The 55,881-nt window shown below is 73.9% G+C and carries 55 protein-coding genes (2 of these 55 running past the window's edge); 38 read left to right on the top strand and 17 right to left on the bottom strand.

Annotated elements, in window-relative coordinates:
- Both J4709_RS15405 and J4709_RS15400 read right to left on the bottom strand, forming a co-directional pair.
- Positions 1-238, bottom strand: partial view of an NADP-dependent oxidoreductase gene (locus tag J4709_RS15405; protein WP_232383527.1) — the 5' end (the start) only. The gene continues 707 nt to the left of window position 1, outside the view; 238 of the gene's 945 nt are visible here — the first part of the coding sequence; the start codon lies at positions 236-238; its stop codon lies off the left edge, out of view.
- Positions 239-314: 76 nt separating this feature from the next.
- Positions 315-899, bottom strand: a complete 585-nt coding sequence (locus tag J4709_RS15400; protein WP_208241220.1) for a Uma2 family endonuclease — start codon at positions 897-899, stop codon at positions 315-317.
- Between the two features lie 203 nt (positions 900-1,102).
- Between J4709_RS15400 and J4709_RS15395 the strand changes: the two genes are divergently transcribed.
- Both J4709_RS15395 and J4709_RS15390 read left to right on the top strand, forming a co-directional pair.
- Complete coding sequence (locus tag J4709_RS15395) at positions 1,103-1,660, top strand: DUF1707 SHOCT-like domain-containing protein (RefSeq protein WP_208241219.1); 558 nt, start codon at positions 1,103-1,105, stop codon at positions 1,658-1,660.
- Positions 1,661-1,771: 111 nt separating this feature from the next.
- Entirely contained in the window at positions 1,772-4,384 is a 2,613-nt protein-coding gene (locus J4709_RS15390) for a hypothetical protein (RefSeq protein ID WP_208241217.1), read from the top strand.
- A gap of 236 nt (positions 4,385-4,620) precedes the next feature.
- Here the strand turns inward: J4709_RS15390 and J4709_RS15385 are convergent, their stop codons facing one another.
- The 3 genes from J4709_RS15385 to J4709_RS15375 all read right to left on the bottom strand — a co-directional run bounded on the left by J4709_RS15385 (position 4,621) and on the right by J4709_RS15375 (position 7,193).
- Positions 4,621-4,809 (bottom strand): hypothetical protein, encoded by a 189-nt coding sequence (locus J4709_RS15385; RefSeq protein ID WP_208241214.1) that lies wholly within the window; start codon positions 4,807-4,809, stop codon positions 4,621-4,623.
- A 174-nt stretch (positions 4,810-4,983) separates the two neighbouring features.
- Positions 4,984-6,897, bottom strand: coding sequence for a DUF8508 domain-containing protein (locus J4709_RS15380; protein ID WP_307801264.1), 1,914 nt, complete (start codon positions 6,895-6,897; stop codon positions 4,984-4,986).
- A gap of 104 nt (positions 6,898-7,001) precedes the next feature.
- On the bottom strand, positions 7,002-7,193 hold the full coding sequence (locus J4709_RS15375) for a ferredoxin (RefSeq protein WP_208241212.1): 192 nt from the start codon (positions 7,191-7,193) through the stop codon (positions 7,002-7,004).
- 301 nt (positions 7,194-7,494) lie between these two features.
- Here J4709_RS15375 and J4709_RS15370 point away from each other — a divergent pair, with 301 nt between their 5' ends.
- Positions 7,495-8,166, top strand: a complete 672-nt coding sequence (locus J4709_RS15370; protein ID WP_208241564.1) for a class I SAM-dependent methyltransferase — start codon at positions 7,495-7,497, stop codon at positions 8,164-8,166.
- A 184-nt stretch (positions 8,167-8,350) separates the two neighbouring features.
- Here the strand turns inward: J4709_RS15370 and J4709_RS15365 are convergent, their stop codons facing one another.
- The 5 genes from J4709_RS15365 to J4709_RS15345 all read right to left on the bottom strand — a co-directional run bounded on the left by J4709_RS15365 (position 8,351) and on the right by J4709_RS15345 (position 14,220).
- Complete coding sequence (locus tag J4709_RS15365) at positions 8,351-9,478, bottom strand: glycoside hydrolase family 15 protein (RefSeq protein WP_208241210.1); 1,128 nt, start codon at positions 9,476-9,478, stop codon at positions 8,351-8,353.
- On the bottom strand, positions 9,468-10,229 hold the full coding sequence (locus tag J4709_RS15360) for a class I SAM-dependent methyltransferase (RefSeq protein WP_208241562.1): 762 nt from the start codon (positions 10,227-10,229) through the stop codon (positions 9,468-9,470). Before J4709_RS15360 ends, J4709_RS15365 begins: the two co-directional genes overlap by 11 nt.
- A gap of 131 nt (positions 10,230-10,360) precedes the next feature.
- Positions 10,361-11,653, bottom strand: coding sequence for a glycosyltransferase family 4 protein (locus tag J4709_RS15355; protein ID WP_307801263.1), 1,293 nt, complete (start codon positions 11,651-11,653; stop codon positions 10,361-10,363).
- Positions 11,654-11,681: 28 nt separating this feature from the next.
- Positions 11,682-12,917 (bottom strand): cytochrome P450, encoded by a 1,236-nt coding sequence (locus J4709_RS15350; RefSeq protein ID WP_208241208.1) that lies wholly within the window; start codon positions 12,915-12,917, stop codon positions 11,682-11,684.
- Between the two features lie 37 nt (positions 12,918-12,954).
- Positions 12,955-14,220: a cytochrome P450 gene (locus tag J4709_RS15345; RefSeq protein WP_208241206.1), complete on the bottom strand. Its 1,266-nt coding sequence runs from the start codon at positions 14,218-14,220 to the stop codon at positions 12,955-12,957.
- Between the two features lie 332 nt (positions 14,221-14,552).
- Between J4709_RS15345 and J4709_RS15340 the strand changes: the two genes are divergently transcribed.
- Complete coding sequence (locus J4709_RS15340) at positions 14,553-14,795, top strand: hypothetical protein (protein ID WP_173099329.1); 243 nt, start codon at positions 14,553-14,555, stop codon at positions 14,793-14,795.
- An 81-nt stretch (positions 14,796-14,876) separates the two neighbouring features.
- Here the strand turns inward: J4709_RS15340 and J4709_RS15335 are convergent, their stop codons facing one another.
- From J4709_RS15335 to J4709_RS15325, 3 genes are all read right to left on the bottom strand, one after another.
- Positions 14,877-15,869 carry an MBL fold metallo-hydrolase gene (locus J4709_RS15335; RefSeq protein ID WP_208241204.1) on the bottom strand — a complete coding sequence of 331 codons (993 nt, stop codon included), beginning with the start codon at positions 15,867-15,869 and terminating at the stop codon, positions 14,877-14,879.
- Between the two features lie 108 nt (positions 15,870-15,977).
- On the bottom strand, positions 15,978-17,138 hold the full coding sequence (locus J4709_RS15330) for a steroid 3-ketoacyl-CoA thiolase (protein ID WP_208241202.1): 1,161 nt from the start codon (positions 17,136-17,138) through the stop codon (positions 15,978-15,980).
- 82 nt (positions 17,139-17,220) lie between these two features.
- Positions 17,221-18,468, bottom strand: a complete 1,248-nt coding sequence (locus tag J4709_RS15325) for a cytochrome P450 (protein WP_208241192.1) — start codon at positions 18,466-18,468, stop codon at positions 17,221-17,223.
- A gap of 344 nt (positions 18,469-18,812) precedes the next feature.
- On the opposite strand from J4709_RS15325, the gene J4709_RS15320 reads away from it, so the two are divergent.
- The 10 genes from J4709_RS15320 to J4709_RS15275 all read left to right on the top strand — a co-directional run bounded on the left by J4709_RS15320 (position 18,813) and on the right by J4709_RS15275 (position 28,306).
- Positions 18,813-19,220: an SCO2583/SCO2584 N-terminal domain-containing protein gene (locus J4709_RS15320; protein ID WP_208241190.1), complete on the top strand. Its 408-nt coding sequence runs from the start codon at positions 18,813-18,815 to the stop codon at positions 19,218-19,220.
- 192 nt (positions 19,221-19,412) lie between these two features.
- Positions 19,413-20,414, top strand: a complete 1,002-nt coding sequence (locus J4709_RS15315) for a 3-oxoacyl-ACP synthase III family protein (RefSeq protein WP_208241188.1) — start codon at positions 19,413-19,415, stop codon at positions 20,412-20,414.
- Between the two features lie 11 nt (positions 20,415-20,425).
- A complete protein-coding gene (locus tag J4709_RS15310; RefSeq protein ID WP_208241186.1) occupies positions 20,426-21,178 on the top strand; it encodes a glycosyltransferase family 2 protein in 753 nt (250 codons plus the stop codon).
- Complete coding sequence (locus J4709_RS15305) at positions 21,175-22,338, top strand: cytochrome P450 (protein ID WP_208241184.1); 1,164 nt, start codon at positions 21,175-21,177, stop codon at positions 22,336-22,338. The genes J4709_RS15310 and J4709_RS15305 overlap by 4 nt, the downstream gene beginning before the upstream one ends.
- A complete protein-coding gene (locus J4709_RS15300; protein ID WP_208241182.1) occupies positions 22,335-23,861 on the top strand; it encodes a class I adenylate-forming enzyme family protein in 1,527 nt (508 codons plus the stop codon). Before J4709_RS15305 ends, J4709_RS15300 begins: the two co-directional genes overlap by 4 nt.
- A complete protein-coding gene (locus tag J4709_RS15295) occupies positions 23,858-24,784 on the top strand; it encodes an NAD-dependent epimerase/dehydratase family protein (protein ID WP_208241180.1) in 927 nt (308 codons plus the stop codon). Before J4709_RS15300 ends, J4709_RS15295 begins: the two co-directional genes overlap by 4 nt.
- A gap of 49 nt (positions 24,785-24,833) precedes the next feature.
- A complete protein-coding gene (locus J4709_RS15290) occupies positions 24,834-25,565 on the top strand; it encodes a Clp protease N-terminal domain-containing protein (protein ID WP_208241178.1) in 732 nt (243 codons plus the stop codon).
- A 92-nt stretch (positions 25,566-25,657) separates the two neighbouring features.
- Entirely contained in the window at positions 25,658-26,518 is an 861-nt protein-coding gene (locus J4709_RS15285) for an alpha/beta fold hydrolase (protein WP_208241176.1), read from the top strand.
- Positions 26,519-26,590: 72 nt separating this feature from the next.
- On the top strand, positions 26,591-27,205 hold the full coding sequence (locus J4709_RS15280) for an NIPSNAP family protein (RefSeq protein WP_208241174.1): 615 nt from the start codon (positions 26,591-26,593) through the stop codon (positions 27,203-27,205).
- A 42-nt stretch (positions 27,206-27,247) separates the two neighbouring features.
- Positions 27,248-28,306: a DUF4037 domain-containing protein gene (locus J4709_RS15275; protein ID WP_208241172.1), complete on the top strand. Its 1,059-nt coding sequence runs from the start codon at positions 27,248-27,250 to the stop codon at positions 28,304-28,306.
- On the opposite strand, the gene J4709_RS15270 is transcribed toward J4709_RS15275, so the two are convergent.
- Complete coding sequence (locus J4709_RS15270; RefSeq protein ID WP_208241170.1) at positions 28,303-29,829, bottom strand: PucR family transcriptional regulator; 1,527 nt, start codon at positions 29,827-29,829, stop codon at positions 28,303-28,305. The genes J4709_RS15275 and J4709_RS15270 overlap by 4 nt on opposite strands.
- A 173-nt stretch (positions 29,830-30,002) precedes the next feature.
- Between J4709_RS15270 and uraD the strand changes: the two genes are divergently transcribed.
- The 16 genes from uraD to alc all read left to right on the top strand — a co-directional run bounded on the left by uraD (position 30,003) and on the right by alc (position 46,737).
- Positions 30,003-30,503, top strand: coding sequence for a 2-oxo-4-hydroxy-4-carboxy-5-ureidoimidazoline decarboxylase (gene uraD / locus J4709_RS15265; protein WP_307801262.1), 501 nt, complete (start codon positions 30,003-30,005; stop codon positions 30,501-30,503).
- A complete protein-coding gene (uraH, locus tag J4709_RS15260) occupies positions 30,500-30,814 on the top strand; it encodes a hydroxyisourate hydrolase (protein ID WP_208241166.1) in 315 nt (104 codons plus the stop codon). The genes uraD and uraH overlap by 4 nt, the downstream gene beginning before the upstream one ends.
- 4 nt (positions 30,815-30,818) lie before the next feature.
- Entirely contained in the window at positions 30,819-31,685 is an 867-nt protein-coding gene (gene pucL / locus J4709_RS15255) for a factor-independent urate hydroxylase (protein ID WP_208241164.1), read from the top strand.
- 13 nt (positions 31,686-31,698) lie between these two features.
- Positions 31,699-32,571 (top strand): FAD binding domain-containing protein, encoded by an 873-nt coding sequence (locus J4709_RS15250; RefSeq protein ID WP_208241162.1) that lies wholly within the window; start codon positions 31,699-31,701, stop codon positions 32,569-32,571.
- Entirely contained in the window at positions 32,571-33,056 is a 486-nt protein-coding gene (locus tag J4709_RS15245) for a (2Fe-2S)-binding protein (RefSeq protein ID WP_208241160.1), read from the top strand. Before J4709_RS15250 ends, J4709_RS15245 begins: the two co-directional genes overlap by 1 nt.
- A complete protein-coding gene (locus J4709_RS15240) occupies positions 33,053-34,405 on the top strand; it encodes an 8-oxoguanine deaminase (RefSeq protein ID WP_208241159.1) in 1,353 nt (450 codons plus the stop codon). The genes J4709_RS15245 and J4709_RS15240 overlap by 4 nt, the downstream gene beginning before the upstream one ends.
- Positions 34,406-36,739 carry a xanthine dehydrogenase subunit D gene (gene pucD, locus J4709_RS15235; RefSeq protein ID WP_208241158.1) on the top strand — a complete coding sequence of 778 codons (2,334 nt, stop codon included), beginning with the start codon at positions 34,406-34,408 and terminating at the stop codon, positions 36,737-36,739.
- 176 nt (positions 36,740-36,915) lie between these two features.
- Positions 36,916-38,361: an NCS2 family permease gene (locus tag J4709_RS15230; protein WP_307801261.1), complete on the top strand. Its 1,446-nt coding sequence runs from the start codon at positions 36,916-36,918 to the stop codon at positions 38,359-38,361.
- A 9-nt stretch (positions 38,362-38,370) separates the two neighbouring features.
- On the top strand, positions 38,371-39,453 hold the full coding sequence (locus J4709_RS15225) for an XdhC family protein (RefSeq protein ID WP_208241156.1): 1,083 nt from the start codon (positions 38,371-38,373) through the stop codon (positions 39,451-39,453).
- Positions 39,454-39,467: 14 nt separating this feature from the next.
- Positions 39,468-39,854 carry an allophanate hydrolase-related protein gene (locus J4709_RS15220; protein WP_208241155.1) on the top strand — a complete coding sequence of 129 codons (387 nt, stop codon included), beginning with the start codon at positions 39,468-39,470 and terminating at the stop codon, positions 39,852-39,854.
- The gene (locus J4709_RS15215) at positions 39,851-40,660 is read left to right on the top strand and encodes a hydroxypyruvate isomerase family protein (RefSeq protein ID WP_208241152.1); all 810 of its coding nucleotides are present in this window, start codon (positions 39,851-39,853) and stop codon (positions 40,658-40,660) included. Before J4709_RS15220 ends, J4709_RS15215 begins: the two co-directional genes overlap by 4 nt.
- The gene (locus tag J4709_RS15210) at positions 40,657-41,541 is read left to right on the top strand and encodes a 2-hydroxy-3-oxopropionate reductase (protein ID WP_208241151.1); all 885 of its coding nucleotides are present in this window, start codon (positions 40,657-40,659) and stop codon (positions 41,539-41,541) included. Before J4709_RS15215 ends, J4709_RS15210 begins: the two co-directional genes overlap by 4 nt.
- A 26-nt stretch (positions 41,542-41,567) precedes the next feature.
- Complete coding sequence (gene gcl / locus J4709_RS15205; protein WP_208241150.1) at positions 41,568-43,283, top strand: glyoxylate carboligase; 1,716 nt, start codon at positions 41,568-41,570, stop codon at positions 43,281-43,283.
- 33 nt (positions 43,284-43,316) lie between these two features.
- On the top strand, positions 43,317-44,456 hold the full coding sequence (locus J4709_RS15200; protein ID WP_307801259.1) for a glycerate kinase: 1,140 nt from the start codon (positions 43,317-43,319) through the stop codon (positions 44,454-44,456).
- Positions 44,453-45,760 carry an allantoinase AllB gene (gene allB, locus J4709_RS15195; protein WP_208241149.1) on the top strand — a complete coding sequence of 436 codons (1,308 nt, stop codon included), beginning with the start codon at positions 44,453-44,455 and terminating at the stop codon, positions 45,758-45,760. Before J4709_RS15200 ends, allB begins: the two co-directional genes overlap by 4 nt.
- On the top strand, positions 45,757-46,737 hold the full coding sequence (alc, locus tag J4709_RS15190; RefSeq protein ID WP_208241148.1) for an allantoicase: 981 nt from the start codon (positions 45,757-45,759) through the stop codon (positions 46,735-46,737). Before allB ends, alc begins: the two co-directional genes overlap by 4 nt.
- Before the next feature lie 36 nt (positions 46,738-46,773).
- On the opposite strand, the gene J4709_RS15185 is transcribed toward alc, so the two are convergent.
- Complete coding sequence (locus J4709_RS15185) at positions 46,774-47,007, bottom strand: DUF397 domain-containing protein (protein WP_173099355.1); 234 nt, start codon at positions 47,005-47,007, stop codon at positions 46,774-46,776.
- Positions 47,008-47,122: 115 nt separating this feature from the next.
- Positions 47,123-47,770: a TetR family transcriptional regulator gene (locus J4709_RS15180; protein WP_372442082.1), complete on the bottom strand. Its 648-nt coding sequence runs from the start codon at positions 47,768-47,770 to the stop codon at positions 47,123-47,125.
- A gap of 258 nt (positions 47,771-48,028) precedes the next feature.
- Between J4709_RS15180 and J4709_RS15175 the strand changes: the two genes are divergently transcribed.
- The 6 genes from J4709_RS15175 to J4709_RS15150 all read left to right on the top strand — a co-directional run bounded on the left by J4709_RS15175 (position 48,029) and on the right by J4709_RS15150 (position 53,860).
- Positions 48,029-49,135 carry an acyl-CoA dehydrogenase family protein gene (locus J4709_RS15175; RefSeq protein ID WP_208241146.1) on the top strand — a complete coding sequence of 369 codons (1,107 nt, stop codon included), beginning with the start codon at positions 48,029-48,031 and terminating at the stop codon, positions 49,133-49,135.
- Positions 49,136-50,308, top strand: a complete 1,173-nt coding sequence (locus J4709_RS15170; RefSeq protein WP_208241145.1) for an acyl-CoA dehydrogenase family protein — start codon at positions 49,136-49,138, stop codon at positions 50,306-50,308.
- Positions 50,309-50,324: 16 nt separating this feature from the next.
- Complete coding sequence (locus J4709_RS54720) at positions 50,325-51,623, top strand: OB-fold domain-containing protein (RefSeq protein WP_307801258.1); 1,299 nt, start codon at positions 50,325-50,327, stop codon at positions 51,621-51,623.
- Positions 51,620-52,786 (top strand): lipid-transfer protein, encoded by a 1,167-nt coding sequence (locus J4709_RS15160; RefSeq protein WP_208241144.1) that lies wholly within the window; start codon positions 51,620-51,622, stop codon positions 52,784-52,786. The genes J4709_RS54720 and J4709_RS15160 overlap by 4 nt, the downstream gene beginning before the upstream one ends.
- A gap of 116 nt (positions 52,787-52,902) precedes the next feature.
- The gene (locus J4709_RS15155; protein WP_208241143.1) at positions 52,903-53,190 is read left to right on the top strand and encodes a DUF3303 family protein; all 288 of its coding nucleotides are present in this window, start codon (positions 52,903-52,905) and stop codon (positions 53,188-53,190) included.
- A gap of 49 nt (positions 53,191-53,239) precedes the next feature.
- Complete coding sequence (locus tag J4709_RS15150) at positions 53,240-53,860, top strand: TetR/AcrR family transcriptional regulator (protein WP_232383526.1); 621 nt, start codon at positions 53,240-53,242, stop codon at positions 53,858-53,860.
- Positions 53,861-53,867: 7 nt separating this feature from the next.
- Here J4709_RS15150 and J4709_RS15145 read toward each other — a convergent pair whose 3' ends face one another.
- Complete coding sequence (locus J4709_RS15145; protein WP_208241142.1) at positions 53,868-54,716, bottom strand: LysR family transcriptional regulator; 849 nt, start codon at positions 54,714-54,716, stop codon at positions 53,868-53,870.
- 106 nt (positions 54,717-54,822) lie between these two features.
- Between J4709_RS15145 and J4709_RS15140 the strand changes: the two genes are divergently transcribed.
- Both J4709_RS15140 and J4709_RS15135 read left to right on the top strand, forming a co-directional pair.
- Positions 54,823-55,548 carry an SDR family NAD(P)-dependent oxidoreductase gene (locus tag J4709_RS15140; RefSeq protein WP_208241141.1) on the top strand — a complete coding sequence of 242 codons (726 nt, stop codon included), beginning with the start codon at positions 54,823-54,825 and terminating at the stop codon, positions 55,546-55,548.
- A 73-nt stretch (positions 55,549-55,621) separates the two neighbouring features.
- Positions 55,622-55,881, top strand: partial view of a ClpP family protease gene (locus tag J4709_RS15135; RefSeq protein WP_208241140.1) — the beginning only. 370 nt of this gene lie beyond the right edge of the window; only the first 260 of its 630 coding nucleotides appear in the window; the start codon lies at positions 55,622-55,624; its stop codon lies beyond the right edge, outside the window.

Raw genomic sequence — 55,881 nt, 5'->3', positions numbered from 1 at the left:
TCACCCCGAACCCGGTCTTCTCCACCACGCCGGACACGTCCCAGCCCAGCGTGAACGGCGGGTCCGGAAGGAAGATCTTCATCGCGCGGTGCTTCCAGTCCGTCGGGTTGACCCCGGCCGCCCGCACCCGGACCAGCACCTCGGTGGGCCCCGGCTCCGGCCGCTCGACCTCGGCCAGCTCCAGCACCTCGGGCCCGCCCAGCACTTCCTGCCTGATCGCCCGCATCCGCTCCGGCATGGTGTTACTCCCTCTCTGTAATACGACCCACCCACTCTGCCCTGCGGCCACCGCGCCGGAAAGCGGCGAGGCCCGCTCAGTCCATCTCGGAGAGGCGGACGGGATCGAAGCGGATCGGGAACGGCGCGTCCAGGGTCACCGTCTCGCCGGAGCGGGCCTTGCCGGCCACCTCGTAGCGGCCGCCGGCGAGCTCCAGCATCGTGATCGACGGGCGCGGCTCCAGGTCGATGATCCAGTAGTGCGGGATCCCGGTCGCCGCGTACTCCTCGACCTTGCGGACCCGGTCGATCTGCTCGTTCACCGTGCGGGGCGTCACGACCTCGGCGACCAGCATCAGGTCGGGGCCGTAGTAGGTGCGGGTCTGCCGCTCCAGCGCGGCGCGCGCCACGTCGCGGGCGACGGCGAACACGTCCGGCTTGCGCACGCCGGCCGGCGTGGTCACGTCCTGCGGCGCGCCCGCCACGTGCACGTCCGCGTCCGCCTGCCGGGCCGCGTCCTTCAGGATCGCCTTCAGCGTCTCGGCGGCGTGGTCGTGCCACAGGTCGCCCGGCAACTCGTTCAGCCAGCCGTCCGCCAGCTCGTAGCGCCGGCCCTCCTCGGGCATCGCGTCCAGGTCGTACAGCGTGTACGGGCCGTGCGCACGCCCCGCCGTCCCGCCCATGACCGTCCCCCCTCAATCAACGGGCTGATCCGAATCTACCGGCCGGACGCCCCCGAGCCCGGCACCTCATGATCGCGAGTCGGTTCCGGGCGAATCTCTCGCAAAACGAGCGAGACCGGGTTAAGATACATCGCGAGTCGGCTTGACCCTCCACCCGCCGGAGGGCCCAGGCTGCGGGCAGACCGCCGCGAAGGAGATGTGAGATGACCGTCGAGCAGCGAAAGGGCCTGCGCGCCTCGGACGGCGACCGCGACCGTGTCCTCGTCCGCCTGCACACCGCGTACGCCGAGGGCCGGCTCACCGAGACCGAGCTGGACGAGCGCATCGACCTCGCCCTGGCCGCCCGCACCGAGGCCGACCTCGACCAGGTGGCCTCCGACCTGCCGGCCGCCGCGCCCGCCGCCGTCCCCGCGGGCGGGCACGGGCCCGCCGGGCGCTTCCAGATGGCCTACAAGAGCACCGTGCGGCGCACCGGCCGCTGGCGCCTGCCCGAGAAGTACACGACCGTCGTCTACAAGGGGCACTCCCTGCTCGACCTGCGCGCCGCCGAGCTGGACGGCCCGGTCACGACGATCCGCGTCCTCGCCTACAAGTCGTCCGTCGACGTGATCGTCCCGCCGGGCGTCCGGGTGGAGACGGGCGGGATGGGCGTCTCGGCCGACCTGCACGGCGTCCCGGGCCCCGACGCGCCGGTCGTGCACATCCAGGGATGGGCCTACAAGGGGGCGATCGAGGCGAAAGATCGGATACGTCCGGCCTGAGGTGATAGAACGCTCCAGCGGCCTGATCGGCCGCCGTTCGCGCCGTTGCCCGAACGCGCACCGGTGCGACGCGGTTTGATAGTGGTCCCCCAGGACCGTGAAGGAGCATGTGTGACGGCGAGGACCCCGGAGCGGGACGGCGCCCCGTCCCCGGCCGGTGCGCAGCCCCCTGCCGACGTCCGGACGGCCGGCTCGCGCGAGGTCAGGCGCCGCCTGACGTTCGGCGTGGCCGCCGACCTCGCCGACCTCCCGGCGGCGCTGTCGCCCTGGCAGCGCGCCTACGAGGCGTGGCGCGCCGCCGGCATCGGCTGGGGCCACGGGGCGCCGCCCCGGGAGCGCGCCGCCGCCCCGGAGGCCGAGCCGGAGTCTGAGCCGGAGGCGGAGCCGGAGCCAGGGCCGGAGCCGGAGGCGCCGCGCAGCCGCAACGTCGTCCGCGCGGACGCCCCGCCCGCCGGAGCCGCGAAGGCGAGAAAGGGCGCGCCGGTCGTCGCGGCGGCGTCGGCCCCGTCGGAGACCGGCGCGGACAAGACTTCCGATGCCGCCGGCGAGCCCCCTTCGCGCGCCACCGAGCCGAAGCGAGCGGCCGGAGAGCCCGCGCCGCGCCGGCGTCCGCGGCGGACGCGCGTCGTCGTAGCGGGCGCGGCCGGGCTGGTGGTCGTCGCGGGCGGCGCGCTGTTCGCGCTCGACCACGGCGGCGGCTCGAAGAAGCCGCGCCCGCCCGCCGCCGTCCCGGCAGACGTGCTGTTCGCCGCCGACCCGGCGGCCACGACCGACGGCCTCGCGCAGGACCTCGCCGTGGTCGCCGCGTCCGGGCGGACCGTCGTCGCCGCCGGGACGGAGGGCGACGGCACGCCGGGCCAGGAGCGCGCGCGGTTCCTGACGTCCGCGGACGGCGGGCACGCGTGGCGGACGGCGAAGGTGCACGGCGCGGACGGCTCGGAGCCGCCGCCCGGCGAGAGCCCGCGGCTCGTCGCGGGCGGCACCGGCACCTGGGTGGCGCTCGGCCGGTCGGCCGCGGGCACGGTGGTGTGGCTGAGCAACGGCGGCGGGACGTGGACGCGGCATCTCGACACGTCCGCGTTCAAGCCGGGCGACCAGGTGAACGCGCTGGCCGCGACCGCGCACGGGTACGTCGCGGCGGGCGCCGCGGGCGGCCGCGCCGTCGTGTGGAGCAGCGCCGACGGGCGGGCCTGGCAGCGCATCGACGGGCTGCAGGCCGGCATCACCGGGCTCGACCGGGTCGCCGCGTCCGGCGGGGTGCTGGTGACGCACGGGACGTTCAGCCGGCAGGTGACGCGCAAGAAGGGCAAGAAGAAGGTCACGCGGACGGTGCGGGGCGACGGCCTGTGGCGATCCGCGGACGGCGGCCGGACCTGGACGGCGGTGGCCGTCCCGCAGGCGCAGGGGTCGCAGGGCGCGACGATCGGCCTGGTCGCGGGCCCGGGCGGGTTCGCGGCGGTGCGGGAGGGGCGGCAGACGACCGGCCGCAAGAAGCACCGGCGCACGACGCGGTTCGGGGTGCTGTTCACCTCGCGGGACGGGCTGAAGTGGCAGGCCGCGGGCCGGTTCTCGGCGCCCGGGTACGGCGGCGTCGAGCGGTTCGGCGGTTCCGCGGCCGGGTTCGGCGTCCTGGTGAGGGGCGCGCAGGGGCAGCGGACCGTGCTGCGCAGCGCCGACGGGCGCACCTGGCAGCCGTCCGGCACGGTCGCGGCGCCGGTGCGCAGCAGCGGGCTGGCGGTCGCGGCGGGCGGCGCGGTCACGGTCGCGGGACGGCAGGGCGGCGACGCGTACCTGTCGGGCGTGAACCTGGCGGCGGTGCCGGGCGCGGTGCACGTCGAGCTGGCGATCCGGTCGCTCGCCGCGGGCCCGGGACGGGCGGTCGCGGTCGGCAGCACGAACGGCGGCGCGGCGGCCTGGAGTTCGCCGGACGGCCGCGGCTGGACGCGCGGGCAGGTGCCGGTCGCCGCAGGGCGGCTGGCGGACGTGGCGTTCGGCGGGCAGGGCTGGCTCGCGGTCGGCCGCACGGCGGGCGCGCGCCCGGCCGCGCTCGCGCTGACGTCGCGGGACGGGGCGCTCTGGCAGCGCGCGCAGGTGCCCGCGGGCCCGCTGGCAGCGGTCGCGTCCGGCCCGGCGGGCTACGTCGCGGTCGGCGGCGCCGCCGCGTGGCGGTCGTCCGACCTCAAGGCGTGGAAGCGCGCGCCGGTCGCCGGCAACCTCGTGGACGTCGCGGCGGCGGGGAGCGGCTATGTCGCGGTCGGCGGCCGCGACGGCAAGCCGGCCGCCTGGACGTCGCCGGACGGCGCGAAATGGACGCCCACGGCCGCGGTCCCGCCGGCCGCCGGCCCGCTCACGCAGGTCGCGGCGCGCGGCAACACGCTGGTCGCGGCGGGTACGGGCCCGGCGCTGCTGGTGTCGGCGGACGCCGGGCGGACGTGGACGCAGCGCACCCCGCCGGGCGCGCGGCAGATCACCGCGGCCACCGCGACGCCGCAGGGTTTCATGGTGGCGGCCACGGCCGCGCCGGGCGGCGCGGCCGTGTTCGGGTCACCGGACGGGAACGGCTGGCACCGGGTGCCCGCGCGGGGGCTCGGCGGCCGCGGGAACCGGCGGCTCACCGCGATGACGTCGGCGGGCGGCACGGTGCTGGCCACCGGTACCGGCGTCCGCGGCGGCGCCGAGACGCCGCTGCTGTGGCGGGCGCCCGCGCGGGAGGGGAAGCGCTAGCGGGGGATCACCCGTTGCAGCCGCAGGAGCAGCCCTTCGGGCACGAGCATCCGCCGCCATGTCCGCAACTGCAGTCTTTTTTCGTCATGGGCGGAACGTAGCTCTTTGAGCGTTATGGGGTCTATGACCCCGGCGGCACGGTGACCTGTCGCCGGCCGGGGCACGGGCCGGGGCCGGGGCACGGGCCGCCCGCCGACGGGGGGACGTGCGAGCGGCCCGTGCCGGTCCCAGGTCCCTCAGGCGTGGATGTGCAGGTCCACGCCGAGGAGGATGAGGATCCACAGGAAGATGGCCAGCAGCGCGCTGCCGACCTGGCGCAGCAGCGGGACGTCGATGTAGCCGCGGTCCCAGGCGACGAACACGCCGATGATGAGATAGATCAGGCCGACCAGGCTGATGTGGCGCGACCGATATCGGAAAGCCATGGGGGGTGGCTCCTCCTTGAGGGGCTGTGACGATCGATCGCTGCCCGCCCCCCGCGGAGAAAAACACCGGCGGGTTTCCGGATCGTTCACCGGCGATCTTTTCGGTACCGCCGTAATCGGGTGACCGCCGTCACGTCCGGCGCCGGCCGTCCGCCTCCCGGACGGGCCGGCCGCTCACTTCCCGGACAGGTCGATGCGCACCACGGCCGGGTCGCGGTCGCCGGCGCGCGCCGCGAACTCCGACGCGCGGTGCACGATGTCGAACCGGTGCTTGCGCCGCGCCAGCGACGGGCTGAGCAGGATGTGGTCGAGGTCCTCGGAGTTCCCGCCGGTCACCGCGGTGTAGCGGTCGCCGGCCGGCAGCTTCGCGGGCAGGTCGGCGAGCCCGGCCTCCCGCGTCAGGGCCTGCACGGGCAGGGACGTGCCGGGGTCGTTGAGGCCGCCGGTCACGATCACGTCCGCCTTCCGGCTCGTCGCCCGCACCGACCTGACGAACCCGGCGACGACGCGGGCCTGCGCGTCGCGGCGCCACTCGGTGGGGCTGGACGGCGGCTGGAAGCGGCCGAAGACGGGCTGGTCGTCGCCGGTGCGCGGGTACCAGTCGTCGGCGACGACGATGATGCGGCGGCCCCGCCAGGTGACCTCGCCGGCGAGCGGCTTGCGCGCGCCGCTCCACGCGGTGTCGCGGGGCGCGATCCGGCCGGGCGACAGCGACAGCCCGGCCGACCCGTCCGCGCGCCGCACCGCCCGCACGGAGGTGACGGACGGGTCGGGCCGCGCGGCGGGCGGGTCGTCGGCGAGGGGGTCGGCGGCCGCGGGGCGGTCGACGAACGCGAGCCCGCGGTCGGTGCGGAACAGGAACCCGATCCGGCTGTTGCCGCCCTTCTCGCCGCCGTCGGCGCCGTCGCGGGGGTTCACCGAGCGCCAGTCGTAGGCGGGGCCGCCCGCCGCGCTGATCGCGGTGATCAGCTGCGCGACGGTCTGGTCGGCGACGACGGTGCCGTCGTCGCGGGGGCCGTTGTTGTCCTGCAGCCCGCTGACCGCGACGAGGTCGGGGGAGCCGAGCCCCTGGACGATGTCGCCGGCGAGGTCCTGGAAGCGCTGCGGGGGGCTGTCGGGGTTCAGGCCGGCGAGCCCGGCGGTGCCGACGGCGAGCTCGCCGGGCCGCTGCGCGGACGCGACCTCCCGCGGCAGCCCTCCGGCGGCGCGCCGCGGGGTGGCGGTGAGCAGCAGCGTGAAGTCGCCGTAGGAGTAGTCGAGGACGCCGTCGTCGGCGCCGGGGAGCCGGTCGCCGACGTCCATTGAGGGCAGCGGCGCGAGCGCGTCGTCCAGGATGATCCGCTCGGGGTTGGCGTCGCCGTCGCGCAGCAGGATGCCGCCGCGCTTGGTGCGGGTGCCGGCGCCCGCGCCGCCCGCGGGCAGCACCGGCACCTGGCCGTCGCGAGCCGGCCCGACGGCGATGGCGTCGCTGATCCGGACGCGCATGCCTTCGAGTGACTCGTAGAAGTCGAGGCCGCTGCGCCTGGGGTCGAGCGCGCCGCCCTTCTCGACGTCGCCGCGCCGCGCGGAGACGACGGCCGACGGCGGTCGGCGCCCGCCCGGCCCGATCACGACGGGGGCGGGCAGCGCCGCGCCGTGCCCCGTCACGCCGACGGCGGTCGCGTCGATCTCGGTGCGGGTGAGCCCGGCGGACGAGGCGCCGCCCTGCCGGTACTCGCTGACCTTCCCGTTCACCCGGACCGCGTCCGCTGTGGCGGCGGACGGCCGGGTGCGGGTGAAGACGAAGACGCCCTCGGACGTCGCGGCGTTCCGGTCGGGGTGCGGGTCCTGCATCCAGAAGCCGTTGCCGGTGACGGCGGTGACCACGCCGGGGACGCCCGCGACGGCGGCGCCCCTCAGCGGCGAGACGTGCGCGGCGCCCTGGACGTCGTGGATGCGCTTCCCGGTGAGCGGTGCGGCGGCGTGCGCGGCCGCCGGCACCGCGAGGGGGACGGCCAGCGCCGCCGCCAGCACGGACGCGAGGGTCCGGCCCGCCCGGGCAGGGCCCGCCGGGGCCGCGTACGCCACCCGCACTCCACGCACCCGCACTCCACGATCGTCTAGTCGTCCGAAGGGCAGGAAGCAGGATGGCACGGGAACGGGACCGGTGACGAACCGTCCGCGGCGCGGCGCCGCCGCTCCTCGGCGGCCCGCTACTCCTCGAGGGTCAGGGCGGCCTTCGGGCAGGAGCGGACCGCGTGCCGGACGCGGTCGGCCTCCTCGGCCGGCACGTCCGGCTTGAGGACCTCCAGCTCGTCGTCGTCGTTGAGGTCGAAGACCTCGGGGGCGAGCCCGACGCAGACGCCGTTGGCCTCGCACACCAGCGGGTCGACTCGTACTCTCATCGGCTTCTCCGTTCGCGTTCCCGGATGGGCGGGCGCGGTCCGGGGGTGGTCCGCGCGGCGGCACGGCTCCGCCCGCCCGGTGCCCGGCGCCCAACCTACCGAACCGGGTTCTGGCACCGGCCGCCCGCCCGGCAAAAGTAGAACACGTTCCAGTCTGGTGCGGCAACACCGGGGCGAGACCCGAGTCTCATTCGGTGTCGGATAAGGTGCGCGGATGAACGGAACCCCGTCTGATTTGCGCGAGGCGCCCACCGTCCCGGGGACGACCTCCGCCGCGGACCGCCCGGACGGACCTCCCGCGATGCCGGCGGACCTGCTGCGCGCCGCCCGCTGCGCGAAGGGCTTCATGCCGGACGACGAGGGCCGCGTCCTGTACGAGACGGCCCTGGAGTACGGGGCCCGGCTCGCCGCCACGGGGCCGCTGCTGGAGGTCGGCAGCTACTGCGGCAAGTCGGCGATCTACCTCGGCGCCGCCGCCCGGCACGCCGGCACGGTCGTCGTCACCGTCGACCACCACCACGGCTCCGAGGAGAACCAGGCGGGCTGGGAGCACCACGACCCGTCCCTGGTCGACCCGAGCACCGGGCGGATGGACACGCTGCCGACGTTCCGCAAGACGGTCGGCGCGGCGGGCCTGGAGGACCAGGTCGTCGCCGTCGTCGGGCAGTCCCGGACGGTCTCGGCGTTCTGGCGCACCCCGCTCGCGCTGCTGTTCATCGACGGCGGCCACGCCGAGGAGCACGCGCAGGGCGACTACGAGGGCTGGGCGCGGCACGTCGCCGTCGGCGGCGCGCTGGTGATCCACGACGTGTTCCCCGACCCGAAGGACGGCGGGCAGCCGCCGTACCACGTCTACCTGAGGGCCCTGGAGAGCGGCGCGTTCGAGGAGCGCCGCGTACAGGGCTCCCTACGCGTCCTAGAACGCGTTTCCGACACGGACCCGGCCGCCGCCCCCCGCCCCGTCGCCTCATAAGCCACAGAACGGCCACGGCCCGGCACCGGGCACTCGGGCCGGGGGTGTGGGGGCGGAGCCCCCGCCGGGGGGCGTGGGGGCAGGCCCCTCACCGGGGGGGCCGAAGCCCGGAGCGGAGCGCCAGCGGAGCGGAGGGCGCCGGCCGCCCCCGCAGCGGGGGGTGTGGGGGGTCGCCCCCCACACATCAGAGCCGCGTCCGGACCGGGTTGGCGACCGGTACCAGCGCGCAGCCGCACGCCAGGGGGTCGGACGCGGCGCACGGCCCGAGCGGCCGCCCCGCGATCTCCTTGAACAGCCGGGCGCCCGGCGAGGCGTCCGCCAGCGCGTCCGCCGCCAGGACCACCGCCGCCGCCGTGTAGGTGGAACGGTCCCCGGGGAAGTGCCGCTCGTTCTCGAACTGCCAGCCCGTCCAGTACGAGCCGTCCTCGTGCCGCAGGTGCTGGATGGTGGTGAACAGCTCCAGCGCCCGGTCCCGGTCGCCCGCCGCGTCCAGCGCCATCACCAGCTCGCAGCTCTCCGCCGCCGTCACCCACGGCTGGTCGGACACGCAGCGGCAGCCGAGGCCCGGCACGACGAACGCGTCCCAGCTGTCCGCGAGCCGCCGCGCGGCGGCCTCGCCGCGCACCGGGCCGCCGAGCACCGGGTAGTACCAGTCCATCGACCAGCGGCTCTTGTCGGCGAACGCCTCCGGGTGCGCGGCCACCACGTGGCCGAGCTGGTCGGCGGCGAGCTCCCAGTCCGGCTGCGGCTCGCCGAGGTGCTCGGCCAGCGCGACCGCGCAGCGCAGCGACTGGTAGATCGACGAGCATCCGGTCAGCAGCGCGTGGTCGGACGCGGCGCCGTTCTCGTGCCGGATCCAGATGATCTCGCCGCGGCGGGTCTGCAGGCCGAGCGTGAAGTCGACGGCCCGCCGGACCACCGGCCACATCCGCCGCGCGAACCGCTCGTCGCCGGTGCACAGCAGCTCGTGCCAGACGCCCACCGCGACGTAGGCGGCGTGGTTGGACTCGCCGCCCGGCTCGGTGACCTCGCCGAGCACCCATTTGGCGGGCCACGACCCGTCCGGGCGCTGCACGCCCGCGAGCCACTCGTAGGCGCGGCGCGCCTCGTCGCCGAGCCCGGCGACGGTCAGCGCCATCGCCGCCTCGACATGGTTCCAGGCGTCGACGTGCCCGGGCACGCCGCCGACCGGCGAGAACCACGGGATCGCGCCGGACGCCTCCTGCTGGCGGGCGATGCTGCGGGCGGTCGCGACGACGTCGTCCGGCGTCAGGACCCCGGGCACCGAGGGCGGGATGATCTCAGACGGCATCCGCCGTCTCCTTGGCCGGGGCCGCCGGCGTGCTCGGCACGGACGGCTTCGCGAAGTACACGACGACGCTCTTGCCGATCACCGGGTTCAGCGCGCGCTCGGCCAGCCGGGTCGCGAGCGGCCGCTTCATGATGTCCCAGACCAGGATCTGGTGGTAGGCCTTGGCGAGCGGGTTGCCGTCGTCGTTCACGCCGACCGCGCACTTGATCCACCAGTACGGGGCGTGCAGCCCGTGCGCGTGGTGGTGGCCGCCGACCTTGAAGCCGATCGACTTGAACTTCGCCTCCAGCTCCGCGCGCGTGTAGATCCGCACGTGGCCGCCGGGGGCGGTGTGGTAGTCCTCCGACAGCGCCCAGCAGACCCGCTCGGGCAGCCAGCTCGGCACCGTCACGGCGAGCTTCCCGCCCGGCTTGAGCACCCGCATCAGCTCGCGCATCGCCCGCATGTCGTCGGGGATGTGCTCGAACACCTCGGACGCGATGATCTTGTCGAAGTGGTCGTCGGGGAACGGCAGGTCGAGCGCGTCACCCTGCACGGTCTCGGCGGTCGCGCCCGCGGGGACCTCGCCCTCCAGGCGCATGGCGCCGAACATCGTCTCGACGCCGGCCAGCTCGTCCGCGTCGAGGTCGAAGGCCACGACGTGCGCACCCCGGCGGTACAGCTCGAAGGCGTGCCGTCCGGCCCCGCATCCCATGTCGAGGATGCGGTCCCCGGGGGTGACGCGGAACCGCTGGAAATCCACGGTCAGCAGGGTCGTGCTCCTTCCGTACGGGGAGTCCCGGATCGGGTTCCCACAGCACTTCTCAGTACTGGCCTTGCTCAGGTGCTGCCCCCGGCGGGGTGCAGCCGTGTTCGGACGCGGCCCTGGCGGAGCCGCCCGTCTCAGGTGCGGCGCGCCCGCTTGGACGCGGCGAGCCGCAGGTAGTTCCGCTCGCGGATGGCGGCGCGGTAGTGCTCGACGGTCGCCTTCGCCACGGCGGGCCAGGCGAACCGCTCCTGCACCCGGGCGAGCCCGGCCGCGCCCACCCGTGCCCGCTCCGCGGGGGAGTCGTGCAGCAGGCGCAGCGTCGCGGCGAGCTCCTCGACGTCGCCGGGCTCCACCAGGACGCCCGCGTCGCCGACGACCTCGGGCAGCGCGCCGGCGCGGCTGGCGACCAGCGGCGTGCCGGACGCCATGTGCTCGACGGCGGGCAGGGAGAAGCCCTCGTAGCGGGACGGGACGACGGCGATCTCGGCGGAGGCCAGCAGGTCGCCCAGCTCGTCGTCGCTGATGCCGCTGACGAACCGGACCCGGTCGCCGAGCGCCAGCTCCTTCACCAGCTTCTCGGTCGGGCCGTCCTTCTGCGGCCGGCTGACCACGATGACGTGCACGTCCCGCTCGGTGGCGACCTTGGCGACCGCGCGCAGCAGCACGTCGACGCCCTTGATCGGGGCGTCGGCGCTGGCCATCGCGACGATCCGGCCGGGGACGCGCTCGCCGCGCGGGTGGAAGATGCGGGTGTCGACGCCGAGCGGCAGGATCTCGATGTCGCGCGGGTCGACGCGGAAGTCCTTGACGATGTCGACCTTGGACGACTCCGACACCGTCAGCACGGGGCCGATGCGCCGCGACACCTGCGACTGCATGGTGACGAACCCGTACCAGCGGCGCTTGCCGAGCTTCTGCTTGATGCCCTGCGCGGCCTCCAGCTCGATCCGCCGGTCGACGCTGATCGGGTGGTGGATGCTGGTGACCAGCGGCAGGCCGAGCCGGGAGATGGCGAGGTTGCCGAGGCCGAGGACCTGGTTGTCGTGCACGACGTCGAAGTCGCGGCGGCGCCGCTTCAGCTCGCGCAGCGCGCGGATGCTGAAGGTCAGCGGCTCGGGGAACCCGCCGGTCTTCATGTGCGCGAACTCCAGCACGTCGATCCAGTCGCGGAACTCCTCGCGCGCCGGCGTGCGGAACGGGTCCTCGTCCCGGTACAGGTCCAGGCTCGGGATCTTGGTGAGGGCGATCTCGTCGCGGTCCAGCTCCGGATACGGCTGGCCGGACAGCACCTCCACCGTGTGCCCGAGGTCGATCAGCTCCCGGCTCAGATGCCGGAGGTAGACCCCCTGGCCGCCGCAGTGCGGCTTGCTCCGGTAGGAGAGCAGGGCGACCCGCAACGGTCCGCCCGGCTCGTCTGCCTCACCCACGCCAGCCCCTGCCCACGCACCACTCCCGTCAGTCGCGGGACGCCGGTCGCACACGCACCGGCATCTCCTTTATGCCGTTGATGAAACTAGACCTTAGCCTCCGTACGTTACCGCCGAGTTCAATATTGGGCACAGTGTCCAAAAGTGTTTCGAAAAGCACACTCAGCTCGAGCCGGGCGAGATGGGAGCCCAGGCAGAAGTGCGGGCCGCCGCCGCCGAACCCGATGTGCGGGTTCGGGTCGCGGCCCACGTCGAAGGCGTACGGGTCGGCGAAGACCGCCTCGTCCCGGTTCGCCGAGGAGTAGAACACCACGACCTTGTCCCCGGCGGAGATCTGCCGCCCGCCGAGCTCGGTGTCCCGCACGGCGGTCCGGCGGAACAGGTTCACCGGCGTGACCCACCGGACGATCTCGTCCGCCGCCGTCCGGACCAGCGACCGGTCGGCGCGCAGCCGCGCCCACTGCTCCGGGTGCTCCAGCAGCGCGAGCATGCCGCCGGTCGCGGCGTTGCGGGTCGTCTCGTTCCCGGCGACCGACAGCAGCATCACGAACAGCTCGAACTCGTCGCCGTCCAGCACCTGGCCGTCGGCGTCCGGCTGGAGCAGCCTCGTGACGATGTCGTCGCGCGGGTTCTCCCGCCGGTCGGCGGCCAGCACGTTGGCGTAGGCGTACAGCTGCGTCGCCGCCTCCTGGCCCTCCTCCGGCGTCCGCTGGAACTCCGGGTCGTCCCCGCCGATCAGCGTGTTCGACCAGGTGAAGATCTTCTCCCGGTCCTCCGGCGGGGCGCCCAGCAGCTCGCAGATGACGTACAGCGGCAGCGGGGCGGCGAGGTCGCGGACGAAGTCGGCCTCCTCGCCGCGAGCCACCGTCTCCTCGACCAGCCCCCGGCAGATCTCCCTGATGTGGTCGGCCAGCGCGCCGATCGCGCGCGGCGTGAACCCCCTGTTGACGATGCCGCGCTTGCGCGTGTGCTCCGGCGGATCCTGGTTGAGCATCATCATGCGCTGGAGCGCCAGATGCTCCTCCGGCGGCTCGTCGAACAGCGCGAGCCGCTCGTAGGAGGAGAAGATCTCCGGATGCCGGGACACGTGCACCACGTCGGCGTGCCGGGTGACCGCCCAGAAGGGCGGGTAGTCCCGGTCCGGGTCGCCGTGGTGCCGGTGCACCGGGTCGTGCTCGCGCAGCCACGCCAGCTGCTCGTGGGGGGCGCCGCCGCGCTCGTACGCGTCGAGGGCGACCAGGTCGATCTCGGGGGTGGTGGTCATCGCGCCAGGACCTCTCTGTCCGGTTAGACCTCGATCATCAACCTCGGCGGGGGGACGGGGTGAAGCGCACGGGCAGATCCTTGAGCCCGTTGACGAAGTTGGAGCGCAGCCGGCGGCCCTCGCCGGCGGGCTGGATGTCGGGCATCCGGTCCAGGATCGTCTCGAAGATCATCTTCAGGTTCATCCGGGCCAGGTGCGTGCCCAGGCAGAAGTGCGGGCCGCCGCCGCCGAAGCCGATGTGCGGGTTCGGGTCGCGGCCCACGTCGAAGCTGAAGGGGTTGTCGAACACCCGCTCGTCCCGGTTCGCCGAGCTGTAGAACAGGACGACCTTGTCGCCCTTGCGGATCTGCTTGCCGCCCAGCTCGACGTCCTCCATGGCCGTCCGGCGGAACTGGTTGATCGGGCTGACCCAGCGGACGATCTCCTCGACCGCCGCCGGCAGCAGGCTCCGGTCCGCCTTCAGCCGCGCCCACTGCTCGGGCCGCTCGAAGAAGGCCTGCATGCCGCCCGCCGTCGCGGTCCGGGTCGTCTCGTTCCCGGCGATCGACAGCATGATCACGAAGAGCTGGAACTCCTCGTCGGTGATCCGGTTGCCGTCGGCGTCCGGGGTCAGCAGCTTGGTCACGATGTCGTCGCGCGGCGTGGACGCGCGCGCGGCGGCCAGCTCGCCCGCCCAGCCGGCGAACTCGGCGGCGCACAGCTGCGACTCGGTGCGGTCCCCGATGTACTCGGGGTCGTTGAAGGCCACCAGCTTGTTGGACCAGGCGAAGATCTTCTCGCGGTCCTCCAGCGGCGCGCCGAGCAGCTCGCAGATCGTGTAGAGCGGCAGCGGCGCCGCGAAGTGCTCGACGAAGTCGCACTCGCCGAGCTCGGCCGCCTCGTCGATCAGCCGGTTGCAGATCTCCCGGATGTGGTCCTGCAGCTTGCCGATCATCCGCGGCGTGAAGCCCTTGTTGACCATGCTGCGCAGCCGGGTGTGGTCCGGCGGGTCCTGGAACAGCATCATCTGCCCGTACAGCGCGATGTCCTCGTCGCTGAACTCCTCGAACATCGCCGACCGCTCGTGCGAGGAGTACAGGTCGGGACGGCGCGACGCGCGCACCACGTCCTCGTGCCGGGTGATCGCCCAGAAGCCGTCGACCCCGTCGTTGGGGTCGGCGTGCCAGTGCACGGGGTCGTTGTCGCGCAGCCATGCGAACTGGCGGTGCGGGATGCCGCCGCGCTCGTAGACGCCGGGATCGATGACGTCGATCTCGGGGGCGACGAAGGCCGGGGTGGGAGCGGTACGGGTCTCAGTGGCCATGGGGTTCCTTCGTGCCGGTGGGGCTGGTCACTTCGAGGACGGGACGGTGGCTCCGTGTCGCGCCGCGCGGGGCCGGGCACCGGCGCCGGGCGCCGGGCGGACGATCTTGTGATTGAGCGCTTGCTCGGGATGCGGATGTAGAACACGTTCTAACATGAGACTCCAGTCTCATCAAGGGTCCAGACGGTGGAGTGACCCGAATCGCATCGCCCTGTCACGTTGCGGCGAGGCCCGGGCGCCGGACGTTTACCTACATGGGGCGGTGTAGTGCCGCCTGGTCGGGAATGTCACTTCTTGTACGCACGCCCGTTTCCGGGATGGGAGGTCCCGCGATGTTTCTCGCACTGGTGGTCGGCGGGATCCTGGTGTACGCCGCCGTCGATGTCGTCCGGACGGCGCTCCGCAGACGCAGGGCGCGGCGGGAGGCGCTGGCGCGGCCCCGGCTGCGGACGGAGCCGGAGCCGCTCACCGCGGCGGAACTGGAACGCCTCGCGGCCGACGAGCCGGAGGCGCTCATGTGGACCGAGGACGATCAGCGGTGGCTGGAGAGCCGCCGCATCAGCCTCCGCTCCTGACCCGGCCTCGTTGACTTGCGGCGTGTCGGCCTTATGAGGCGGGTTTTAAGGCCGACACGCCGCAAGTCAACGCGTGGCCGGTCAGCGCAGGACGTAGCGGAGGGGGTCGTCGTCGCCCTCGCGGCTGACGGTCCCGCGGTTCTCCAGGGTGCGCAGGTGCGCGGCGGCCTCGCCGGCGGCCATCCGGCGCGCGCTCAGCGGCATCTGCTCCCACGGGTGCCGCCACGTCAGCCCGGCGGTGACGTCCCACAGCGTGACGGGACGCGACGACAGCAGCGCCGTCACCTCCGCCAGGCGCTCCTCGTGGTGGCCGATGATCTCCCGCGCGCGTTCTGACAGCCCCGTGAACCGGTACTGGTGCGCCGGCAGCACCTCCGCCGCCGACATCGCGGAGATCTTGTCCAGTGAGCCGAGGAAGTCCGACAGCGGGTCCACGTCCGGGGTGTCGTACGGGTAGAGCCCGATGTGCGGCGTGATGCGCGGCAGGACGTGGTCGCCGGTGAACATCCGGTCGCCGTCCTCCAGGTGCAGGCAGATGTGGCCGGGGGAGTGCCCGGGCGTCCAGATCACCCGCAGCCTGCGGTCCGGCAGGTCGACCAGCTCGCCGTCGTCGAGGGCGCGGTCCGGGATCGCGGGCGGGTCCACCCGCGGCTGGTCCATCCCGCCGTCCAGCTCCGACTCGGCGGCGCCGGCGCGGCGCATCGCGGTCAGGTCGAAGCGGCGGCGCTCCTCGTGCCCGAGGGCGGAGTGGAACATCCGGACGATCTCGGTGTCCGCCCGGTGCATCGCGATCCACGCGCCGGACGCCTCGCGGACCCGCCCGGCGAGCCCCGCGTGGTCCGGGTGGAAGTGCGTGACGACCACGCCGCGCACGTCGGCGACGTCGATCCCGAAGGTGCCGAGCCCGTCGCGCAGCGCCGTCCAGGCGTCCTCGTGCTGCCAGCCCGCGTCGATCAGGACGGGGCCCTGCGGGCTCTCCACCGCGTACACCAGCGTGTAGGCGAGCGGGTTGCCCGGAATGGGGACGGGAACGCTCCAAAGCCCCCCGCCGAGATCCTCGGGTACCGGCTCCACGGGACCGCCTTTCGCACCCGATCCGGTCGGGCGAGTCGGTTGCGGGGACCCTAGCGGAGCGCGCGGCGCGGCCGCGCGCCCGGGGTCCCCGCGCGTCGGAGGTGCTGGTCAGATGCGCTCGATGATGCTGGCCGTGGACAGCGCGCCACCGCAGCACATCGTGATCAGGGCCGTTTGCGCGTCCCGCCGCTCCAGCTCGTGCAGCGCCGTGGTGATCAGCCGGGCGCCCGTCGCGCCGACCGGGTGGCCGATCGCGATCGCGCCGCCGTTGACGTTCACGGTGTCCATGTCCGGCTTGTGCACCGACGCCCAGGACAGCGCGACCGCCGCGAACGCCTCGTTGACCTCGGTGATGTCGATGTCGCCCATCGTCATCCCGGCCCGCGCGAGGACGCGCTCGGTCGACTGCACCGGCCCGTCCAGGTGGTAGTACGGCTCGCCGCCGACCAGCGCCTGCGCCCGGATCCGCGCGCGCGGCCGCAGCCCCAGCTCGAACGCCTTCTCCTCGGACATGACGACCACCGCGGCGGCGCCGTCGGAGATCTGCGACGAGGTGCCGGCGGTGTGCAGCGAGCCCTCGCCGAGGACCGGCTTGAGCTTGCCCAGCCCCTCCTTCGTCGTCTCGCGCAGGCCCTGGTCGCGGGTCACCGTCCGGGTCTCCCCGGTCGGGTTCCCCTCGGCGTCCAGCACCGGCGCCTCGATCGCTACGATCTCCCGCTCGAACCGGCCGTCCGCCCACGCCTTGGCGGCCAGCTGCTGCGACCGCGCGCCGAACGCGTCCAGGTCGTCGCGGGTGAGGCCGCGCCGCTGCGCGATCCGCTCGGCCGCCTCGAACTGGTTCGGCATGTCCAGCGACCAGTCGTCCGGGCGCGGGTTGTGCGGCAGCACGTTGGTGCCGAGCGGCGCGCGGCTCATCACCTCGACGCCGCAGCCGATCGCGACGTCGACGACGCCGGCGGCGATCTGCGAGGCGGCCAGGTGGACGGCCTGCTGCGCCGACCCGCACTGCGCGTCGATCGTGGTGACCCCGGTCTGCCAGGGCAGCCCCGCGTACAGCCAGGCGTACCGGCCGATGTGCGAGCCCTGCTCGCCGGCCTGCGTCACGCACCCCGCGAAGACCTGCTCCACCTCGGCGGCGTCGATACCGGCGCGCTCGACGGCGGCGATCAGCGTGTGGGACAGGACGGCCATCGGCTTCAGTCCCGCCAGCCAGCCGTTGCGCTTGCCGAGCGGCGTGCGCACCGCCTCGACGATCACCGGGGTACCCATGCGGTCTCCTTCTAGAACGGGATTCGCTTCGACTGTAACCAGTTCTACTTTCCCCCGTAACCCCCGATCCCGCCCAACGGGATCACCCCCGGTACCTCACAGGGAGTTCCTTGATGCCGTTCAGCCAGGCGGAGCGGAGGCGGCGGGGCTCGCCGGTCCGGGTGATGTTCGGCATGTGGTCGGCGATCGCGTCGAACATCAGGCCGATCTCCAGGCGGGCCAGGTTGGCGCCGATGCAGTAGTGGGCGCCGGTGCCGCCGAAGCCGAGGTGCGGGTTGGGGGAGCGGGTGATGTCGAACGTGCCGGGGGCGTCGAAGACGTCCTCGTCGAAGTTCGCGGACGAGTAGTACATCGCCACCCGGTCGCCGGCCTTGATCTCGGCGCCGCCGAGCTCGGTGTCGTGGACGGCGGTGCGCTGGAACGCGGTGACCGGGGTGGCCCAGCGGACGATCTCGTCCGCCGCGGTGTCGGGGCGCTCGGCCTTGAACAGCTCCCACTGCTCGGGCGCGTCCATGAACGCGATCATGCCGTGGGTGATCGCGTTGCGGGTGGTCTCGTTGCCGGCGACGGCGAGCAGGATCATGAAGTAGCCGAACTCGTCGTCGCTGAGGCCGCGGCCGTCGACGTCGGCCTGGACGAGCTTGGTGACGATGTCGTGCGCGGGGCAGCCGCGGCGCTGCTCGGCGAGGTTCATCGAGTAGCCGATGATCTCGGCGGCGGCGCAGGCGGGGTCGGCGTCGTACTCGGGGTCGTCGTAGGCGAGCATCTGGTTGGACCAGTCGAACAGCTTGCGGCGGTCCTCCTGCGGGACGCCCATCAGCTCGGCGATCGCCTGGAGCGGCAGCTCGGCGGCGACCTCGGTGACGAAGTCGCCCTCGCCGCCCTTGCGCAGCGCGTCGGCGACGATCCGCCCGGCGCGCTCCTGCAGGGCGTCGTGCAGGCCCTTGACGACGCGGGGGGTGAACCCGCGGGAGACGATCTGGCGGAGCTTGGCGTGCTGCGGGGCGTCCATGTGCAGCAGGAGGTTCTCGCGCTGCAGGTCGAGCTCGTCGCGTCCGAACGTCTCGTTGAACCGGATGACCGACCCGTTGGCGTTGGCGGAGAACAGCTCGGCGTTGCGCGAGATCTCCTTGACGTGGGCGTGCTTGCTGATCACCCAGAAGCCGTCGTCGTCGAAGCCGGTGCGGCCGCGCGGCTGGGCGTTCCACCAGGGGCGGGCGGTGCGGCGCAGCGCGGCGAACTCGGCGAGCGGCACCCGTTCGGCCATCAGGTCCGGGCAGCAGAAGTCGAACCCGGCGGGGACGGCGGACTCAGGTGCGGTGGCGGTCATGCGCGGTTCCTCCCGATGCGCGACGCGGAACGTCCGGATCACCGTAGAACCCGTTTCAGCGGCCGGGCAAGAGCGAATGAGACTCCAGTCTAACCGAGTGTCTTGAGCAAGCGTTTGGTTGCCTAGCGGAGGCCGACTCCCCTTTTCAGCAGGCGAAACCCGGGGGTTCTTGCACTGCCATGATGCTCGTCCGGAACTCAAGATCGCGGAGCGGTGACCTTGCTCACCTCGGCCGGGAGAGCTAAGTAGAACTCGTTCTACTTCGCGGGCGCGAACCGGGGCGTTCAGGTGCGGCGGGCGTCCACTAGCCTGGGGCTCGCACTCCCCCCGCGCCGGAGACGTCCATGCCCGCTGATTTCGACGAGCCCGTGTTCGACGAGGAGTTCGTCAGGAACGCCGCGTTCACCGAACCGTCCGCGCGCGAGCGCGCGCAGCCGCCGCGCCGCTCCCGGCGCCGGCGCCCCGGCCGGCCGGGCGGCCGGTTCGGCGTCCGCGCCTGGCGGGCCCGGCGCGGGTCCCGCGAGCCGAGCCACCGGCGGGCCGTCATCCAGGTGATCGGCGGCGTGCTCGTCCTGCTGGCGATCTCCGTCGCGCTGTGGTGGTGGCAGTCGGGCTCGCGCAGGAGCGACGACGGGAACCCGGTCGGCCCGGCGGCGACCATCGTCGTCTCCCCGCTGCCCTCGGCCCCGCCCGCGCAGACGCAGATCCCGCGCGCCGCGGCGCCCGCCGGCCCGGACCTGCCCGTCGGCTGACGCCGGGTCCGCGACGTGCCTGGCCGGAACCGGCTGGCCGGGCAAAGTACTCATTCGGGATGAGTGTCACTACTCACCGCGAATCAGGCTAGAACGCCTGGTCGGTCTTCCGTAGGGTCTCCCTGTCCGGACGCGGTCGGGGCCCGCGAACCTGGCTTTGCCACACAGGACAGAGGACCGGGGGACCAGCCCATGAGAGCCCGCATCACCGCCGTCGCCGCGCACCTGCCGCCGCGCGCGGTCACCAGCGCGCAGGTCGAGGCGCGCATCGCGGCCGAGAGCCCCGGCTTCCGCCCGCACCCGACGATCGTCGAGCGGATGACCGGGATCCGGGCCCGGCACGTGATGGACGACGGCGAGCAGGCGTCCGACCTGGCCGTCGCCGCCGCCCGCCGCGTCCTGGCCGAGCGCGGGATCGGTGCCGGCGCCGTCGACCTGCTGGTCTTCGGGTCCGCCTCGCAGGACCTCATCGAGCCCGCCACCGCGCACATCGCCGCCGCCAAGCTCGGCGCGTCCTGCCCCGTCTTCGACGTCAAGAACGCCTGCAACAGCTTCCTCAACGGCCTGCAGATGGCGGACGCGCTGATCCGCACCGGCCAGCACGAGCGGGTGCTGGTCTGCACCGGCGAGAGCCCGTCCCGCGCGATCCGCTGGACGGTGCGCGACCGCGCCCAGTTCGTGGACGCGTTCGCCGGTTACACCCTGTCGGACGGCGGCGCCGCGATGCTCGTCGAGGCCGCGCCCGACGGCGGGATCTTCTACCGTGACTTCGCCGCCGTCTCCAGCGCCTGGCCGATCGGCACGCTGCCCGCCGGCGGGTCGATGCACCCGCGCGACCCCGAGTACACCTACTTCAAGGGCGACGGCCGCCGGCTCAAGGACGCCTTCCTCGCGGCCGGCCCGGAGATCTTCGCCAACGCCCTCACCAAGACCGGCCTGACCTGGGACGACTTCGCGGTCGTGGCCGTCCACCAGGTGACCCTGCCGTACCTGGAGGTGCTGCGGGCGACGCTCGGGATCCCGCCGGACCGGCTCGTCGTGACGCTGCCCGAGCACGGCAACGTCGCGTCCGCGAGCCTGCCCCTCCAGCTCGCCACCGCGATCGGCGAGGGCCGCTGCCGTCCCGGCGACCGGGTCGCGCTCGTCGGCCTCGCCGGCGGCGTCAGCCTCGGCGTCCTGTTCGCGGAGCTGTGACGATGCCGGAGATGAACCTCTGGGTCGTCGTGCCCGCCTTCGACGAGGAGCGCTCGATCGGCGCGACCCTGCACCGGCTCGCCGCGCAGACCGACCCCGGCTTCACGCTCGCCGTCGTCGACAACGGCAGCCGGGACGGGACGGCCGGGGTCGTCCGGGCGTTCGCCGACGAGCACCCGGCGATGGACGTCCGGATCGTCCCGGAACCGGAGAAGGGGACGGGCGCCGCCGCCGACACCGGCTTCCGGCACGCCGCCACCGCCGGCGCCACGCACATCGCCCGCACCGACGCCGACTGCCTGCCGGACCCAGACTGGATCGCCGCGGTGAAGCGGGCGTTCGCGGACGGGCTGGAGATGGTGTCCGGGCCGCTGCGCCCCCGCACCGACGAGTTCCCGCTGAGGTTCTGGGAGCGGCGCCTGCTGCCCGCGGTGATCGGGGTCGCCGCGACGTTCGGCCGGTTCCGTCCCGGCAACCAGGACCCGCTGTACCTGGGTCCGTACGTGATGATGCCGGGCTGCAACGTCGCGATCACCGCCGACCTGTACAAGCGCGCCGGCGGGTTCCCGCGCACCCGTATCGAGGACGTCCACGAGGACCGCGCCCTGGTCAACCGCGTCCGCTACCTGACCGACGCCTACGGGCTGCGCAAGGACGTCGCCGTGTACGGCTCGGTGCGGCGGCTGCGCGCGTTCGGGCTGGTCAAGACCCTCGGCTGGTACGCCGACCACCGCTACATGCCCGAGGTGGTGGACATCCGATGAGGTCCCCGGACTGGGAGCGGCGGCTCTACCTGGCCGCGCATCCCTTCGCGTATCCGCTGCTGCGCGGCCTCGCCCGGCGCGGGCCGATCGTCCGCGTGCCGGGGCTCGGCGTCGTCGTGAACGCGGCGCCGCTCGCGCGCGAGGTGCTGATGGACGGCGAGACGTTCCGCAAGGACGGCCCCGGCTCGCCCGGCGACCTGTGGACGCCCGTGCTCGGGCCGTCCGTCCTGCTGAACATGGAGGGCGACGCGCACCGCGCGCTGCGCGGCCGCCTCACCGGCCTGTTCACGCCGTCCTACACCGACGCGCTGTGCGCGCGCGTGCTCGCCGACCCGCTGGAGCGGCTCGCCGGCCGGCTCGCGCGCGGCGCGACCGTCGACCTCGTCGACGCCGCGCGCGTCATGGCGGGCGCGGTGATCAGCGAGGTCATCGGCCTGGACGCGGGGACGGAGGCGGACTTCCGGCACCTGTTCGAGCAGGGCGAGCGGATCGTGTCGATGGTGTCGCTGCGGACGCGGCGCCTCACTGCGGCGCAGGTCGAGCGGGCCCGCGCCGTCCTCGACCCGCTCGGCGCCATCGCCGCCAAGTCCTACGCCGACGGCGACGAGTCCACGGTCATGGGCCGGATGCGGACCCTCGGGCTCTCCGAGGACGAGGCGCGCGGCGCCGCGGGCGCGTTCTTCCTCACCGGCACCGAGACCGTCGCCACGCTGCTGCCCCGGCTGATCGCGCTGCTCGCCGACGCGGGGCAGCTGACGAGGGTCGCCGGCGCGCGCGGGCTGCTCGACCGGGCGATCGACGAGGCGATGCGGGTGACGACGCCGACGCCGGTGATGCTGCGGAGCGTGCACCGCCCGGCGGTCGTCGGCGGGGTCGCGATCCGCCCGGGGGACCGGGTGCTCATCGCCACGCACAACTGCTGCCGCGACCACGGCCCGTTCGACCTGGAGCGTCCGCATCCGCCGGAACTGCGGCGGCTCTGGTTCGGCGCCGGACCGCATTTCTGCATCGGCTATCCGCTGGCGCTCGCGCAGATCCGCCGCGTCGCCGGGACGATCCTGGACGCCGCGCCATTGCGGATCACCGGCCGCGCCGCGGCACGCGGCGTCCTGATCCCCACCTACAGCCATCTCGCCGTCCGTTCGGAGGCCGTCTCATGACGCTCGTCCGGCAATTGCTCGACCAGGCCGCGCGGACACCGGACGCCGTCGCGCTGGTGTCCGGGAACGGTGCGCAGCTGACCTATGGGGAACTGCGCCGACAGGTGCTCGCCGTCCGGCACGGGCTCCTTTCCGCAGGTCTTGAGGAAGGCGACGGAGTGCTGTTCTCCGTCCGTCCCTCACCGGAATCCCTCGTCCTCGCGCTGGGCGTCGTCGCCGCCGGGGGAGTGGTGGTCTTCGCCGATCCCGGGGCCGGGCCGGAAATGTTCACGGCCCGGTTGAGATTGGCGCGGCCCCGCTGGTCCGCCGCCGAATCGGTGCTCTATGTGGGCAGCCGGCTGAGGATCGTCCGGGCCTATGCGCGGCGGCGCGGACTGCTGCTGCCGAACCTCGCCGAACTGCAGATCCCCGGCGAGGACCCGATGCGGCACGTCCACGTCGGGCGGCGCCTCCCGGGCGTGCCGCGACGCTCCGTGCCGCTCGCCGGACTGCTGCGCGGCGACGCGCCGGAACCGGCGGACGACACCGATCCCGACGCCCCGGCGGCGGTCATCTTCACGTCCGGGACGACCGCCGCGCCGCGCGCCGTCGTCCATTCCCAGGCGTCCCTCGCCGCCGCGCTCGGCCTTTTCCGCGGCCGGATGCCGCTCGGGCCCGGCGACGTCGTCCACACCGACCAGCTGATGCTCGGACTGCCGACGCTCATCTCCGGTGCCCGCTGGTCGATGCCGCCGCTGTTCTGCTCGCCCGCCGATTTCGTGCGGCTCATGCGCGAGCGCGGCGCCACCCACACGTTCTGCGTCCCGGTCCATCTCGCCGAGATCCTGGACGTGGCGCCGCAACTGCCGCCGTCGCTCCGCTATGTGCTGCTCGGCGCCGCGCCCGCACCCGCCGGAATCCTCAAACGCGCGACCGGCGCGACGTCCGCCGAAGTCCTTTCCGTCTACGCGATGACCGAGATCCTGCCGGTCGCGATCGCGTCGGCCGATGAGAAAATCGCGCACACCGCGTCCGGCGCCGAAGGCGACCTTCTCGGCGCTCCCCTTCCCGGGGTCGGGACGCGGCTCGCCGGCGACGGCGAACTGTTCCTGTCCGGCCCGAACCTCTGCCGCGGCTATCTCGGCGCGGAGCCGTTCAAGGAACTCGCGACCGGCGACCTGGCCCGCCTCGACGACGGGCGGATCGTCCTCACCGGCCGGAAGAAGGACATGCTGATCCGCGGCAAGTTCAACCTCTACCCCGGCCTCTACGAGCCGGCGATCGCCGCGCTGCCCGGCGTCGACGAGGCCGCGATCGTCGGCGTCCCCGACCCGGCGACCGGCGACGAGGAGGTCGTGCTCGCCGTCGCCGGCACCGCCGACCCCGCGCGCCTGCGCCGCGGCCTGCCCGCCGTCATCGACCACGACGCGCTGCCCGACCGGATCGTCGTCCTCGGCGCGCTGCCCCGCTCCGGCCGCACCCGCAAACTCGACCGCGACCGGCTGCGCGACCTCGCCGCGCGGCGCGCCGGGGCGGCCGGATGAGGATCGCCGTCACCGGCGCGTCCGGATTCGTCGGCGGCGCCGTCTGCCGCGCCCTGACCTGCCGGGACATCGCCGTCCACGGATTCGGCCGGCGGCCGTCGGTCCCGCCCGGGCACCTCGCCGGCGCCGCCTACCGGTCCTGGGACCTCACCCGCGGGCCGATCCCGGACGCGCCCGCCGTCGACGCCGTCGTCCACTGCGCGGGCAGCGTCACCGACTGGGGGCGGCCCGCCGGCCTGTTCGCCGCCAACCTCACCGGCACCCGCAACGCCCTCGCGTCCTTCCCCGGTGCGCGGTTCGTGCACGTCAGCACCGCCAGCGTGTACGACCCGCACCGGCCGAGCGTCATGGCGACCGAGGACGAGGCGCCCGTCGCCCGCTACCTCAACGCCTATGGCGCGTCCAAGGCCGCCGCCGAACGGTTCGTGATCCGGCGCGGCGCGATCGTCCTGCGGCCGCACGCCGTCTACGGGCCCGGCGACACCACGCTGCTGCCGCGGGTGCTGTCCGCCGTTCGCGGGCCGCTGCTGCCCGCCGTCGGGACGGGCCGGCAGCGGATCAGCCTGACCTCGATCGCGAACCTCGTCCAGGCGTGCCTGCTCGCCGCGACCGGGCCGGTCGCGTCCGGTGTCTTCAACGTCGCCGACGCCGCCCCGGTCGTCATCGACGACGCGTTCCGCGAGATCCTCTCCGAGCGCGGCGTCGCCGCCCGGCCCGTCTACATCCCCGCCGGCCTCGCGCGCCCGCTCGCCGCCGCCGCAGAGGGTGCGTTCCTGCTGGCCCGCCGCCCGGAGCCGCCGCGCCTGACCCGCTACGCGATCAGCCACCTGGCCGTCGAGCGGACCCTCGACATCACCGCCGCCCGCGACGTCCTCGGCTACGCCCCGCACGCCACCTCCTTCGCGGGGGCCGCCGCCTGGTAATCGTCAACCGACGGTTGACGATCCATTATCGTCAACCTATGGTTGACGCATGAGCGAACCGACGCAGTCCAACGTCCAGATCCGGCTCGACGACCTCATCTCCTCGATCAAGAAGGTCCACCCCGACGCCCTGGAGCAGCTCACCAGCGCGGTCGTCGCCGCCGAGCACCTCGGCGAGGTCGCCGACCACCTCATCGGCCACTTCGTCGACCAGGCCCGCCGCTCCGGCGCGTCCTGGACCGACATCGGCCGCAGCATGGGCGTCAGCAAGCAGGCCGCGCAGAAGCGGTTCGTCCCCAAGGGCGCCTCGCCCGACCTCGACCCGTCGCAGGGCTTCACCCGCTACACCGCCCGCGCCCGCAACGTCGTCATCGCCTCGCAGAACGAGGCGCGCGCCGCCGGGAACGCCGCGATCACCCCCGCGCACCTCGTGCTCGGCCTGATCGCCGACCCCGGCTCCCTCGCGGCCAAGGCGATCACCGCGCAGGACGTGCTGCTCGACACCGTCCGGCAGGCCGCCACCGCCGCGCTGCCCCCCGAGGCCGCCGACCTCCCCGCCCTCATCCCCTTCGACCAGGACGTCACCAAGACCCTCGAACTGACCTTCCGCGAGGCCCTGCGCCTCGGCCACAACTACATCGGCACCGAGCACATCCTGCTCGCCCTCCTCGAACACGAGAACGGCACCGGGATCCTCGCCGAGGCCGGCGTCGCCAAGCCCGCCGCCGAGACGAACATCACCGAAGCCCTCGCCGCCATCGTCGCCGGCCGCGGGGAGTGACCCGTCCACCGCCCGCGCTCGCATGACCGGGGCGCGGGCGGTGGACGGAGGGGGAGCGATGAGTTGCGGGGCCCGCCGCGGTCTGTCCTTGCATGGAGTCCTTCATCAAGGTCAACGGCGTTGCGCTGTGCGCGGAGACGTTCGGAGAGACCGGCGAAGCGCCCGTCCTGCTCATCGGCAACACGATGCTCACCTGGCCGGACGCGCTGTGCGAGCGCCTGGCGGCGCTGCGGCGCTTCGTCGTCCGCTACGACCTGCGCGGCACCGGGCGGTCCGAGCCCGGCGCCCCGGCGGCGGAAGGTCTCGGCTACGACCTGCGCGACCTCGTCGCCGACGCCGCCGGAGTCCTCGACGCGCACGGCATCGCCGCCGCGCACGTCGTCGGGTTCGGATCCGGCGGCTGGATCGCGCAGCTGCTCGCCCTCGACCACCCCGCGCGCGTCGCGAGCCTCACGCTGATCTCCACCCGGCCGACCGCGCCGGGACCGAACGATCCCGATCTGCCCGAGCACGCGCCGGAGCTCATGGCGCGCTTCATGAACCCGCCGGCGGTCGACTGGTCCGACCGCGCCTCGGTCGTCGCGTTCATGACCGGGAACGCGCGGCATGGCGCCGGTGCGGCGTTCGACGAGGCGGAGGCGCGGGCGGGCATCGAGCGGATCTACGACCGCGCCGACGCCTCCTCCGCCGACGCCCTCCGCGGGGACCTGATGGGGACGGCGTTCGCCGCGATGGACTGCGCCCCGCGCTGGCGGGAGCGGCTCGGCACCATCACCGCGCCGACGCTGGTGGTGCACGGCGAGGACGATCTGTTCTTCCCCCTCGGCAACGGCCGCGCGCTCGCCGCCGAGATCCCCGGCGCGGAGCTTCTCGTGCTTGAGGGGACGGGTAACGAGATCCCGCGCCGGACCTGGGACGTCCTCGTGCCCGCGCTGGTCCGGCACACGTCCTGATGGCCCGGATCCGGCCTGAAATGGCCGGATCCCGGCTCGTCCGCGCGGCGCCGTGCGGTGACGCTTGGGGCCGTGGACGTGATCGAGTTGCGGCAGTACAGGTTGCGGCCGGGGCGCCGGGACGAGCTGATCGAGCTGTTCGACGGGCACCTCGTCGAACCGCAGGAGGCCGCAGGCATGACCGTGCTCGGCCAGTTCCGGGACCTGGACGATCCCGGCAAGTTCGTCTGGATGCGCGGGTTCGCGGACATGGGCGCGCGGGGCGAGGCGCTGCGCGCGTTCTACTACGGCCCGGTGTGGAAGGCGCATCGGGAGCGGGCGAACGCGACGATGCTGGACTCGTCGGACGCGCGGCTGCTGCGGCCCCTGCGCCCGGTGCGTCCGGCGCCCCGCCCGCCGGCCGGCGCTCCGGAGCCGGACGCCCCGGTCTACGCGTTCCTGTGGTCGTTCGGCGACCGGCTCGCGGAGGCCGAGCGGACGATGCTGGACGAGGTCGTCCCGCTGTACGGCCCGGACGCGCTCGCCCTGGCCACGCTGGAGGCGGAGAACGACTTCCCGGCGCTGCCCGTCCGCACGGGAGGCGGGCACGTCGTCGTCATCGCGTCCGGTGAGGTGGAGCTTCCCGGTGGCGTGCCGGAGCCGCAGGTGCTGCGGCTGGCGCCGACCGGCCGGTCGCGGCTGCGCTGAAATGGTTCGCCGGAGCGGCGCCCGGTCTGCTGGAGTGGGCGCGTGGACGATCATCTGCGCGGCGCGGAGCTGGCACGCGCGTACTACGGCGATCTCGTGCGGCCGCTGCTGGACGCGCACTTCCCCGGCCTGCCGTACGCGGCGGCGCGGCTCGGGTCCGGGTCGGACGTGCTGGGGTTCGACGACGCGACCAGCCGCGACCACGACTGGGGCTGCCGGCTGACGCTGCTGCTGGCCGACGCCGGCGCGATGCCCGAGGTGACGGCGATGCTCGAACGGGAGCTGCCCGACCGGTACCGCGGCCATCCGGTCCGGTTCCCGGTCACCTGGGACCGGACCGTCACGCACAAGGTGGACATCGCGACCGTCGAGGGGTTCTGCCGCTTCCGGCTGGGCGTCGACCCGGCCGGCGGGCTGTCGCTGCTCGACTGGCTGTGCCTGGTGGGGCAGTGCGTCCTGGAGGTGACGGCCGGGCCGGTGTTCGAGGACCGGACGCCGGCGCTGGCCGGGATCCGCGCCGGGCTCCGCCGCTACCCGCCGGACGTCGAGCGGTACGTCCTGGCGGCGTGGTGGCGGCGCGCGTCCCAGTGGATGCCGATCGTCGGGCGGACGGCCGCGCGCGGCGACGAGACCGGGTCGCGGATCCTCGGCGCGCGGGTCGCGGAGGATCTGGTGCGGCTGGCCTTCGCGCTGTCCGGCGAATGGGCGCCGTACGGGAAATGGCGCGGCATCGCGTTCAAGGAACTGCCGATCGCGGAACGCCTGGCGGAGCCGCTCGAAAGGGCGGTGGCCGGAGGCGATTGGCGGGAAAGGGAATCGGCATTGGCCGAGGCCGCCGAGATCCTGCTGGACGTCCAGCGCGAACGCGGCCTCCCGGCACCCGGAAACGCCGTCGTCGGTTTCTGGGACCGGTCTTACCGGACGGTCGATGAGGCGGTCGCCGCCGGGCTTCTCGCAGAGATCACCGACCCGGAGGTCGCGGCGCTGCCGCCCTACGTCGGGTCCGTCGAGCAGTGGGTCGACAGCGTCGACGTGCTCGCCCCCGCCGACCGCCGCGCCGCGCTCCAGATCGCCTACCGCAGATGGATCGCCGGCGGTTAGGACAGCCGGAGCGCGAGGAAGAAGTCGACGCGGTCTTCGAGCCGCGCCAGATCGCGGCCGGTCAGGTCCTGGATGCGCTGGATGCGGTACCGGACGGAATTGACGTGCAGGTGCAGTTGCTCGGCGCACTTCGTCCACGATCCGGAGTTCTGGAGGAACGTTTCCAGGGTCCGGATCAGATCGGCCTTGTGGACCTCGTCGTATTTGCGCAGCGGGTCGAGCAGCCGCACTTCGAACATCTGCCGGACGTCCTCCGGAACGGTCGCCAGCAGCAGCACGTGCGTGGCGAGTTCGTCGTGCCGGACGACGCACACCGGGTCGGTGCGCCCGGACGCGAGCCGCCGCGCGTAGCGGGCCTCGTCGACGGCCCCGCGCAGCTCGCCCGCCCCGACGACGTCGCTGACCCCCACCGCGATCCCCGCGCCCGCCAGGCCGGGCGCGAGCGCGGCTAACGCGGCCTGGATCGACGCGGCGACGTCCGGCCCCGCTTCGGCGGGCACCGGCACGGGGACGAGCGCGACGGCCTCGTCGTCCAGCAGCCCCACGACCGGACGCGGTACCGGCATGACCTCGCCGAGCACCGACCGCAGCTCACCGGGCCGCAGCGTCCCGCGCCCGGCGGCGGCGGCCGCGACGTAGGAGGCGCGCGGGTCGAGCCCGGCGAGCTCCAGCCGCGGCAGGATCTCGTCGGCGGCCGCGGCCGACACCACCAGCCGGACGAGCTCCTGCGCGAGCCGCCCCTCCACGCTCAGCCGGTCGTCCAGCCGGGCCCGCTCCAGCGCGGCGATCGCGGCGAGCTCGGTGGTGAGGGCGCGCCGCTCGGCGGGCCAGTCGGCGTGGTCGCCCTCGCACGCGACGAACCAGTCCGCGACGCGGGACGTGGTGTCCTCCGCCACCGGGAAGACCGACACGCCGGAGGCGGCGAGGTGGTGCGGGAGCCGCGGCGCGGTGAGGAAGGCGCGGGCGAGCGCGGCGCCGTCCGGGGCGCCCGGCGGGCCCGCGACGACGCGCCCGGTGGCGGTCAGCACCCAGCAGCGCATCCCGAGGTCGCGGCCGACGAGGTCGAGGACGGCGCCGAGGCCCGCGCCCTCGCTCATCCCGGCGACGAGCCGGCGGTGCCGGTCCAGGACGGCGGTCAGGTCGGCGGCGCGCGCGCCGGACAGGTGCCGGACGACCTCCTCGGTGACCGTCGCGAACGCCACGTCCTCCGGCACCTTGAACAGCGGGAGCCGGTGCCGCCGGCAGGCGTCGACGAGGTCGTCCGGGATGGTGCCGGTGGCGAGGTCCCAGGCCGCGAGCGCGGACACCCCGGCCTGCGCGAGCGCGCGGACGAACACCTCCGAGTCGCCCGGCTCGGACCGCCAGACCAGGCCGGTCAGCACCAGCTCCCGGCCGCCGAGGTACCGGCCGGGATCCAGCAGGTCGGTGGTGACCACCCAGGTGATCACCCGGTCCAGCAGGTCGTCGCCGGTGACCACCTCGAGCCGCAGCTCCGGCATGTCGAGCAGCGCGCGCAGCTTCATAGAACAGTTAACTCACCGTTCACCGGGCCGGGTGTCAACGGTCCGCGCCCGCGATTGGAGCAACGCACGAAAACACCGGCGTGAGCCGGGTCACAGTTAGGACGTCCTGTCCCTTCACCGCGCACCGGATTGCCGTATCTACTGGCGGCAAGGACGGAGACAGGGAGGTGCCGGTGAGCGAACGGCTCGACGTCACGGAGGGCGGGCTGCTGGCGTGCTGCGCGTCCCGCCGCTGGGCGGCGGAGGTCGCCGCCGGGCGGCCCTACGCCGGCCTCGCCGAGCTGCGGGCCGCCTCCGCGAAGGCGCTCGCCGGCCTGGACTGGGCCGATGTCGAGGAGGCGCTCGCCGCGCACCCCCGGATCGGCGACCGGGTGCGCGGCGCGGGCACCGAGGCGGCGTGGTCGCGGGGCGAGCAGTCCGGGATGGACGCGGCGGCCGCGGAGCTGCGGACGGCGCTGGTGGAGGGCAACCGGGCCTACGAGGACCGGTTCGGGCACGTCTTCCTGATCTGCGCGACCGGCCTCGGCGCCGCCGAGATGCTCGCGGCGCTGCGCGCGCGGCTCGGCAACGACGCCGCGGCCGAGCGGGCGGCCGTCCGGGCGGAGCTGGCGAAGATCGTCGACCTGCGGCTGGCGAAGCTCGCCGCCGCGCCCGGCAAGGAGGGGGAGCGATGAGCCTGTCGACGCACGTGCTGGACGCGGCGAAGGGCCTGCCCGCGGCGGGCGTCGCCGTCCGCCTCGACCGGCGGGAGCCGGACGGGTCGTGGACGGTGCTCGCCGAGGCCCGCACCGACGCCGACGGGCGGATCAAGGAGTGGGGCGCCGAGCCGGGCGCCGGCGTGCACCGGCTGACGTTCGACACCGCCGGCCTGTCCGACTTCTACCCGGAGGTCACGGTCGCCTTCACGATCGACGACCCCGGGCGGCACTACCACGTCCCGTTGCTGCTGAGCCCGTTCGCCTACTCGACCTACCGAGGGAGCTAACCCGATGGCCATCGTTCTCGGCCCCAACCGCTACGGGAAGGCGGAGGTCCGCGTCGTCCGGGTCACCCGGGACGGCGGGACGCACCGCATCCGGGACCTGAACGTCGGGGTGTTCCTGTCCGGCGACATGGACGAGGTGCATCTGACCGGCGACAACGCCGCCGTCCTGACGACGGACGCGCAGAAGAACACGGTGTTCGCGTTCGCGAAGAAGTACGGCGTCGGGGAGCTGGAGGAGTTCGGGCTGCTGCTGGCGCGGCACTTCGTGGACTCGCAGCCGACGATCCACCACGCCCGCGTGCGGCTTGAGGAGTACGCCTGGGACCGCATCACCGGCCCCCATTCGTTCGTCCAGGGCGGCACGGAGGTGCGGACGGCGGTGGTCCACAGCGACGGGTCGGACGGCGCCGAGTCGGTGGTCTCCGGCTTGCAGGACCTGACCGTCCTGAACTCGACGGGCAGCGAGTTCCACGGGTTCGTCCAGGACCGGTTCACGACGCTGGAACCGACCGACGACCGGATCCTCGCGACGGCCGTGACGGCGCAGTGGCGGCACCGCGGCACCGACGGGAAATGGGACGAGTCGTACACCGCCACCCGCGCCGCGCTGCTGGACGCGTTCGCGACGACGCACAGCCTGTCGCTCCAGCAGACGCTGTACGCGATGGGCCGCCGGGCGCTGGAGGTGCGGCCGGAGCTGTGCGAGGTGCGGATGTCGATGCCGAACAAGCACCACTTCCTGGTCGACCTGGAGCCGTTCGGGATGGACAACGACAACGAGGTCTACTTCGCGGCGGACCGTCCGTACGGGCTGATCGAGGGCAGTGTGCTCACCGACGACGCCCCGGACGCCCCGTCCGCCTGGAACTGAGGGAGGCGGCGATATGGAGTTCCTGCGCCCGGCGACCTGGGCGGACGCCCTGGCCGCGAAGCGCGAGACGCCGGCGGCGCTGCCGATCCAGGGCGGCACCGACGTCATGGTGGAGATCAACTTCGACGTGCACCGGCCGGCGGCGCTGCTGGACCTGAACCGGGTCCGCGAGCTGACCGAGTGGGACGAGTCCGGCGGCCGGCTGCGGATCGGCGCGGGCGTCCCGTACGTCCGGGTGATCGGCGAGCTGGGGGACCGGCTGCCGGGCCTCGCGCAGGCGTCCCGGACGGTCGGGTCCCCGCAGATCCGCAACCGCGGCTCGGTCGGCGGCAACCTCGGCGCGGCGTCGCCCGCCGGCGACAGCCATCCGCCGCTGCTGGCGGGGGACGCGGTGATCGAGGTGGAGTCGGCCGAGCGCGGCGTCCGGATGATCCCGGCGACGGAGTTCTACCTGGGCGTGAAGCGCAACGCGCTGGAGCCGGACGAGCTGATCCGGGCGATCTGGACGGCGCCCGCGCCCGGCCCGCAGTACTTCTCCAAGATCGGCACGCGGAACGCGATGGTGATCGCGGTGTGCTCGTTCGCGGTCGCGCTGCACCCGGCGGAGCGCCGCGTCGGCACGGGCGTCGGCTCCGCCGCCCCCACGCCGCGCCGCGCGGCGGCCGCCGAGGAGTTCATCTCGAACGAGCTCGACTGGGAGGGCCGCGGCCCGCTGCCCGACGCGGCGGCGCAGCGGTTCGGCGAGCTGGTCCGCGAGGCCGCCGCGCCGATCGACGACGTGCGCGGCACCGCGGACTACCGCAGGCACGCGCTGGCGGTGATGGCGCGCCGGACGCTGACCTGGGCCTGGAACGAGCACCGCGCGGAACGAAGGGAGGCTTCCTGATGCGCGTCAACGTCACCGTCAACGGCTCGCAGGAGACCGTCGACGATGTGTGGGAGGGCGAGAGCCTGCTCTACATGCTGCGGGAGCGGATGGGTCTCCCCGGCTCGAAGAACGCTTGTGAGCAGGGCGAATGCGGGTCCTGCACGGTCTACCTGGACGGCGTCCCCGCCTGCGCCTGCCTGGTCGCCGCCGGGCAGGTGGAGGGACGCGAGGTCCGCACCGTCGAGGGCCTCGCCGAAGGGCAGCCGGGGGACGAGCGGCTCGACCCCGTCCAGCAGGCGTTCCTGGAGACCGGCGCCGTCCAGTGCGGGTTCTGCACGCCCGGCCTGATCGTCCAGTCCCACGACCTGATCGAACGCAACCCCGCGCCGTCCGACGCCGAGATCCGCGAGGCGCTGGCCGGCAACCTGTGCCGCTGCACCGGCTACGAGAAGATCCTCGACGCGGTGCGGCTGGCGGCCCGGCGAAAGGCTGCACACACGTGACCACCATCATCGAGAACGCGCACGTCGTGACCGTGTCCGGGGACGAGCACCCCGGCGGCCACATCGTGGTGGAGGGCGACCGGATCACCGCCGTCGGCGCGGGCCCCGCCCCGGACGTCGCGGGCGCCGACCGGATCGACGGCACCGGCTGCCTCGCCACCCCCGGCCTGGTCAACGCGCACCACCACCTGTACCAGTGGGCGAGCCAGGGCCTCGCCACCGACAACACGCTGTTCGAGTGGCTCACGACCCTGTACAAGCCGTGGTCGAAGATGGACGCCGAGGTCGTCGCGGGCGCCGCGAGCGCGGGCCTCGGCTGGCTCGCCAAGTCCGGCTGCACCACCGCGTCCGACCACCACTACCTGTTCCCGCGCGGCCGCGGCGACCTGTTCGCCGCCGAGATCGAGGCCGCCGCGGAGCTCGGCATCCGGTTCCAGCCGTGCCGCGGCTCGATGGACCGCGGCGAGTCGCAGGGCGGCCTCCCGCCGGACGAGGTCGTCGAGGACCTCGACACGATCCTCACCGAGACCGCCGCCGCCATCGACCGCTACCACGACGCCTCGTCCGGCTCGATGCTGCGCATCTCGGTCGCGCCGTGCTCCCCGTTCTCCGTCACCCGCGACCTGCTCGTCCGGTCCGCGGAGCTGGCGCGCGACAAGGGCGTCCGGCTGCACACCCACCTCGCCGAGACCCTCGACGAGGAGGAGCACACCACCGAGCACTTCGGGATGACCCCGACCGAGTACATGGACTCGATCGGCTGGCTCGGCCCGGACGTGTGGCTCGCGCACTGCGTCCACCTGCACGACACCGACATCAAGCGGCTCGCCGAGACGGGCACCGGCACCGCGCACTGCCCCAGCTCCAACGCGCGGCTCGGCGCCGGCATCGCCCGTGTCTCGCACCTGCTGGAGGCGGGCGCGATGGTCGGGCTCGGCGTGGACGGCTCGGCGTCGGCGGAGTTCGTGCCGCTCGCCGGGGAGATCCGGCAGGCGGTCTACATGCAGCGCGCCCGGTACGGGCCGACCGCGCTCACCGCCCGGCAGGCGCTGGAGATGGCGACGCTCGGCGGCGCCCGCTGCCTCGGCCGGGAGGACGAGATCGGCACCCTCGAACCCGGCAAGCTCGCCGACGTCGCGCTGTGGCGGGTCGACGGCTTCCACGCCGCCGTCGATGACCCGGTCGTCGCGTTCGCGTTCGGCGGCACCCCGCCGCTGGAGCGGCTGCTCGTCGGCGGCCGGACGATCGTCGCCGCGGACACGCTCGTCTCCGTCCCGCAGGACGTGGTCGGGCGGCGCGGCGCCGACGCGCACCGGCGGCTCATGCGACTCGCGGAGGAGGTCCTCTAGATGGCCGCACCGGTCAAGGGCCCCGGCCCGGTGAAAAGCCCCGGTCACGTCGTCGCCCCGGGCATCGGCGGCGTCGGCGACAGCCCGCTGCGCCCCGACGGCACCCTGAAGGTCGCCGGCGAGTTCGCCTACGCGTCCGACCTGTGGATGGACGGGATGCTGTGGGGCGCGACGCTGCGCAGCCCGCACCCGCGCGCCCGCATCCGCTCGATCGACATCGGGCCCGCGCTCGCGACGCCGGGCGTGCACGCCGTCCTCACCCACGAGGACGTCCCCGGCCACAAGCTGTACGGCGAGGACCACACCGAGGACCAGCCGGTCCTCGCGATCGGCGAGGTCCGGCACCAGGGCGAGCCGATCGCGCTCGTCGCCGCCGACCACCCGGAGATCGCGCGCCGCGCCATGGAGCGCATCGCCGTCGACTACGAGGTCCTTGAACCGATCACCGACGCCCGCGCGGTGATCGCCGACCCGGAGCGGCTGAAGGTGCAGCCGCGCGGCGGCATCGTCCGGCACCAGCCGGTCCGCGTCGGCGACGTGGACGCAGCGCGCGCACAGGCCGACGTCGTCGTGATCGAGGAGTTCGAGGTCGGCATCCAGGACCAGGCGTTCCTCGGACCGGAGGCCGGCCTGGCGATCCCGTCCGAGGACGGCGGCGTCGACCTGTACGTCTCCACGCAGTGGATGCACAACGACCTGTCGCAGATCGCGCCGTGCCTCGGCCTGGACGAGTCGCAGGTGCACATGACGCTCGCCGGCGTGGGCGGCGCGTTCGGCGGCCGCGAGGACCTGTCGGTGCAGATCCACGCCGCGATGCTCGCCCTGCACACCGGCAAGCCGGTGAAGATGTCGTACAACCGGTACGAGTCGTTCTTCGGGCACGTCCACCGGCACCCCGCGCAGATGCGCTACGAGTACGGCGCCACCGCCGACGGGAAGCTCGTCTACGCCGACGTCGAGATCATCCTGGACGGGGGCGCGTACACCTCGTCGACCCGGAACGTCACCGGCAACGCCGCCTCGCTCGGCGTCGGCCCGTACGAGATCCCGAACATCAGGATCGACGCGTACGGGGTCTACACGAACAACCCGCCGTGCGGCGCGATGCGCGGGTTCGGCGCGGTGCAGGCGTGCTTCGCCTACGAGTCGATGATGGACAGGGTCGCCGCCGCCTGCGGGCTCAGCCCGGTGGAGTTCCGCCGCCGCAACGCCGTCTCGCAGGGCTCCAAGCTCGCGACAGGGCAGGTCATCGAGTCGCCGGCGCCGCTCGCGGAGATGCTGGCCCGGCTGGAGGCCATGCCGATGCCGGCCGCCTGCGACCCGTCCGACATCCGCAACCTGCCCGGCGGCGCGTCCCAGACCACGCACGGCGAGGGCGTGGTGCGCGGCGTCGGCTACGGCGTCGGGATCAAGAACATCTGCTTCTCCGAGGGCGCCGACGACCTGTCCACCGCCCGCGTCCGGCTGGAGGTCATCGGCGGCGAGCCGGCCGCGCTCGTGCACACCGCCGCCGCCGAGGTCGGCCAGGGCCTCGTCACGATCCAGGCGCAGATCGCGCGGACCGAGCTCGGCGTCCAGAAGGTCACCATCGCCCCCGCGGACAACCGGGTCGGGGACGCCGGCTCGTCCAGCGCGTCCCGCCAGTCGTACATGTCCGGCGGCGCCGTCAAGACCGCCTGCGAGGCCGTCCGCGCCGAACTGCTCGCGCGCGCCGCCCGCCGCTACGGCCACGGGGACCTCACCGCCGTCGGCGGGAAGATCGTCTCGCGGGCGGCCGGGGTGCTCGGCAGCATCGAGGACGTCCTCGGCGGCGACGCCATCGAGGAGACCCGCGAGTACCACCACCGGCCCACCACCGGCATGGACCCGGTCACCGGCCAGGGCGTCACCCACACCCAGCTCGCCCTCTGCGTGCACCGCGCCGTCGTGGACGTCGACGTCGACCTCGGCCTGGTCAAGGTGGTCGAGATGGCCGCCGTCCAGGACGTCGGAAAGATCATCAACCGGATCGGCGTGGAGGGCCAGATCCACGGCGGCTCCGCGCAGGGCCTCGGCCTCGCCGTGATGGAGGAGATCGTCGTGTCCGGCGGCCTCGTCCGGAACCCGTCCTTCACCGACTACCTCATCCCGACCATCCTCGACATGCCGCCGATGCGGCTCGACATCCTCGAGAACCCCGACCCGGACGCCCCATACGGGCTCCGCGGCGCCGGAGAGCCACCCACGCTCTCCTCCACGCCCGCCATCGTCGCCGCCGTCCGCGACGCCACGGGCAGAGCGCTCACCCGAGTGCCGGTTCGACCGGAGCACATCATCCAGGAGACCTCCGGCTAGCGATTGATCAACAGGGGCGGCCCGCGCCCGTTCTCGGGGGACGGCGCGGGCATCCACCCCACAACCGCACCCGATCGACCAGCACGGACGGCCCGCACAGGGCCGCGCCGGCGGCCGATCACGCCCCCGTGCTCGCCCCGGGGGCGACCCCGGACCCCGAAATGAGGGCACGAACCGTGACCGAGACCCAGGAGAGGCTTCCCGAGAAGCCGTCCGCCCCCGACCGTTCCGCGCTCGACCGGTTCTTCGACCTGCGCGGGCGGGGAACGACCGTCGCCCGCGAGGTGCGCGGCGGGCTCACCACCTTCGTCGCGATGGCCTACCTGGTCATCCTCATCCCGCTGATCATCGGTGACGCGAAGGACGTCACCGGCGCCACCCTGAACCCCGCGCAGCTCACCACCATGGTCGCGCTGTCGGCCGGGCTGACCACGCTGCTGATGGGCCTGGTCGGCAACGCGCCGCTGGCGATGGCCGCCGGCCTCGGCGTGACCCCGATCGTGGTGTTCCAGGCCGCCCCGCACATGACCTGGCCGCAGGCGATGGGCCTGGTCGTGCTGGAGGGCGTGGTGATCGTGCTGTTCGCGCTCACCGGCATCCGGCAGCTGATCATGGACGCGATCCCGCTGGCGCTCAAACAGGCGATCGGCGTCGGGATCGGCGCGTTCATCGCGCTGATCGGCCTCGTGGACGCCGGGTTCGTCGGCCACCACGACACCGCCTCCACGCCCGTCCAGCTCGGCGTGTTCGGGCAGCTCGTCGGCTGGCCCGTGCTGGTGTTCTGCGCCGGCCTCGTGCTGACGCTGGTGCTGTTCATCCGCAAGGTGCCGGGCGCCATCCTGATCGGCATCGTCGCCGCGACCGTGTTCGCCGTGATCATCGACAAGGTCGCGAAGGTGGACCCGAAGACGTGGGGCGCGGTCGAGCCGAAGCTGCCGCACTCGGTCGTCGCGACGCCCGACTTCGGGCTGATGTTCAAGGTCGACCTGTTCGGCGGGTTCGGCCGGGCCGGCGTCGTCACCGCGACCGTCGTGCTGTTCACGCTGGTGCTGTCCGGGTTCTTCGACGCGATGGGGACGATCCTCGGCGTCTGCGAGGAGGCCGGGATGACCGACGAGAAGGGCCGGCTGCCCGGGCTCAGCCGCATCCTCACCGTGGACGGGTTCGGCGCGATCGTCGGCGGCGGCGTCAACGGCTCGGCGAACACCGCGGTCGTCGAGTCGGCCGCCGGCGTCGCCGAGGGCGCCCGCACCGGCCTCGCCAGCGTCGTCACCGGGCTGCTGCTCACCGCGCTGATCTTCCTGACGCCGCTCGCCGGGGTCGTCCCGGTCGGCGCCGCCGCGCCCGCGCTGGTCGTGGTCGGCGCGCTGATGATGTCGCACTCCCGCAAGATCGACTGGGCCGACATGGAGATCGCGATCCCGGCGTTCCTCACCGTCGTGCTCATGCCGTTCACGTACTCGATCACGGTCGGCGTCGCCGCCGGCGTGCTCGCCTACACCCTGCTCAAGGTCGCGCGGGGCAAGTTCGCGGAGATCCACTGGCTGCTGTACCCGCTGTCGCTGGTCTTCGTCGCCTACTTCGCCCTGCACCCGATCGAGGAAGCCCTCGGAATCAAGTGAGGACCGTTCATGCGTGAGATCGCCGACCGGCTTGCCGCCTGGAACGACGCCGGAGTCCGGTACGCCGTCGCCGTCGTGGTGGCGGTCCGGGGCAGCGCGCCGCGCGCGCCGGGCGCGGCGATGGCCGTGTCCGCCGCCGGCGAGGCCGTCGGGAGCGTGTCCGGCGGCTGCGTCGAGGGCGCCGTGTACGAGCTGTGCCGCGACGCCCTCGACACCGGCGAGATTGTCCGCGAGACGTTCGGCTACAGCGACGACGACGCCTTCGCCGTCGGCCTGACCTGCGGCGGGACGGTCGAGGTGCTCGTGTCGCCGGGGCCGGTCCCCGCGTCGGCGCTCACGCGTGACGACCAGGTGGCGTTCGCCCACCTCATGGACGGGTCAGGCGTCCTGGCCGTCCGTCCGGACCACCACACCGGCACCACCGGACGCGCCGACGTCGACGCCGCGATCGTCGCCGAGGCCCGCGCCATGCTCGACGCCGGCAGGACCGGCATCGTGTCGGTGAGGTGCCGCGACGACCTCGAGGCGTTCGTCCACAGCCACGCGCCGCCGCCGCGGCTGCTGGTCTTCGGCGCGATCGACCACGCGGCGGCGCTCGCGCGGCAGGGGAGCGTGCTCGGCTACCGCGTGACGGTCTGCGACGCGCGGCCCGTCTTCGCCACGCCGGCCCGCTTCCCCGGCGCCGACGAGGTCGTCGTCGACTGGCCGCACCGCTACCTCGCGGCCGAGGCGGAACGCGGCGCGCTCGACGGCCGGACGGTGGTGTGCGTGCTCACCCACGACGCCAAGTTCGACGTCCCGCTGCTGAAGGTCGCGCTGCGGCTGCCCGTCGCCTACGTCGGGGCGATGGGGTCGCGGCGCACCCATCACGACAGGCTCGCCCGGCTGCGTGCGGCCGGGCTGTCCGGCGGGGAGCTGGCGCGGCTGCGCTCCCCGATCGGGCTCGACCTCGGGGCGCGGACCCCCGAGGAGACCGCGCTGGCGATCGCGGCGGAGTTCACCGCCGCGCGCCGCGACGGCACCGCGCTGCCCCTCGGGCAGATCAACGGGCCGATCCACCACGACCGGGCCGCCGTCGCGGCGGCCCAGTGAACGGAGGAGAGGACGTGCCACCCATATTCCTCAACGGAGGCGCGATGCGCGGCGGGCCGCTGCATCACCTGCTGGACGGGGCGCCGCTCATCGCGTCCACCGCCACCGCGCCCCGCTACCGCTTCTACTCGGTCGGGGACCGCTGCCCGGCGCTGTCGCCCGTCGCGCACGGCGGCACCCGCGTCGCCGGCGAGACCTACGAGGTGACCCTCGACGTGCTGCGCGACCGGCTGCTGCCCGCCGAGCCGCCCGAGCTGGAGCTCGGCGTGATCGAGCTGGACGACGGGTCGTCGTCGCTCGCCATGCTGCTGCGCCGGCCGTACACCTCCTATGTCGGGCTGACCGACATCACCGAACATGGCAGCTGGCAGAGCTACCAGAGTTCGAAGGAAGCCGCATGAACGCGAACCGCACGTGGGCCGTCAACTGCTCGATCCTCTTCACCGACCTGCCGCTGGAGGAGCGGCCCGCCGCCGCCAGGCACGCCGGGTTCGACGCCGTCGAGTTCTGGTGGCCGTGGCCCGGCACGCCGGTCCCGTCGGCGTCGCAGGAGGACGCGTTCTGCCAGGCGATCGAGGACGCGGGCGTGCGGCTCATCGGCCTGAACCTGTACGCGGGCGACATGCCGGCGGGGGAGCGGGGCGTGCTGTCGGACCCGGCGCGCGCCACCGAGTTCCGCGCGAGCGTGGACGTCACCGTCCGCATCGCCGAGCGGACGGGCGTCCGGGCGTTCAACGCGCTCTACGGGCAGCGGCTCCCCGGCGTCGCCGCGTCCGAGCAGGACCGGGTCGCCGTGCAGAACCTCGCCTACGCCGCCCGCAAGGTCGGCGCGCTCGGCGGGACGCTGCTCATCGAGCCGCTCGCCCGCGGCCTGAACGGCGCGTACCCGCTGGAGACCGCCGATGACGCGGTCGCCGTCGTGGAGCGCGCCCGCGCGGCCGGCGCCGCGAACGTCGCTTTCCTGTTCGACGCGTTCCACCTGGCCAGCAACGGCGACGACCTGGAGAAGGCCGCGCGGCGGCACGCCGCCGACATCGGCCACGTGCAGATCGCCGACGCCCCCGGCCGCGGCCGTCCCGGCACCGGCGGCATCGACTTCGGCGCGCTGTTCGCGCTCCTCGACGAGATCGGCTACCGCGGCCGGATCGCCCTGGAGTACACGGACCCGCGGCCGGACTTCGCATGGATGGAGAAGCACCGCACATGAGCAAGATCGGATTCATCGGACTCGGCATCATGGGCGTGCCGATGGCCGCCCACCTGGTCCGCGCGGGCCACGACGTGACCGGCTACGACGTCGTCGCGAAGGGCGTGGACGCGCTCGTCGCCGCGGGCGGCTCGGCGGCGGACGGGGTTCCGGCCGCGGTCGCCGGCGCGGACGTCGTCGTCACGATGCTGCCGCAGGACGAGCACGTCGAGGCCGTGTACTTCGGCCCGGACGGCGTCCTGGAGAACGCCGCGCCCGGCACGCTGTGCATCGACTTCTCCACCATCCGGCCGGAGACGTCGATCAAGGTCGCCGAGGCCGGGCGGGAGCGCGGGCTGCGGGTGCTGGACGCGCCGGTCAGCGGCGGCGAGAAGGGCGCGCGGGACGCCGTCCTGTCGATCATGGTCGGCGGGGACGAGGCGGACGCCGACGCCGCCGCGCCGGTCTTCGAGGCGGTCGGCAGGACCGTCGAGCGGGTCGGCGGCAGCGGCGCGGGCCAGTACGTCAAGGCCGCCAACCAGCTGATCGTCGGCGGCACGTACGCGCTGGTCGCCGAGGCGATCGTGCTCATGGAGGCGGCCGGCGTGGACGCCCGCGCCGGCATCGACGTGATCGCCGGCGGGCTCGCCGCCAGCCGCATCCTCGACCTCAAGCGCGCGTCGATGCTGGACCGCGAGTTCGCCCCCGGCTTCCGCATCGACCTGCACCACAAGGACATGGGCATCGCGACCGCCGCCGCCCGCTCCGCCGAGGTGTCGCTGCCGATGACGGGCATGGTCGCCCAGCTCATCGCCGCCGCCCGCGCCCGCGGCTACGGCTCCCTCGACCACTCCGCGCTGCTGAAGGTCGTCGAGGACCTCTCCGGCCGCACGGCCGCCTGACCACCCGGAACCGAAGGAGAAGCATCATGCCGAAGATGCCCGTCATGCGGGCGGTGGTCGAGGTCCTGAAGTCCGAGGGCGTGGACGTCGTCTACGGCTGCCCCGGCGCCGCGATCCTGCCGCTGTACAAGGCGATGGAGGAGGACGGTGGGATCGCGCACCTGATCGTCCGGCACGAGGAGGGCGCGACGCACATGGCCGACGGCTGGTCGCGCACGACCGGCGGCGTCGGCGTCGCGATCGGCACGTCCGGGCCGGCCGGCACCAACATGATCACCGGCCTGTACACCGCGCACGCCGACTCCGTCCCGATCCTGTGCATCACCGGGCAGGCCGCGTCGGACAAGCTGCACCAGGAGGCGTTCCAGGCCGTCGACATCGTGTCGATCGCCGAGCCCGTCACCAAGTGGGCGGTGCAGGTCAAGGAGGCCGCGCAGGCGCCGTGGATCTTCCGGGAGGCGTTCCGGATCGCGCGCAGCGGCCGGCCCGGGCCCGTCCTGATCGACCTGCCGATCGACGTGCAGAAGCAGCTGATCGAGTGGGACGCCTCGATCGACGCGCCGCTGCCCGTCGCGAAGGTCGAGCCGCACCCGCCGCGCGTCGAGAAGGCCCTCGACCTGCTGCTCGCCGCGGAGCGGCCGCTGATCCTCGCGGGCGGCGGCGTGATCCTCGCGGACGCGCACGCCGAGCTGGTGGAGCTGGCCGAACTGCTGCAGGTGCCCGTCCAGGCGACGCTGATGGGCAAGGGCGCGATGGACGAGGACCATCCGCTGTACGCGGGGATGACCGGCGTGCAGACCTCGCAGCGGTACGGCAACGCCTCGTTCCTCGAATCGGACCTGGTCCTGGCGCTCGGCGCCCGGTTCGGCGACCGGCACACCGGGCAGCTCGACGTCTACCGGGAGGGCCGGACGTTCATCCACGTCGACATCGAGCCCACCCAGATCGGGAAGGTGTTCGGCCCCGACCTCGGAATCGTGTCGGACACGAGGCTGTTCCTCCGCGCCGTCATCGACCTGGCGCGCGAGCGCGGCGCCGGGCGTCCCGCCGGGGACTGGGCCGCGCGGGTCCGGGAGCTGAAGGCGACGCTGACCCGGCGCGAGGACTTCGACGACGTCCCGATCAAGGCGCCGCGCGTCTACAAGGAGATCAACGAGTTCTACGGCCCCGACACCTACTTCGTCACCGCGATCGGGCTGTACCAGATCTGGGGCGGGCAGCACCAGAAGGCCGCCAAGCCCCGGCACTACCAGGTGTGCGGGCAGGCCGGGCCGCTCGGCTGGGAGATCCCCGCCGCGATCGGCGTGAAGACCGCGCTCGCCCGCACCGAGCCGGACGCCGAGGTCGTCGGCATCGTCGGCGACTACTCGTTCCAGTTCCTCGTCGAGGAGCTGGCGGTCGCCGCGCAGTACGACGTCCCGTTCGTGCTGATCATGCTGAACAACGAGTACCTCGGGCTGATCCGGATGGCGCAGGACCACGGCGGCTACGCGATGAACTACGAGGTCGACATCCGCTACGACGAGCACGGCGCCGACAACGTCAAGATCATGGAGGCGTACGGCTGCGCCGGCCGCCGGGTGCTGGAGCCCGGCGACGTCCGGCCCGCGCTGGAGTGGGCGCGCAAGGAGGCCGCCCGCACCTCCCGGCCCGTCCTCGTCGAGATCATGATCGAACGGGAGGCCGACACCGCCAACGGAGTCCGGATCGACGACGTCCGCGAGTACGAACCCGTCCCGTAGTCCCGTCCCTGCAACCCCGGAGAGGAGGCGCGCGTGCGGGGTCACGTGCTGATCGCGCCCGACAAGTTCAAGGGCTCGCTGACCGCCGCGCAGGTCGCCGGGCACCTCGCGGCCGGGCTCGCGCGGGCCGCCCCGCACGTGCCCCTCGCCCGGCTGCCCGTCGCCGACGGCGGGGACGGCACCGTCGAGGCGGCGGTGGCCTGCGGGTTCACCGAGGTCCGGGCGCAGGTGTCCGGGCCGACCGGGCGGCCGGTCGCCGCGTCCTACGCCGTCCGCGACGGGACGGCGGTGATCGAGCTGGCCGCGGCGTCCGGGCTGCGCCGGCTGCCCGGCGGGACCCCGGCGCCGCTGGCGGCGTCCAGCCGGGGGACCGGCGAGCTGATCGCGGCGGCGATCGAGCGCGGCGCGACCCGGATCGTCCTCGGCCTCGGCGGCAGCGCCTGCACCGACGGCGGCACCGGGATGGCCGCCGCGCTCGGCGCCCGGTTCCTGGACGCCGCCGGCGACCCGCTGCCGCCCGGCGGCGGCGCGCTCCGCTCGCTCGCCTCGATCGACCCGGGCGGCCTGCCGGCCCGGCTGCGCGGCGTGACGGTCGTCGTCGCCGGCGACGTCGACAACCGGCTCCTCGGCCCGGACGGCGCCGCCGCGGTCTTCGCCCCGCAGAAGGGCGCGACCGCGGCGGACGTCCGGGCCCTGGAGCGCGGCCTCGCCCGCCTCGACGCCGTCGCCCGCCGCGACCTCGGCGCGTACGCGGCGGACCGGCCGGGCGCGGGCGCGGCGGGCGGCACCGGGTTCGGCGCGATGGCGTTCCTCGGCGCCACCGTCCGGCCCGGCATCGGCTACCTGCTCGACCTGCTCGGCTTCGCCGCCCGCGCCGCCGGCGCCCGGCTGGTGATCACCGGCGAGGGGTCGCTCGACCGGCAGTCGCTGCGCGGGAAGGCGCCGGTCGGCGTCGCCCGCGCCGCGGCCCGGCTCGGCGTCCCCGCGATCGCCGTCGCCGGGCGGTGCGCGCTGACCGGCGAGCAGCTGCGCAAGGCGCGGCTCCAGGACGCCTACGCGCTCACCGACCTCGAACCCGATCCGGAGCGGTGCATGGCCGAGGCCGGCCCGCTCCTCGAACGGCTGGCCGAGCGGATCGGCCGCGACCAGCCCGCCCTGGGAGGAGCCGCGTGACCTACGACCTGGTGATCAGGACCCGGCGGGCCGTCCTGCCGGACGGCGAGCGCCCCGCCGCCGTCGCCGTCGCGGGCGGCCGCATCGCGGAGATCGCCGCCCGCGACGCGCCACTGCCCGCCGCGTTCGAGACCGACCTCGGCGCCGCCGCGCTGCTGCCCGGGCTCGTCGACACCCACGTCCACGTCAACGAGCCGGGCCGCACCGAGTGGGAGGGGTTCGCGACCGCGACCCGCGCCGCCGCGGCGGGCGGCGTCACCACCCTGATCGACATGCCGCTGAACTCGCTGCCGCCGACCGTGTCGGCGGGCGCGCTCGCGGTCAAGCGCGCCGCCGCGGCCGGGAAGCTGCACGTCGACGTCGGGTTCTGGGGCGGCGCGATCCCCGGGAACGTTCCGTCGCTGCGCCCGCTGCACGACGGCGGCGTGTTCGGATTCAAGTGCTTCGCCTCCGACTCCGGCGTCCCCGAGTTCCCGCCGCTGTCCTTCGCCGGGATGCGCGAGGCGTTCCGGGAGATCGCCTCGTTCGGCGGCCTCGTCATCGTGCACGCCGAGGACCCGTCCGCCCTCACCGACCCCGCGGACGGCGGGTACCCGGCGTTCCTCGCCTCCCGCCCGCCGGACGCCGAGCGCCGCGCCGTCGAGCAGGTCATCCGGCTCGCCGGGGAGACCGGCGTGCGCGCCCACATCCTGCACCTGTCCGCCGCCGACTGCCTCGAACCCCTCGCCAAGGCCCAGGCGGACGGCCTGCCCGTCACCGCCGAGACCTGCCCCCACTACCTCGTCCTGTCCGCCGACGAGGCTGGAGGGCCCGCTTACAAGTGCTGCCCGCCGATCCGCGACCCCGCCAACCGCGACGCGCTCTGGCAGGGGCTCGCTTCCGGCGTCATCTCCTGCGTGGTCAGCGACCACTCGCCGTCCACGCCCGACCTGAAGCAGGGCGACTTCGCCACCGCGTGGGGCGGCATATCGTCCCTCCAGCTCGGCCTCCCCGCCGTCTGGACGGCCGCCCGCGCGCGCGGGCACGACCTCGCGGACGTCGTCCGCTGGATGGCCGAGGGACCGGCCGCGCTCGCCGCCGTCTCCGGCAAGGGCCGCATCGCCGTCGGCAACGACGCCGACCTCGTCGCGTTCGACCCCGACGCGCCGTTCACCGTCGACCCGTCCCGGCTGCGCCACCGCCACCCGATCACCCCGTACGGGGGCCGCACCCTCACCGGGACCGTCCGGGCGACCTGGCTGCGCGGCGCCCTCGCCGGCGACGCGCCGGCCGGCCGCATGCTCACCCGAAAGGAGACCCCTTGACCGACTTCACCACCCTTCCCGACCTCGCCGTCCGCACCCTCGGCGGCTCGGTCACGGCCGCCAGCGACGAGTCCTTCGAGGAGAAGGAGAACCTGATCAACCCGTGGGCGCCGGCGTTCCGGCCCGAGACGTTCGGGCCGAAGGGCCAGGAGTACGACGGGTGGGAGACGCGCCGCCGCCGCGAGCCCGGCCACGACTGGGCGCTGATCCGGCTCGGCCTGCCCGGCGTCGTCCGCGGCGTCGTCATCGACACCGCCTGGTTCAAGGGCAACTACCCGCCGCACGCGTCCGTCGAGGCGTGCGCGGTGGACGGGCACCCCGGCGACCCGTCCGGCGCCGAATGGGTGGAGATCGTCCCGAAGAGCCCGCTGCGGGGCGACACCGTGCACGCGTTCCCGGTGGACGCCGAGCGGCTCGTCACCCATGTCCGGCTGAACATGTTCCCGGACGGCGGGATCGCGCGGCTCCGCGTGCACGGCGAGGTCGTCCCCGACCCCGCGCACCTCACCGGCCTCACCGTCGACCTGGCCGCCCTGGAGAACGGCGCCCGCGTCGTCGAATGCTCGAACATGTTCTACTCGTCGCCGGACAACATGCTGTTCCCCGGCCTCGCGCGCAACCAGGCGGAGGGCTGGGAGACCGCGCGTCGCCGCGAGCCCGGCAACGAATGGGCGGTGGTCCGGCTGGCCGCTCCGGGGACGATCCGGCTGGCCGAGGTCGACACCACGAACCTGAAGTTCAACGCGCCCGCCGAGGTCTCCCTCACCACGCCGGACGGTACGACGCTGCTGCCGCGGACCCGCCTCCAGCCGGACGCCCGGCACCGGTTCCGCGTCGAGACGCCCGAGGTCTCCCACGTCCGGGTGAACATCCACCCCGACGGCGGCCTGGCCCGCCTGCGCCTGTGGGGGAGCCTCACGCCGGCGGCGGAACGGTCCCTGGCGGGCCGCTGGGACGACCTGCGGCCGGGCGCCTGATCCGGGGGGCTCCGGGGCGCCCGGCGGCCGGGGGCGTCAGCCCTCGGCGGGCTCCTCCTCCAGGAGGTCGTCGAACTCGCCGTCCTTGACCCCGGCGATGAAGGCGTCCCACTCGGCCTCGGTGAAGTACAGGATGGGGCCCTCGGGGTTCTTCGCGTCGCGCATCACGACGGCGCGGTCGCCGAAGTCCTTGTGCTGGACGGGAACGTCCTTGCCATCGATGAACTCGATGATGACCCCGTCGCTGAGGATCGGCTCCTGCTCGGTCACTGGCACACCTTCCCTGTCCGCCGGTTCCGTCCGCCCGGTCGCGTCCCACAGTAGTGCGCGGTGACCGGCCGCACACGGGAAAGGACGGGGCTCCGGCGGGCGTGCGGGGCCCTCCTCAGTCGGTGAGGAGGCGGTCGGCGGAGATCTCCAGCCGGGCCTGGATCACCTCGGCGGTCGCCTGGCCGCGCAGCATCTCGATCATCTCCATCGTCCACACCGACGACAGCGCGCGGGCGACGACGCGGCGCCGGTCGTCGGCCGGGACGCCGCCGGCCGGGCCGACCGCGGCGCGCAGCATCAGGTTCGTCATCCGCTCGCTGAAGTCGGTCTTGACGTCCGACAGCAGCAGCGAGCGGATCAGCGCCTCGGCGAGCTCGGGCTCGCGCATCAGCCCGCGCGTCGCGCGCATCAGCACCTCGACGGTGCGCTCGGCGGCCGTGCCGCCGCGCGGCGGGCGGCGCTCGATGCTGCCCTCCAGGAGGTCGATCTCCTCGCTGACGACCGCGACGACCAGGTCCATCTTGGACGGGAAGTAGCGGTAGAGCGTGCCGAGCGCGACGCCGGCGCGCTCGGCGACGGTGCGCATCTGCATCGCCTCGATGCCGCCGCGGGAGGCCAGCGCGGCGGCGGCCTGGACGATACGCTTGCGCCGCTGGTGCTGGCTGCGCGAGCGCACGCCCTGCCCCGCGGCCTGGCCCGCCCGCCGGTCCGCCGCGGCGCCGCCCGAAGGCTCGTCCCCGGTCACTGTCGGCTCTGCGGTCACGGTCATCCTCCTCGCGCGGGCGCCCGCTTCGGGCGCCGCTCCGGCCTCCAGCGTACAGGTCGCGCGAGAACCTGTTATCTGATTGGCCGCGGCGGGTCGCCGATCGGGGGCCCGCCGGGTGGTCACCGAACCCTTACTTGCTAGGTGAATCCGCGTTTCGGCGATGCCGGTCACGCCGCTGGACACAGACTAGAATCTGTTCTACTTTTTCGCCGTGGGCGTCCGTCCGGCCGGCCGCGCCAGGAAGGGAGCGGATGAGTGGACTTCAACCTCGACGAGACCCAGCAGGAGCTGAAGGGGCTCGCGGCGGACCTGCTCGCGCGGGAGGCCGCGCAGGAGCGGCTGGAGGCGTTCGAGAAGAGCGGCGCCGCCTATGACGACGCCACCTGGAAGGCGTTCGCGCAGGCCGGGCTGATCGGCGCGGTGCTGCCCGAGGACGCCGGCGGCGCCGGGCTCGGCCCGGTCGAGCTCGCGGTGATCCTCCGCGAGGCCGGCGCGCGGACGGCGCCGATCCCCGCCTACGCCTCGCTGGCGCTCGCGGCCGTCCCGATCGCCAAGCACGGCACCGCCGAGCAGCGCGCGCTGCTCGGGCCGCTGGCCGAGGGCGAGACCGTGCTGACCGGCGCGTACCGCGAGGTCGGCCCGGCCGGCGAGGTCGCGGCCACGGCCCGGCGCGACGGCGACGGCTACGTGCTCGACGGCGTGAAGACGTTCGTCCCCTACGCGCAAGAGGCGGCGCGGATCCTCGTCCCGGCGCGGGTCGAGGGCGCCGGCATCGGGGTCTTCCTCGTCGAGCCGTCCGCCGCGACGATCACCCCGCAGCACTCCGCGACGACCGAGCCGCTGTCGCGCGTCGCGCTCGACGGCGTCCGCGCCGGCGCCGGCGCCCTGCTCGGCGGGACCGCCGACGGCGCCGCCTGGGACACCCTGCGGCTGTCCGCCGTCGCGGGCGCGGTCGCGCTGTCGTCCGGCGTCATCGAGGGCGCGCTGGAGCTCACCAAGGAGTACACCAAGACCCGCGAGCAGTTCGAGCGGGCGCTCGCGCAGTTCCAGGCCGTCACCATGCAGATCAGCGACGTCTACATCGCCAAGCGCGCGCTGGACGTGGCCGTCTGGGCCGGCGTGTGGCGGCTCGCCGAGGGCGCCGCCGACGCCGAGGAGCTGCTCACCATCGCCGCCTACAACGCGTGCGACCCCGTCGTGAAGGCGCTCTACACCTGCCAGCACCTGCACGGCGGCATCGGCCTCGACATCACCTACCCGCTGCACCGGTACTTCGCCTGGGGCAAGCAGGCCGGGCACCTGCTCGGCGGCGCGGAAGACCGGCTCGACTCACTCGGCGCGCTCATCGCCCAGGAGGCCTGAATGTTCATCGACCTGACCGGGGAGCAGAAGAAGCTCCGCGCCGAGCTGCGCGAGTACTTCGAGAACTGCCTGACCGCCGAGCAGCGCGCCGCGATCGGCGCCGACCCGTTCGGCCCCGCCTACCTGGAGCACTGCAGGCGCCTCGGGCGCGACGGGATGCTCGGCGTCGCGCTGCCGAAGGAGTACGGCGGCCGCGGCTTCGGCCCCGTCGAGCAGACCATCTTCGCCAACGAGATCGCCCGCGCCGAGGTCACCTACCCGCTCATCACGCTGAACTCCGTCGCGCCGACGATCCTGCAGTACGGGTCGGACGCGCACAAGGAGTTCTTCATCCCGCGGATCCTCGCCGGCGAGTGCCACTTCGCGATCGGCTACAGCGAGCCGGGCGCCGGCACCGACCTCGCCGCGCTGCGCACCACCGCCGTCAAGGACGGCGACCACTACGTGGTGAACGGCCAGAAGATCTTCACCTCCGGCGCGCAGACCGCCGACTACGTGTGGCTCGCCGCCCGCACCGACCCGGCCGCGAAGAAGCACAAGGGCATCTCGATGCTCATCGTGGACTGCAAGGACCCCGGCTTCTCCTGGACGCCGATCATCACCATGGACGGCGCGCACCACACCAACTCCACCTACTTCCAGGACATCCGCGTCCCCGCGGACATGCTGATCGGCGGGGAGAACAACGGCTGGGACCTGATCGTCAACCAGCTCAACCACGAGCGGGTCACGCTCGGCCCGGCCGGCAACATCGGGCACACCCGCAACCGGTTCGAGGACTGGGCCCGCGCCACCGCCGGACGCGACGGCCGGCCGCTCCTCGCCGAGCCCGCCGTCCGCCGCGCGCTCGCCCAGGTGCACGCCTACCTGCGCGTCAACGAGATCCTCAACTGGCAGGTCGCGGCGAACCAGGACCTCGGCTGGCTCGGCGCCGCAGACGCGTCCGCCACCAAGATCTACGCCTCGGAGCGGGTGCAGGAGGTCGGCCGGATCGTCGGGGACGTCCTCGCCCGCTACGGCGACCCCGGCGACCCGGCCACCGCGGAGTTCATGCGGGTGACCGACCGGATGGCCAAGGGCGCGCTCGTGCTCACCTTCGGCGGCGGCGTCAACGAGATCCAGCGCGAGCTGATCGCGATGATCGGCCTCGGCCTGCCGCGCGCACCGCGCTGACCCGGACGGGAGACCCGTGCACGACGAACTGATGGCGCTCGCCGGGCGGCTCGCCGCCGCCGGCGAGCGGCCCCCGCTGCCCTGCCCCGACCCGGTGAACGCGGCGATGATCCGCAACTGGACGCAGGCCCTCGGCGACACCGGGACCTGGGACGACGTCGCGCCGCCCGCGATGATCCAGGTGTGGTCGATGCCCGGCCTCGTCCGCCGCCCGGACCAGAAGGGCGCCGCGGACCAGGTGCTGGGGATGCTGGACGCCGCCGGCTACACCGGCATCGTCGCCACCAACTGCGACCAGACCTACGACCGCTGCGTGAAGGTCGGCGAGCAGCTGAGCACGCGGATGCGGTTCGGCGGCGTCACCGGCCCGAAGCGGACCGCGATGGGCGAGGGCTACTTCGTCACCTGGTACCAGTCCTGGTACGACGAGAACGACGAGCGCGTCGCCGAGATGCTGTTCCGGGTGCTGAAGTTCAGGCCCGGCAAGCGGCCGCCCGCCGCCAGCACCGGCGGGAGGTACCCGCTGCGCCCCGCGGTCGGCAAGGACACCGCGTTCTTCTGGGACGGGGTGAACGCCGGCGAGCTGCGCATCCAGCGCTGCGCCGACTGTGGAACGCTCCGCCACCCGCCCGGCCCGATGTGCCCGCACTGCCATTCGCTGAACCGCGACCACGTCGTGGCGAGCGGACGCGGCGTCGTGCACAGCTACGTCGTCCACCACCACCCGCCCGTCCCCGGCCGGACGCCCCCGTACGCCGTCGCGGTCGTGGAGCTGGAGGAGGGCGTCCGGATCGTCGGGAACGTCAACGGCTGCCCGCCCGACCAGGTGCGGGTCGGCATGCCGGTCCGGCTGGTGTTCGAGCGGATGGACGACGAGCTCGTCCTCCCGCAGTGGACCCCGGCGGACGCCCCGCCGCCCGCGCCGCCTTCGCCGCCCGCCGCGACCGCGGTCGCGGAGCCGGCGTCCGGCGGCCTGGAGATCGAGCTGACCCCGACGTTCATCATCTCGACCGCCATCGCGACGCGCGACTTCATGCCCGTCCACCACGACCCCGCGCAGGCCCGCGCACAGGGCTCGAAGGACATCTTCGTCAACATCCTGACCAGCATCGGGCTCGTCCAGCGGTACGCGCTGGAGACCGTCCGGGACGCGACGCCGGAGAGCATCGAGGTGCGCCTCGGCGCGCCCGCCTACGCCGGCGACACCCTCACCCTCACCGGCGACCGCGTCGACGACCGCACCCTCCGCGTCCGCGGCGCGGTGAGCCTAGGCGACCACCTCACCGCCACGGTCCGCTTCAAGGAGGCGCGATGAGCCTGTCGGGGAAGGCCGCGATCGCCGGCATCGGCGCGACCGAGTTCTCCAAGGAGTCGGGCCGCTCGGAGCTGCAGCTCGCCGCCGAGGCGTGCCTCGCCGCGATCAAGGACGCGGGGCTGACGCCCTCCGACGTCGACGGTCTGGTCACCTACACCGCCGACGCCAACTCCGAGATCGCCGTCCAGCGCGAGCTCGGCATCCCCGCGCTGCGGTTCTTCTCCCGCGTCGACTACGGCGGCGGCGCGGCCTGCGGCACCGTCGCGCACGCCGCGATGGCCGTCGCGACCGGCCAGGCGAACGCGGTGCTGTGCTACCGCGCGTTCAACGAGCGCTCCGGCCACCGCTTCGGCCAGGCCGCCCCGTCCGGCCGCGTCGACGCGACCGGCCTGGAGTTCTCCTGGCACCTGCCGTTCGGCTTCGCGACCCCCGCCGCGTGGGTCGCGATGCAGGCCCGCCGCTACATGCACGACTACGGCGCGACCAGCGAGGACTTCGGACGGGTCGCCGTCGCGATGCGCCGCCACGCGGCCACGAACCCGGCCGCCTGGTTCCACGGGCGCCCGATCACGCTGGAGGAGCACCAGGCGTCCCGGTGGATCGTCGACCCGCTGCACCTGCTGGACTGCTGCCAGGAGTCCGACGGCGGCGTCGCGGTGCTGGTCACGTCCCTGGACCGCGCCCGCGACCTGCCGAACCGGCCCGCCGTCATCACCGCGGCGGCGCAGGGCACGGGCCCGGACCAGATGATGATGTTCGGCTACTACACCGGCGAGCTGTCCGCGCTGCCCGCGATGGCGACCGTCGGCGACACGCTCTGGGCCCAGTCCGGGCTTTCCCCGGATGACGTCCAGACCGCGATCCTCTACGATCATTTCACCCCGTTTGTCCTGGTTCAGCTGGAGGAGCTCGGCTTCTGCGGCCGCGGCCAGGCGAAGGACTACATCAAGGACGGTGGCATTGAGCTCGGCGGCAGGCTTCCGGTCAACCCCAACGGGGGTCAGCTGGGTGAGGCGTACATCCACGGCATGAACGGCATCGCCGAGGCCGTCCGGCAGGTGCGGGGGGCCGCGGTGAACCAGGTCCCGGACGTCCGCAACGTCCTGGTGACCGCGGGCACCGGCGTGCCCACCAGCGGCCTCGTCCTCAGCGCTCCCGAGTAGCGTCCCACCTGCGCGTTTGCCGCAGGACCGGAGGGACACACTCACTCCGACGCCGCCGGGCTCCCACGCGTGCGCGGGCAGCCGCGCCGGTCCGGCGGCACACGGGGGCCAGGGCGATGAGGATGATGCTGCGGGCGCGGATGGACACCCGGATGGGGAACGAGGCGCTCAAGAACGGCACGCTGCCGGAGACCATGCAGGCGCTGGTGGACAAGCTCAAGCCCGAGGCGGCCTACTTCACCGCCGTCGAGGGCCGGCGCTGCGCCACCCTCGTCTTCGACATGCAGGACAGCTCCCAGATCCCCTCGATCGCCGAGCCGCTCTTCAAGGCCCTCGGCGCGGAGATCGAGATCGTCCCGGCGATGAACCTGGACGACCTGCGGAAGGGCCTCGCCGCGCTCTGAGGCGCGGACCGGATGCCGCGCATAATCCGGTTACTGGAATAATCGGATTATGCGACTGACGAGGGAGGAGACCAAGGAGCGCAACCGCCGGGCCCTGCTCGACGCCGCGCTCCGGACCGTCTCCCGCGACGGCTACCAGGCCAGGCTCGAGGACATCGCGGAGCGGGCCGGCCTGACGACCGGCGCCATCTACTCGCTGTTCGGCAGCAAGGACGGCCTGCTCACCGAGCTGGTCACCGGCTACCTGCGCCCGCACTACGCGGAGATCGAGCGCGCGGTCCCGCCCGGCCTGGCCCTGGCGGAGGCGGTCGGCGCCTACGCCCGGCACTACCGGCGCACGTGCGACGGGACGGGCGCGCGGGCGGGCCTGTCGGTCCAGCTCGGCCTGCTGGACATGGCCCTGCGCACCGCCGACCCGGGCTCGCAGCTCGCACCCCTCTTCCAGACCCACGAGGAGCAGCTCACCGCGCTGTTCACCGGCCGCGCCCACGGCGGCGGCACCGTGACCCCCCAACAAGCGAAACGCCTGGCCGTCGCACTGGGCGCCCTCTTCATCGGCCTAGGCCAGGGCGTGGTCCTCGGCCTCGCCCCGTCCGCCGACGAACAATACTTCGCCGACGCAGCCCTGGCCCTGGTCACCAACACCTCCCTCCTCGACGCCCAGGACTGACCGGCCGCTAGAGGCGGGTCGCCGTGCGGATCAGGGCGGCCAGGGCGGGGGAGCGGCTGTGCGGCGGCCAGGCGATCACGGTGGTCACCGGCGGTGCGTCCAGGACGGGGACTGCGGTGAGGCCGTCGCCGAGGTGGGGGCGGCTCGACTCCGGCAGGATCGCCGACGCGCGGCCTAGCGCGATCAGCTGGAGCAGCTGCACGTGGTCGCGGACGCGGAGGCCCGGGCCGTCCGGGTAGCTGCCGTCGGGGCGCGGCCAGCGGGGCAGCGGCAGGTCGGGCAGCCCGGTCACGTCGGCGGTCAGCAGGTGGGGCCTCGTAGTGAGGGGGTGCCCGGCCGGCAGGACCGCCACCTGCCCCTCGGTGCGCAGCTCCTCGGTGTCGAGGCCGGTCGTCGAGTCGAACGGCCGGTGCAGCAGCGCGACGTCGGCGCGGCCGTCGCGCAGCAGCCGCTCCTGCTCGCCCGGGGCGCACAGGAGCACGTCGACGGGTGCCGCGGACGGTTCGGCGGCGTGGGCGTCGAGGAGCTTCGCCAGCAGCTCGCCGGCCGCCCCCGCCTTGGTGACGAGGACGAGCGCGGGCCGTCCGGTCGCCGCGGCGGCGGCGCGGCGGGTGCGGCGGTCCGCGGCCTCGACGGCGTCGAGCGCGGCCCGGCCCTCGCGGAGCAGCACCGCCCCCGGACCGGTCAGCGCGATGGTGCGGTTGGTGCGGTCCAGCAGCGTCGTCCCGAGCCGCCGTTCGAGCCGCTGGATCGCCCGCGACAGCGGCGGCTGCGCGATCCCGAGCCGTTCGGCGGCGCGCCCGAAGTGCAGTTCCTCCGCGACGGCGACGAAGTACCGCAACTCCCGCGTCTCCATGCCGCCACGCTACCCGCCACCGGCCCGCGTGCGATACCGCTGGGGTATCGCACCCCACCCAGACGGTGTTGGAAGTCCGACCCGTCCGGCGGCGAGGATCGCAGACATGAGCGAACAGAAGACCGCGCTGGTCAGCGGCGCGAACAAGGGCATCGGATACGAGATCGCGGCGGGCCTGGCCGCCCTCGGCTGGAGCGTCGGCGTCGGCGCCCGCAACGAGGAGGCCCGGGCCGCCGCGGTGGACAAGCTCCGCGCCGCCGGAGCCGACGCGTTCGGCGTGCCGCTGGACGTGACCGACGACGCGAGCGTCACCGCCGCCGCCGCGCTGATCGAGGAGCGCGCCGGCCGCCTCGACGCGCTCGTCAACAACGCCGCCATCACCGGCGGCATCCCGCAGGAGCCCACCCGGGTCGCCCCCGACACCATCCGGGCCGTCGTGGAGACCAACGTCATCGGCGTCGTCCGCGTCACCAACGCGATGCTGCCGCTGCTGCGGCGCTCGCCGTCCCCCCGGATCGTGAACATGTCCAGCACCGTCGGGTCCCTCACCCGGCAGACGACGCCCGGCGCCGAGACCGGCCCGATCTCCGCCGCCTACGCGGCGTCCAAGACCTTCCTCAACGCCGTCACCGTCCAGTACGCCAAGGAGCTGCACGGCACGGACATCCTGATCAACGCGGGCTGCCCCGGCTTCTGCGCGACGGACCTGAACGGCTTCCGCGGCGTCCGCACCCCCGAGCAGGGCGCGGCCATCGCGGTCCGTCTCGCGACCCTTCCCGACGGCGGCCCCACCGGCGCGTTCTTCGACGACGACGGCTCGATTCCCTGGTGACGCTGCTGCGAGCGGATCCGCCGTGGGCGGATAGGGCTGTGACCGCTGCGCGCGTTGCCGCAGGGTGAAGGGCATGAGCGAGGAACAGAAGAGCCCTTTGTTCAACGAACGCGTGCGGCGCGAGCTCTACGCGCAGCGCGTCCTCGTCCTGGACGGCGTGCTCGACGACGACAACGGAACGCTGCTCGCGACGCAGCTGATCACCCTGGCGGGGGAGGACCCGTCGGCCGACATCGCGCTGTGGATCCATTCCCCCGGCGGGTCCGTGCCGTCGATGCTCGCGATCCGCGACGTCATGCGGCTGATCCCGTGCGACGTGGCGACGGTGGTGCT

The organism is Actinomadura violacea (assembly GCF_017573465.1).
In the GTDB taxonomy this organism is placed as follows: Bacteria; Actinomycetota; Actinomycetes; order Streptosporangiales; family Streptosporangiaceae; genus Spirillospora; species Spirillospora violacea.
The sequence above is the reverse complement of the archived record's forward strand: the minus strand, read 5'-3'. Positions and strand labels throughout refer to the sequence as shown.

Excerpts from the sequence above, each read along its gene's own strand:
- J4709_RS15400 (WP_208241220.1), bottom strand. The coding sequence starts at position 899 with ATGGGCGGGACGGCGGGGCGTGCGCACGGCCCGTACACGCTGTACGAC.
- J4709_RS15395 (WP_208241219.1), top strand. The coding sequence starts at position 1,103 with ATGACCGTCGAGCAGCGAAAGGGCCTGCGCGCCTCGGACGGCGACCGC.
- J4709_RS15385 (WP_208241214.1), bottom strand. The coding sequence starts at position 4,809 with ATGGCTTTCCGATATCGGTCGCGCCACATCAGCCTGGTCGGCCTGATC.
- J4709_RS15375 (WP_208241212.1), bottom strand. The coding sequence starts at position 7,193 with ATGAGAGTACGAGTCGACCCGCTGGTGTGCGAGGCCAACGGCGTCTGC.
- J4709_RS15370 (WP_208241564.1), top strand. The coding sequence starts at position 7,495 with ATGCCGGCGGACCTGCTGCGCGCCGCCCGCTGCGCGAAGGGCTTCATG.
- J4709_RS15365 (WP_208241210.1), bottom strand. The coding sequence starts at position 9,478 with ATGCCGTCTGAGATCATCCCGCCCTCGGTGCCCGGGGTCCTGACGCCG.
- J4709_RS15350 (WP_208241208.1), bottom strand. The coding sequence starts at position 12,917 with ATGACCACCACCCCCGAGATCGACCTGGTCGCCCTCGACGCGTACGAG.
- J4709_RS15345 (WP_208241206.1), bottom strand. The coding sequence starts at position 14,220 with ATGGCCACTGAGACCCGTACCGCTCCCACCCCGGCCTTCGTCGCCCCC.
- J4709_RS15340 (WP_173099329.1), top strand. The coding sequence starts at position 14,553 with ATGTTTCTCGCACTGGTGGTCGGCGGGATCCTGGTGTACGCCGCCGTC.
- J4709_RS15330 (WP_208241202.1), bottom strand. The coding sequence starts at position 17,138 with ATGGGTACCCCGGTGATCGTCGAGGCGGTGCGCACGCCGCTCGGCAAG.
- J4709_RS15325 (WP_208241192.1), bottom strand. The coding sequence starts at position 18,468 with ATGACCGCCACCGCACCTGAGTCCGCCGTCCCCGCCGGGTTCGACTTC.
- J4709_RS15320 (WP_208241190.1), top strand. The coding sequence starts at position 18,813 with ATGCCCGCTGATTTCGACGAGCCCGTGTTCGACGAGGAGTTCGTCAGG.
- J4709_RS15315 (WP_208241188.1), top strand. The coding sequence starts at position 19,413 with ATGAGAGCCCGCATCACCGCCGTCGCCGCGCACCTGCCGCCGCGCGCG.
- J4709_RS15310 (WP_208241186.1), top strand. The coding sequence starts at position 20,426 with ATGAACCTCTGGGTCGTCGTGCCCGCCTTCGACGAGGAGCGCTCGATC.
- J4709_RS15305 (WP_208241184.1), top strand. The coding sequence starts at position 21,175 with ATGAGGTCCCCGGACTGGGAGCGGCGGCTCTACCTGGCCGCGCATCCC.
- J4709_RS15300 (WP_208241182.1), top strand. The coding sequence starts at position 22,335 with ATGACGCTCGTCCGGCAATTGCTCGACCAGGCCGCGCGGACACCGGAC.
- J4709_RS15295 (WP_208241180.1), top strand. The coding sequence starts at position 23,858 with ATGAGGATCGCCGTCACCGGCGCGTCCGGATTCGTCGGCGGCGCCGTC.
- J4709_RS15290 (WP_208241178.1), top strand. The coding sequence starts at position 24,834 with ATGAGCGAACCGACGCAGTCCAACGTCCAGATCCGGCTCGACGACCTC.
- J4709_RS15285 (WP_208241176.1), top strand. The coding sequence starts at position 25,658 with ATGGAGTCCTTCATCAAGGTCAACGGCGTTGCGCTGTGCGCGGAGACG.
- J4709_RS15270 (WP_208241170.1), bottom strand. The coding sequence starts at position 29,829 with ATGAAGCTGCGCGCGCTGCTCGACATGCCGGAGCTGCGGCTCGAGGTG.
- uraH (WP_208241166.1), top strand. The coding sequence starts at position 30,500 with ATGAGCCTGTCGACGCACGTGCTGGACGCGGCGAAGGGCCTGCCCGCG.
- pucL (WP_208241164.1), top strand. The coding sequence starts at position 30,819 with ATGGCCATCGTTCTCGGCCCCAACCGCTACGGGAAGGCGGAGGTCCGC.
- J4709_RS15250 (WP_208241162.1), top strand. The coding sequence starts at position 31,699 with ATGGAGTTCCTGCGCCCGGCGACCTGGGCGGACGCCCTGGCCGCGAAG.
- J4709_RS15245 (WP_208241160.1), top strand. The coding sequence starts at position 32,571 with ATGCGCGTCAACGTCACCGTCAACGGCTCGCAGGAGACCGTCGACGAT.
- pucD (WP_208241158.1), top strand. The coding sequence starts at position 34,406 with ATGGCCGCACCGGTCAAGGGCCCCGGCCCGGTGAAAAGCCCCGGTCAC.
- J4709_RS15225 (WP_208241156.1), top strand. The coding sequence starts at position 38,371 with ATGCGTGAGATCGCCGACCGGCTTGCCGCCTGGAACGACGCCGGAGTC.
- J4709_RS15215 (WP_208241152.1), top strand. The coding sequence starts at position 39,851 with ATGAACGCGAACCGCACGTGGGCCGTCAACTGCTCGATCCTCTTCACC.
- J4709_RS15210 (WP_208241151.1), top strand. The coding sequence starts at position 40,657 with ATGAGCAAGATCGGATTCATCGGACTCGGCATCATGGGCGTGCCGATG.
- gcl (WP_208241150.1), top strand. The coding sequence starts at position 41,568 with ATGCCGAAGATGCCCGTCATGCGGGCGGTGGTCGAGGTCCTGAAGTCC.
- J4709_RS15170 (WP_208241145.1), top strand. The coding sequence starts at position 49,136 with ATGTTCATCGACCTGACCGGGGAGCAGAAGAAGCTCCGCGCCGAGCTG.
- J4709_RS15160 (WP_208241144.1), top strand. The coding sequence starts at position 51,620 with ATGAGCCTGTCGGGGAAGGCCGCGATCGCCGGCATCGGCGCGACCGAG.
- J4709_RS15155 (WP_208241143.1), top strand. The coding sequence starts at position 52,903 with ATGAGGATGATGCTGCGGGCGCGGATGGACACCCGGATGGGGAACGAG.
- J4709_RS15150 (WP_232383526.1), top strand. The coding sequence starts at position 53,240 with ATGCGACTGACGAGGGAGGAGACCAAGGAGCGCAACCGCCGGGCCCTG.
- J4709_RS15145 (WP_208241142.1), bottom strand. The coding sequence starts at position 54,716 with ATGGAGACGCGGGAGTTGCGGTACTTCGTCGCCGTCGCGGAGGAACTG.
- J4709_RS15140 (WP_208241141.1), top strand. The coding sequence starts at position 54,823 with ATGAGCGAACAGAAGACCGCGCTGGTCAGCGGCGCGAACAAGGGCATC.